45 protein-coding genes, 5 pseudogenes and 2 CRISPR repeat arrays (2 of these 52 cut by a window edge) are annotated in these 57,671 nt (G+C 46.3%); of the genes and pseudogenes, 42 read left to right on the forward strand and 8 right to left on the reverse strand.

Going from position 1 to position 57,671, the window contains the following annotated elements; genetic code table 11:
- The 5 genes in view from NST29_RS02040 to NST29_RS02060 are tightly spaced (at most 47 nt apart) and all read left to right on the forward strand, a layout consistent with a single transcriptional unit that may run on beyond the window.
- Window positions 1-220 carry the end of a hypothetical protein gene (locus NST29_RS02040; RefSeq protein ID WP_033020705.1) on the forward strand. 521 nt of this gene lie to the left of the window's left edge, so the window shows 220 of its 741 coding nt (coding positions 522-741); its start codon lies off the left edge, out of view; it ends in the stop codon at window positions 218-220.
- Window positions 217-918: a hypothetical protein gene (locus NST29_RS02045; RefSeq protein WP_033020704.1), complete on the forward strand. Its 702-nt coding sequence runs from the start codon at window positions 217-219 to the stop codon at window positions 916-918. The genes NST29_RS02040 and NST29_RS02045 overlap by 4 nt, the downstream gene beginning before the upstream one ends.
- A 12-nt stretch (window positions 919-930) precedes the next feature.
- Window positions 931-1,584, forward strand: a complete 654-nt coding sequence (locus NST29_RS02050; protein ID WP_033020703.1) for an ABC transporter ATP-binding protein — start codon at window positions 931-933, stop codon at window positions 1,582-1,584.
- Between the two features lie 47 nt (window positions 1,585-1,631).
- Window positions 1,632-2,330, forward strand: coding sequence for a response regulator transcription factor (locus NST29_RS02055; protein ID WP_033020709.1), 699 nt, complete (start codon window positions 1,632-1,634; stop codon window positions 2,328-2,330).
- On the forward strand, window positions 2,317-3,762 hold the full coding sequence (locus NST29_RS02060) for a HAMP domain-containing sensor histidine kinase (RefSeq protein WP_033842567.1): 1,446 nt from the start codon (window positions 2,317-2,319) through the stop codon (window positions 3,760-3,762). The genes NST29_RS02055 and NST29_RS02060 overlap by 14 nt, the downstream gene beginning before the upstream one ends.
- 49 nt (window positions 3,763-3,811) lie before the next feature.
- Here the strand turns inward: NST29_RS02060 and NST29_RS02065 are convergent, their stop codons facing one another.
- The 4 genes from NST29_RS02065 to NST29_RS02080 are packed head-to-tail and all read right to left on the reverse strand — an operon-like array spanning window position 3,812 to window position 6,530.
- Entirely contained in the window at window positions 3,812-4,246 is a 435-nt protein-coding gene (locus NST29_RS02065; protein ID WP_033842566.1) for a NisI/SpaI family lantibiotic immunity lipoprotein, read from the reverse strand.
- Between the two features lie 39 nt (window positions 4,247-4,285).
- Window positions 4,286-5,074, reverse strand: coding sequence for a lantibiotic immunity ABC transporter MutG family permease subunit (locus NST29_RS02070; RefSeq protein ID WP_033842565.1), 789 nt, complete (start codon window positions 5,072-5,074; stop codon window positions 4,286-4,288).
- A 1-nt stretch (window position 5,075) separates the two neighbouring features.
- The gene (locus NST29_RS02075) at window positions 5,076-5,822 is read right to left on the reverse strand and encodes a lantibiotic immunity ABC transporter MutE/EpiE family permease subunit (protein WP_033844711.1); all 747 of its coding nucleotides are present in this window, start codon (window positions 5,820-5,822) and stop codon (window positions 5,076-5,078) included.
- 15 nt (window positions 5,823-5,837) lie between these two features.
- On the reverse strand, window positions 5,838-6,530 hold the full coding sequence (locus tag NST29_RS02080; protein ID WP_033842564.1) for a lantibiotic protection ABC transporter ATP-binding protein: 693 nt from the start codon (window positions 6,528-6,530) through the stop codon (window positions 5,838-5,840).
- 527 nt (window positions 6,531-7,057) lie between these two features.
- On the opposite strand from NST29_RS02080, the gene comX reads away from it, so the two are divergent.
- The 12 genes and pseudogenes from comX (at window position 7,058) to NST29_RS02140 (ending at window position 18,308) form a co-directional block, all read left to right on the forward strand.
- Window positions 7,058-7,216 (forward strand): competence pheromone ComX, encoded by a 159-nt coding sequence (comX, locus tag NST29_RS02085; RefSeq protein ID WP_033842562.1) that lies wholly within the window; start codon window positions 7,058-7,060, stop codon window positions 7,214-7,216.
- 6 nt (window positions 7,217-7,222) lie between these two features.
- Complete coding sequence (locus NST29_RS02090) at window positions 7,223-9,472, forward strand: ATP-binding protein (RefSeq protein ID WP_033842561.1); 2,250 nt, start codon at window positions 7,223-7,225, stop codon at window positions 9,470-9,472.
- Between the two features lie 25 nt (window positions 9,473-9,497).
- The gene (locus NST29_RS02095) at window positions 9,498-10,166 is read left to right on the forward strand and encodes a response regulator transcription factor (RefSeq protein ID WP_033842560.1); all 669 of its coding nucleotides are present in this window, start codon (window positions 9,498-9,500) and stop codon (window positions 10,164-10,166) included.
- Between the two features lie 341 nt (window positions 10,167-10,507).
- A complete protein-coding gene (locus NST29_RS02100) occupies window positions 10,508-12,241 on the forward strand; it encodes a DHA2 family efflux MFS transporter permease subunit (protein WP_033842559.1) in 1,734 nt (577 codons plus the stop codon).
- Window positions 12,242-12,303: 62 nt separating this feature from the next.
- Window positions 12,304-13,175 (forward strand): annotated as a pseudogene (locus NST29_RS02105) (transposase); the annotation flags it as partial.
- Between the two features lie 63 nt (window positions 13,176-13,238).
- A pseudogene (locus tag NST29_RS02110) lies at window positions 13,239-13,412 on the forward strand (LuxR C-terminal-related transcriptional regulator); the annotation flags it as partial.
- 360 nt (window positions 13,413-13,772) lie between these two features.
- A complete protein-coding gene (locus NST29_RS02115) occupies window positions 13,773-14,492 on the forward strand; it encodes an MFS transporter (protein ID WP_061912495.1) in 720 nt (239 codons plus the stop codon).
- 165 nt (window positions 14,493-14,657) lie between these two features.
- Window positions 14,658-14,870, forward strand: a pseudogene (locus NST29_RS02120) (DUF5360 family protein); the annotation flags it as partial.
- Window positions 14,871-14,965: 95 nt separating this feature from the next.
- Complete coding sequence (locus NST29_RS02125) at window positions 14,966-15,331, forward strand: DUF5367 family protein (protein ID WP_033842558.1); 366 nt, start codon at window positions 14,966-14,968, stop codon at window positions 15,329-15,331.
- Between the two features lie 166 nt (window positions 15,332-15,497).
- A pseudogene (locus NST29_RS02130) lies at window positions 15,498-16,046 on the forward strand (IS701 family transposase); the annotation flags it as partial.
- 355 nt (window positions 16,047-16,401) lie between these two features.
- Window positions 16,402-17,079, forward strand: a complete 678-nt coding sequence (locus NST29_RS02135; protein WP_033842554.1) for a VanZ family protein — start codon at window positions 16,402-16,404, stop codon at window positions 17,077-17,079.
- 38 nt (window positions 17,080-17,117) lie between these two features.
- A complete protein-coding gene (locus NST29_RS02140) occupies window positions 17,118-18,308 on the forward strand; it encodes an erythromycin esterase family protein (RefSeq protein ID WP_033842553.1) in 1,191 nt (396 codons plus the stop codon).
- Here the strand turns inward: NST29_RS02140 and NST29_RS02145 are convergent, their stop codons facing one another.
- The 4 genes from NST29_RS02145 to NST29_RS02160 all read right to left on the reverse strand — a co-directional run bounded on the left by NST29_RS02145 (window position 18,309) and on the right by NST29_RS02160 (window position 22,599).
- On the reverse strand, window positions 18,309-18,938 hold the full coding sequence (locus tag NST29_RS02145) for an ABC transporter permease (protein ID WP_033842552.1): 630 nt from the start codon (window positions 18,936-18,938) through the stop codon (window positions 18,309-18,311).
- Between the two features lie 616 nt (window positions 18,939-19,554).
- Window positions 19,555-20,682: a betaine/proline/choline family ABC transporter ATP-binding protein gene (locus tag NST29_RS02150; RefSeq protein ID WP_033842551.1), complete on the reverse strand. Its 1,128-nt coding sequence runs from the start codon at window positions 20,680-20,682 to the stop codon at window positions 19,555-19,557.
- Window positions 20,683-20,698: 16 nt separating this feature from the next.
- Entirely contained in the window at window positions 20,699-21,583 is an 885-nt protein-coding gene (locus tag NST29_RS02155; protein WP_200878298.1) for a glycine betaine ABC transporter substrate-binding protein, read from the reverse strand.
- A 452-nt stretch (window positions 21,584-22,035) separates the two neighbouring features.
- On the reverse strand, window positions 22,036-22,599 hold the full coding sequence (locus tag NST29_RS02160) for a hypothetical protein (RefSeq protein WP_061912122.1): 564 nt from the start codon (window positions 22,597-22,599) through the stop codon (window positions 22,036-22,038).
- Window positions 22,600-22,745: 146 nt separating this feature from the next.
- On the opposite strand from NST29_RS02160, the gene NST29_RS02165 reads away from it, so the two are divergent.
- From NST29_RS02165 to cas6, 25 genes and pseudogenes are all read left to right on the forward strand, one after another.
- Entirely contained in the window at window positions 22,746-24,257 is a 1,512-nt protein-coding gene (locus tag NST29_RS02165; protein WP_339232640.1) for a TIGR02677 family protein, read from the forward strand.
- Window positions 24,241-25,398, forward strand: coding sequence for a TIGR02678 family protein (locus tag NST29_RS02170; RefSeq protein ID WP_033023713.1), 1,158 nt, complete (start codon window positions 24,241-24,243; stop codon window positions 25,396-25,398). Before NST29_RS02165 ends, NST29_RS02170 begins: the two co-directional genes overlap by 17 nt.
- Window positions 25,398-29,516, forward strand: a complete 4,119-nt coding sequence (locus NST29_RS02175) for a TIGR02680 family protein (protein WP_339232641.1) — start codon at window positions 25,398-25,400, stop codon at window positions 29,514-29,516. Before NST29_RS02170 ends, NST29_RS02175 begins: the two co-directional genes overlap by 1 nt.
- A complete protein-coding gene (locus NST29_RS02180; protein ID WP_339232643.1) occupies window positions 29,513-30,733 on the forward strand; it encodes a TIGR02679 family protein in 1,221 nt (406 codons plus the stop codon). Before NST29_RS02175 ends, NST29_RS02180 begins: the two co-directional genes overlap by 4 nt.
- Window positions 30,734-31,076: 343 nt before the next feature.
- Window positions 31,077-34,555: direct repeats of the CRISPR family, unit length 30 nt; unit sequence GTTTTTATCGTACCTATGAGGGATTGAAAC.
- 427 nt (window positions 34,556-34,982) lie between these two features.
- Complete coding sequence (locus tag NST29_RS02185; RefSeq protein WP_033022451.1) at window positions 34,983-36,185, forward strand: putative CRISPR-associated protein; 1,203 nt, start codon at window positions 34,983-34,985, stop codon at window positions 36,183-36,185.
- Window positions 36,186-36,187: 2 nt separating this feature from the next.
- Window positions 36,188-37,513, forward strand: a complete 1,326-nt coding sequence (gene csx2 / locus NST29_RS02190) for a TIGR02221 family CRISPR-associated protein (protein WP_033022453.1) — start codon at window positions 36,188-36,190, stop codon at window positions 37,511-37,513.
- Between the two features lie 13 nt (window positions 37,514-37,526).
- Window positions 37,527-38,432: a type III-B CRISPR module RAMP protein Cmr1 gene (gene cmr1 / locus NST29_RS02195; protein ID WP_339232644.1), complete on the forward strand. Its 906-nt coding sequence runs from the start codon at window positions 37,527-37,529 to the stop codon at window positions 38,430-38,432.
- Window positions 38,429-40,072 (forward strand): type III-B CRISPR-associated protein Cas10/Cmr2, encoded by a 1,644-nt coding sequence (gene cas10, locus NST29_RS02200; protein WP_339232645.1) that lies wholly within the window; start codon window positions 38,429-38,431, stop codon window positions 40,070-40,072. Before cmr1 ends, cas10 begins: the two co-directional genes overlap by 4 nt.
- Window positions 40,069-41,199, forward strand: a complete 1,131-nt coding sequence (locus tag NST29_RS02205) for a type III-B CRISPR module-associated Cmr3 family protein (RefSeq protein ID WP_339232648.1) — start codon at window positions 40,069-40,071, stop codon at window positions 41,197-41,199. Before cas10 ends, NST29_RS02205 begins: the two co-directional genes overlap by 4 nt.
- On the forward strand, window positions 41,199-42,092 hold the full coding sequence (cmr4, locus tag NST29_RS02210; protein ID WP_339232649.1) for a type III-B CRISPR module RAMP protein Cmr4: 894 nt from the start codon (window positions 41,199-41,201) through the stop codon (window positions 42,090-42,092). Before NST29_RS02205 ends, cmr4 begins: the two co-directional genes overlap by 1 nt.
- Before the next feature lie 15 nt (window positions 42,093-42,107).
- A complete protein-coding gene (gene cmr5 / locus NST29_RS02215) occupies window positions 42,108-42,518 on the forward strand; it encodes a type III-B CRISPR module-associated protein Cmr5 (protein WP_339232651.1) in 411 nt (136 codons plus the stop codon).
- Between the two features lie 12 nt (window positions 42,519-42,530).
- Complete coding sequence (cmr6, locus tag NST29_RS02220; RefSeq protein WP_339232652.1) at window positions 42,531-43,676, forward strand: type III-B CRISPR module RAMP protein Cmr6; 1,146 nt, start codon at window positions 42,531-42,533, stop codon at window positions 43,674-43,676.
- Window positions 43,677-43,860: 184 nt separating this feature from the next.
- Window positions 43,861-44,422: a CRISPR direct-repeat array (repeat unit 30 nt; unit sequence GTTTTTATCGTACCTATGAGGGATTGAAAC).
- A gap of 111 nt (window positions 44,423-44,533) precedes the next feature.
- Window positions 44,534-44,701, forward strand: coding sequence for a hypothetical protein (locus tag NST29_RS02225; RefSeq protein WP_339232653.1), 168 nt, complete (start codon window positions 44,534-44,536; stop codon window positions 44,699-44,701).
- A 124-nt stretch (window positions 44,702-44,825) separates the two neighbouring features.
- On the forward strand, window positions 44,826-46,187 hold the full coding sequence (locus tag NST29_RS02230) for an S-layer homology domain-containing protein (protein ID WP_339232654.1): 1,362 nt from the start codon (window positions 44,826-44,828) through the stop codon (window positions 46,185-46,187).
- Window positions 46,188-46,269: 82 nt separating this feature from the next.
- A complete protein-coding gene (locus NST29_RS02235; protein WP_339232657.1) occupies window positions 46,270-47,115 on the forward strand; it encodes a hypothetical protein in 846 nt (281 codons plus the stop codon).
- Window positions 47,116-47,127: 12 nt separating this feature from the next.
- Complete coding sequence (locus tag NST29_RS02240; RefSeq protein ID WP_061912586.1) at window positions 47,128-47,934, forward strand: hypothetical protein; 807 nt, start codon at window positions 47,128-47,130, stop codon at window positions 47,932-47,934.
- Window positions 47,935-48,148: 214 nt separating this feature from the next.
- A pseudogene (locus NST29_RS02245) lies at window positions 48,149-49,022 on the forward strand (transposase).
- Window positions 49,023-49,573: 551 nt separating this feature from the next.
- On the forward strand, window positions 49,574-51,289 hold the full coding sequence (locus NST29_RS02250) for a TIGR02556 family CRISPR-associated protein (protein WP_033022465.1): 1,716 nt from the start codon (window positions 49,574-49,576) through the stop codon (window positions 51,287-51,289).
- 1 nt (window position 51,290) lies between these two features.
- A complete protein-coding gene (gene cas7b / locus NST29_RS02255; RefSeq protein WP_033022466.1) occupies window positions 51,291-52,247 on the forward strand; it encodes a type I-B CRISPR-associated protein Cas7/Csh2 in 957 nt (318 codons plus the stop codon).
- Window positions 52,248-52,262: 15 nt separating this feature from the next.
- Entirely contained in the window at window positions 52,263-53,006 is a 744-nt protein-coding gene (gene cas5b / locus NST29_RS02260; protein WP_033022467.1) for a type I-B CRISPR-associated protein Cas5b, read from the forward strand.
- Window position 53,007: 1 nt separating this feature from the next.
- Window positions 53,008-55,341 (forward strand): CRISPR-associated helicase/endonuclease Cas3, encoded by a 2,334-nt coding sequence (locus NST29_RS02265; RefSeq protein ID WP_033022473.1) that lies wholly within the window; start codon window positions 53,008-53,010, stop codon window positions 55,339-55,341.
- A 9-nt stretch (window positions 55,342-55,350) separates the two neighbouring features.
- Window positions 55,351-55,860 (forward strand): CRISPR-associated protein Cas4, encoded by a 510-nt coding sequence (gene cas4 / locus NST29_RS02270; protein WP_033022476.1) that lies wholly within the window; start codon window positions 55,351-55,353, stop codon window positions 55,858-55,860.
- A gap of 2 nt (window positions 55,861-55,862) precedes the next feature.
- Window positions 55,863-56,864 carry a type I-B CRISPR-associated endonuclease Cas1b gene (gene cas1b, locus NST29_RS02275; RefSeq protein ID WP_033022482.1) on the forward strand — a complete coding sequence of 334 codons (1,002 nt, stop codon included), beginning with the start codon at window positions 55,863-55,865 and terminating at the stop codon, window positions 56,862-56,864.
- Window positions 56,865-56,875: 11 nt separating this feature from the next.
- Window positions 56,876-57,139, forward strand: coding sequence for a CRISPR-associated endonuclease Cas2 (cas2, locus tag NST29_RS02280; protein ID WP_172418743.1), 264 nt, complete (start codon window positions 56,876-56,878; stop codon window positions 57,137-57,139).
- Between the two features lie 170 nt (window positions 57,140-57,309).
- Window positions 57,310-57,671, forward strand: the 5' end (the start) of a protein-coding gene (cas6, locus tag NST29_RS02285) for a CRISPR-associated endoribonuclease Cas6 (RefSeq protein WP_033842534.1). 385 nt of this gene lie beyond the right edge of the window; only the first 362 of its 747 coding nucleotides appear in the window; the start codon lies at window positions 57,310-57,312; the stop codon falls past the right edge of the window.

The raw sequence follows: 57,671 nt of genomic DNA on the forward strand, positions 1-57,671 counted from the left end.
TTTTTGGGCGAACCGTTTTTTCAGCGTCGTAACGGTTATCACGCTGGCCATATTGGATATGTTCACCTTCAAGATGATACCGTACGTATTTTACATCAGTGAGAGAGTGTCTCCCGTTTGGACAATCCTAGTTTTCGTTTTGATGATGTTGCTGTTGATCCATATGATTCGGTTTTCGTCAAACAACAAAAACTACTATGTTCAGGATGATCTTTTATGAAACGAATGGATTTGGAGTTTACTCTCATCAAAATGGAGTTCAAAAAAATGATGATGACCTGCCTTTTATTCCCGCTGTTGGGCACTATGATGTCCATCAGGTCAGAGGCGTTTTCTTCCCAACACCTACCGGAGTTATTCGCCCGCTTATTCGGAGCGGTGACGATCTCAAATTGGATGTATTGGCTGATGTTTTGTTTCGGTTATGTGGTGTTGCTCCAAATCGTTTGGAAAAAACGTGATCAATATTTTGAACATACACTGTTCATTTTGTTAAGGGATACGACGTCGTACACGATAGCTAGGCTGCTGGTAGCTGTTCCGTTTACATTGGTGTATGTATTGGCGGCGTTTTTGATCGCTAGCGTTTTCGGTCTCTTTGTGTCGCATATGGCGGTTTCGTTTGACCGTTCGTTAGTGGTCATGTTCATTTGCATTGCTGTGAATTTGTATTGGCATGCCAGCGTGTGGATGTGTTTGAAGGTACACGCGACGAATCATTTGGCTAATGCCGTCATTCTCGCTTTGTTTTTTATAGGTGTGAAGCAGCCGATGGCTTTCGTTCCGTTGTACTACAGCATGGTCGATCATTTGCGGGGCGGTCTTATCGTGTGGTTGGCTCTGTTTGTGGAGCTCTTGTTGATTGGTCTGTTCGGGTATTGGACGGTCAAAAGAGTGAAGAACGCGGATTATATCTAGGAGGGGTTCGATATGAAGGCGATCGTCTTGTCCAATGTTTCCAAAACGATAAAAGGAAGAGAAGTGTTGCGCCATATCAACTTGGAATTGGAAAAAGGAAAGATTTATGGATTCGTCGGGCCGAACGGATCAGGGAAAACGATGTTATTCCGAGTCATCAGTGGATTGGTGAAGCCGTCCACCGGCACGGTGGCGGTATTTGGCCAGACGTTGCACCAAGATGTATCCTTTCCGAGCGATATTTCTGTTTTATTGGAAAAACCAGGTTTCCTTGAACAATACTCAGGATTCGATAATTTGCATTTTTTAGCCATGATTCAAAACAAAATCGGCGAGCGCGAGGTAAAAGAGGCAATGGAGCGGGTAGGGTTGGATCCGCATGATAAAAGGCCGGTGAAAGCCTACTCTCTTGGAATGAGACAAAGACTGGGTATCGCACAGTGCATCATGGAGAAGCCGCAGTTGATGCTGCTCGACGAACCGATGAATGCGTTGGATGAAAAATCAGTGGATCAAGTATACCAAATGATTCGGGAAGAAAACAAAAGAGGCTGCACCATTTTGTTGACGTCTCACAACAAGGTGGACATCCAGTCATTATGCCACGAAGTGTATGCAATGAATGAAGGGATGATTACCGGGATGACCCATATTGCGTCAGAATGACCGTCATGGGTGTCATGTCGAAATTCGCGAATATGGGGGAGCAAAAGATGAACAAAAAGAAAATTTTAGTTATCGACGACGAGGAAGACATTTGCTGTACAATCAAACAATATTTGGAGCTTCATCATTATCAGGTAGAAACGGCCCACAGCGGGATGGAAGCGTTGAAAGCAATGAACGAACATGTTGATTTAATTTTGCTCGATATCATGATGGAAGGCATTGATGGGATGGAACTGTGCACCATCATTCGCGATCGGGTGGATTGTCCCATTTTATTTGTCAGCGCCAAAGCGATGGAGGAAGATAAGGTTCAAGCGCTGGCGATCGGTGGGGATGATTACATCACCAAACCGTTCAGCTTAAAGGAATTGAAGGCGCGAATTGATTCCCATCTACGAAGGGAAGAACGGATTCGTTCAAACGAGAGATATCTTTTGAGTTCGAAACATATTACGATTGATCTTTTGGCTAACGAAGTCTTTTGTAAAGGAAAGAAATTACCGTTAACAAAAAAAGAATATGAGATTGTGAAGCTGTTAATGCTCAATAAAAAGGTCGTTTTCTCCAAAGAAAGAATCTTTGAACGAGTATGGGGGATTGACTCCGACAGCCAGTTAGACACTGTTACAGAAAGCATTAAAAATATTCGTAAGAAAATCAAGGCGGTCGACCCGGACACGTCTTATATTCAAACATTATATGGGCTCGGTTATAAATGGGATGTGACCGATGAAAAAGGATAAAACGATTAAACGAGATTTTTATTTGTTAGTTGTGAAAGTCGTGTTGGCAACGGCAATCTCTTCGGTCGTTACTTATTTATGCTTAATCTACTTGATTATTACATTAGCCACGAACGATGTGGTGAAACCGACCAATTATTTCGTCAAAGATTTGGATTTGATAGAAAAAAAGATAAAAGAAAACGAAGAGGCGATTTTCAAGGGGAGATTCATTCCCATCCATCGTTACAGTGAAAAGATACAGGGAGAAGTTGTAGACATCAGCGGTAAGCATCTGTATGGTGATCGAGAAATTATAGACGATCAAGTGGATATTAGTCAATCGATCAACCGTGAGATTGTAAAAGGAAGCTATGTGTATCGGTTCATTCCCTTGAAGCATGATAACGCCATTCAGGCGGTATATGTGTTGAAAGCACCTTTTGGGTTTATCATTAACAATCAAAAGCGCTTGGAACCTGTGTTCATTTATGCTGCGTTGCTGATTTCTCCATTGCTCTTTTTTATTGTCTATTTGATTTTCTTTACATCTAGGCTGTACCAATCATTGTTTCACAATATCAAATTGTTGCTCGCGGCGTCTGATCACATTGCCAGCGGGAATTTTGATTTTCACGTCTCGGGGTTGAAAAGAAAAGAGTTTATGAAAATCCAGAATTCCTTTAATGCCATGATCAGTGCGTTGAAAGAAATGGTGGAACGTTTAGCAAAGACCGATGACGAACGAAAAATGATGGTGTCATCGATCGCGCATGATATTCGAACGCCAGTAACGGTCATCCAAGGCCAAATTGATTTGATTCAAGATTTGAGAAAGTCGGACCGCTTTGATGTCACGCCCCACTTAGAGATCATTCGTAAAAACTGTGGAAAGATGACCATGTTGACGGATAATTTGTCGTTGCTCTATAAAGTGGAGAAGAGCCACTTCTTATTGAACGCAAAAGAAGTGGATGTAAAGCAAATGCTTGATGAGAAGAAACGAGAGCTCTCAACCATGGTTTCTCGTCAACCATCGCTAGCGATTTGCTTTGATGTGAATTTGCAACGATCGTCTTATGTGCTTGATGAAGCAATGGTCATGAGAGTGTTGGACAATATTTTATACAACAGTTTGAGGTTTACAAAAAGCGGAGAAATTACGTTGGAAGTGCATGATGAAGAAGAGGGGAATGCGTGCAAAATTTATTTTCGCTGTTCAGACACAGGAACGGGGTTTAAAGAAAACGATACGTCTTTGTTGTTCCAGCCTTTTTATCAAGATAAGCAGTATAAACATCATGTCGGATTGGGGCTGTATATTGCGAAACAAATCGTCAATCATCATGGTGGGGACATTTGGGCGTACAACAATGACAAAGGCGGCGCAACGGTTGAATTTTATATTAAGGAGCTGTCTCTTGATCATTTTAGGACCTTCCCGCCGTTGTAGAAGTGGAGGATGCAGCTAGGGGGCCTCCCTAGCTGCGATCGTTTGGCGGTTATTTCCTTTTGGCGATGAGAAATTGATGGTTCACCGTAACGGCCACTTCTTCCTCCGGGTTTACGCCTTTGATGCTGTATACCCAACCAAAGTTCAAATGAGTTCGTTTTTCGTCTTTTTGGTCGGGAATGATTTCGATTTTTCGCAGCTCCTTTTTGCTCAAAATGCGGTGATGTTCATTGATTGTAATCGTCTCCGCTACTTTTCCGATCGGTTTGTTCAAGTGCTGTCGATCGACTTTGGCAGCTTGAATCACGTAGATTCGGCCTTGGTAGCGAATTTCTTGCAAATTGTCCTTGTTCAGCTCGTATTTTGGCAATTGTCGGTCGATCTCCATATTTTGTGTGGCGGTCTTTTTTAAGTCGCTGATCACGGAACAGCCTCCGATAAAGAAAATACCGATCCATATGACGAGCAAAATGGAATGTTTCATCGTTTGCCCTCCTTACATTTCCCTGACGAGGGAGAAATGTCATTCGTGCGGTTTGTTTCCTTCCCAACGCTGAAACCAGATGGAACCGATGACGGTTGCGATGAGAAAGCTTAGAAGAGCATAGGCCGTTCCCTCCCGCAATGATAGGGAATACGAATGCAACAACAGCTCCCCTACGGCTTGCTTGATTTCGGGCATTGACAGAAGGGGGAGTTGGGAAAGACGCACAGCCCATGTCCAAGGGACATACATCCAAATGTGGTCGCCTAACGATGTTGCCCCGAGCAGAGCAGCAATGAGAAATCCACCGCTTCCTACGGCGATCGAGGCTCCCATTCCAAAGGCAAAGCTGATGAACAGATGCAAGGAAAAAAGAAAAAGGGAGCCCACGATGGAGAGCGCCGCTCCTTGCAAAAAGACGTGTTCATGAATGGGTGCCACTTTGAGCACGTATTTCATGCCCAAGAGCATGAGCAGCGTCGCGAGCAAGATGTCCGCGCCTGCTAGAAAGATCAGCAGCGTGAGCTTGCCAATATACGATTTCATTTTGGATACAGGGCCGGTCAAGATGTTCATGAAACTTCCTGCTTTTTCTTCTTGATAGGCCATCAGCCCGGTCAGCAGGGAGATGATGATCGGCAAGGAAACGGTCATCACTTCAAAAAATGCTTCGTATATTTTCGTTTCTAGGAACATGATGGTGTGATAGTGTGAAAAATACCACACCATCAAAAGCGAATAACTGATTGGCGTGATGATCATCATCAGCCGAATCGCGGTGCGTTTCGTTTTGAGCCATTCGGAGGACAGAAGGCGTAGAAACGACATGTCAATACACTTCCTTTCGCGCAAACCAAACGGCGGTTAGAAAAGATAAGAGCAGAAACATGGCAAGAGCCATCGCTAAGCCGATGGGAATGACCGAAGGATCCGAGAGCGGATCCCCTGTTTTCAAGGGAACCCCGTTAGGATGAACCCCGACGATCGGGCACATCAACCTCATGCCCCAACTCCATGGAATGAACAGCCAATAAGGCGTTGTTGCTGCGATCACTCCCACAGCGAGGCCAATGACGCTGACAATGATCGAAACGACGATCCCAAACCGTTCGGCCACAAACAATCCGATTGGGATATACGATAAAGAGGTCAACCAAATGACCAAGCCGGCGCATCCAGCGACCACAGCGGATGAAAGGCTGCTAGGTACCAACCATTTCAATAAAACAAGCAAGATGATCAGTTCCACGGTAGAAAGCAACAGATAATAGGCGACGACGGCGATTTTGCTCCACCATAGACCTGTTATGCTAATATCGAGACAGCGTAACGCTTTATCGTTTCCCGACTTTTTCTCTCTCATGATTGACAAGGAAGCGATCAACGCGGTGCCAATCGGAACGAAAATCAATGGCCACCAATTGAACACCGTGTATTCAAAATAGTTGTGTGCCGAATTCATGGCCGGCATAGTAATGACGGCGTATAGGATAAAGAAAAGCGGGGCAATAAACACCAATTTCTTCGCAAATGTTCGTTGATACTTTAAACGTTCTGATTCGAACATATTGAGCATCGTCTCCATCCTCCCTCACTGTTTGCTCACTACATCAATAAACAGTTTTTCGAGATCTTGGCTCTCGTCGATTTTCCCTTCATACATGAGTTTCCCGTTTTGGATAATGCCAATATAATCCGCTAATTGTTTCACTTCGGACAAAATATGGCTCGATAAAATGACAGTGATTCCGTTTTGTGTAAAGGATCGAATCAGCTTTCGCAAGTCTTGTATGCCTAATGGATCCAATCCATTGGTTGGTTCGTCAAGGATGAGCAGTTGGGGATGATGCAAAAGAGCTTTGGCGATTCCCAACCTTTGCTTCATCCCAAGAGAAAATTGCGCGGCTTTCTTTTTCCCAGTGTTTTCTAAACCGACAAGATGCAAAACTTCCCGGATGCGCGACTCGGGCAGCCCGAGTAATTTGGCGTAAACAAGCAAGTTTTCATGAGCGGTTAAATTGCCGTAAAGAGCAGGAGATTCGATCAGCGCACCGATATGTTTTAAGTCTTTCCGGCTCCAAGGATGGCCGTTGATCACGATTTCCCCTTTCGTAGGACGCAAAAGCCCTGTCAATATCTTTAAAAGCGTGGACTTTCCGGCTCCGTTTGGTCCGAGCAAGCCATACACAGTATGTTTTTGAACTTTCATGGACACATCATCAACAGCGAGTTGTTTTCCGAACATTTTGCTTACATGATGGGTTTCTAACATATACTTTTCCATGTTCATTCTCCTTTCATTATCGGGACACGCTAGGCGGTTTTAGGCTGATATCAGCGCAACGATAAGGCGGTTCCCGTACGGTTTCCATATTAATCACTTCATCTAATGTTTTTATAAGAAAAGGGCACATGGCTGATGTTTTTTTTTTCGGATTGGCTCTATGAGGAAAAACGAGGATATGGGAGAGATCGACGAAGCAAAAGCAGGTTTTATCGTTCTCAATTTGGCATAATGAACGTGAATTTAACAAAGCGATAAAATGGTTAAAAGCGGAAGGACTAAAAAGTAATCCAAAAACAGGTGCTGGTATTGAAATGGATTCACTCAACCTAAAAATCGACGGAAAGGGCGTTCACTTGTGAGCGTCCCGTTTTTTTTTTTGAGTCCAACCGTTTCGCGGGAAGATTCCCCCAAAAGTAGCATCGACATCAGTGGGCGATGAAGAACAAGGGATCATTATAAATTTCAATTCGTTTGAAGAAGGAACTCCGCGAGTTTTGTTGTAATTCCTCTATTGGGGTGAAAGGATGGAAAAAGAAATCATTCGCTTTTTAATCGAACATCCGGAAGTCATCGAAAAATTACAAAATGGTACGGTGAGCTTGATCGGCTTAAGTGAGTTAGAGGTAAAAGCGGTTGTAAGGGTATTTAGTGAATCGACGGAACCGCTCGGATATTGGAAGTAGATAACGATGAGTCGAATGGTCATGGTAATGGTTGTTGCTTTGATGGTAGCACTATATTTAACCATTTTAAATGTTAGACATCCATTGATCGGTATGGAGGTGGTAGAAAATAACAATGGTGATGTTATTGTTAACGATATTTACGAGTTTGGTTGGGCAAAAAAACATGGTATTCATCTTCATGATCAAGTGTTGAAAGTGGATGGAAAGCCCCCGCTCTCCCATTTTACTGTCCGGAAATACAAAACAATTGAACAAGCGAAAACAATAACGATTCAGAGAGAAAAGCAAATCCAAACATTGACGGTTGACGATCGATCGCATGGAGCGAAACAATGGCTATATTATATTGCCTTGCCATTGGGTTTTTTTCTATTCGCTGTTAGTTTAAGCATGTTTTTGCTTCGTCTACGGCTGAATGACCAATCGGCGACCGTCCTCATTTACTTTTTATTGCTGGCGGGGCTTTGTTATATCAGTGCCAGCTTATCAGCGAAATATGTACCGTTTGGGCGTTACATGTTTAACGCTATATTTTTACAATTGCCTGCTGTCTTTCTGCATTTCATTTATCATTATTTTGAAAGAGAAAAGAAAGGATGGTTTACGAAAAAAATCGTTCTTTCTCTTTATAGTTTTAACTTCGTTGCCTTCGTTATTTCTTTATCTCATTTACTAAGTGAAGCGGAAGTTCTATTGGCGACATTCCTTATCAATATAGGTACCATTCTTGCTTTGTTAGGAAAAGGATGGGTTTATCTTAATAAAGATGAACAGCAACATACAGTCAAAGGTTTGCTTTTGTCCATAGGGTTATCTGCCGCGCCATTTGTTTTATTTTATAGTCTCCCGGTTCTAATCATTGGAAAATGGGTACTACCAGCCGAATTAACCGTTATTTCGCTTTTTGTGTTGCCATCCGTCTTTCTTTATTTGATTTGTACGGATCGGCTATTTCGATTGCCGTTTTCTATCAATCGCTTTGTGTACTATGCTTTTTTATCATTACTTCCAGCTTTTCTTGTTACGTTGCTTTATGCCAAATTTGTCAATGAAGCGAGGAGACTTGTTGAACTCGCTTTGTTGTTTTTACTGATTTATGGAATAAATATCCTTGCTCTCTATTCAAAAGGATATTTCGATCGAACATTAAGGACGAAGTTATACGTACAAAAAGACTGTTATCAAGAAAGTATCTATCGGATCGGTGAAACATTAAAAAAACAGAAAAACATGCGGGAAGTGATCCAATGCCTAGAAAAAGAGGTAAGAGAAGTATTAGATATAGAGAATCTAGCTTTTGTACAAGCGATCAGAAGTATGCAAGCCCCGTTTCATTGCGATGAAAAAGAGTGGACGAAGTTAACCAAAAAGATGGATAGACAACCACTTTCGATTGGAAAACTGATTGAAAATAAGCGTTTGTTTGCGGTTTTTGTAGGTTCATTCCGCCAAAGTCCTTTACTATTAATCGGAAAAAAGAAACATCCTATTCCATTCCGGTCAGAACAAAAAGATTGGTTATCCACCATTGTCTATTATGCCAGCGTCACGATGGAAAATATGGTAAAAGTAGAGGATTTGATAAAAGAGCTCAACCATGTAAAGCAAAGACGTAATTCTGTTTGGCTCACTCGTTTGATCTTTCAATGGTCGGAAAAGGAACGAAGAAAGTTAGCCATTGACTTGCACGATACGATTCTTCAAGATTTAATTGTTTTAAAACGGAAAGTGGAGAGCTTGCGCTTTCAAAATATGCGTGTGGAAGAAATGAAAAAGCAGCTAAACTACATTGAAGAAGAAATCGTAGATATGATTGATGTAACAAGAGAGATATGCCATGAATTAAGACCGCCATTTTTGAGTCAAATCGGATTAGAGGAAGCGATCGTACAGTTAATCCAACGATTCCAATTACGTGCGAATATAAAAATCGAATGGAATGTTCATTTATCAGCCAAATTGGAGGAAGAACGGGAGCTTGCTATTTATCGGATGATCCAAGAATTATTAAACAATGCGATGAAACATTCGCAGGCGTCGTATATTCAACTCACATTGGAGGTCCAAAATGAGGAGGTTCAACTTCATTATGTTGACAATGGTATAGGTATAGACATGGAAAAATTAAATCATTGTGATGGAAAGCTTGGTTTGTTTGGGATCAAAGAGCGCGTGCAAGGCTTAGGTGGAACATTCAAGATGACGTCACAACTAGGTAAGGGGCTGGATATACGGATTGCCATTCCATTATAGGTATGGGAAGGAGAAAAAGGACTCGATGATTCACATTTTGGTTGTCGATGATCATCGCCTTGTTGGTGAAGGAACAAAGAATATGCTTGAGAGTGAACAAGATTTTCAAGTAGAACTTGTGACATCTGGCACAGAAGCGGAACAGATGATGGAACAACAAACTTATGATGTGTATTTGCTTGATTGGCGTATGCCAGATATGAACGGTATCGAATTAAGTAAACGAATTCTCCAAAAACAACCGAATGCGAAAATTGTCATCTATACCGGATATGATGTTGCTCCTTTTTTGAATTATTTGATTGAATCAGGCATTACAGGTTTTGTCAGTAAAACGGCAACGAGCGAGCAATTGATTACAGCGATTCGTTGTGCGTTAAGAGATGAAGCGGTCATTCCTGTGCATTTACTGCGCCAACTGCATCTTTGCGAAGTCAAGGCCAAGATGGAAGAAAATGAAGAACATGTTGCGCTGAGTCAGTTCGAGCAAGAAATATTATTCGAGGTGGCCAACGGTTTAAGCAATAAAGATATTGCTAAAAAACACTATATAAGCCAACGAAGTGTAGAACGGCATCTATCGCGCATTTTCACAAAGCTGCATGTATCTTCGAGGGTAGAAGCCGTGGAAAAAGCCAAACAACTAGGGTTCATTCCAGAGCTCCATATGTTAACGCCTTCATCGGATCGGTGAGGGCGTTTTCTTTTTTGGGGTCTGCTATCTCGTGTCGGTATTCCGCCACAAAATGGCGGGGTTCCGACACAGGTTGGCGGTGAGGAGGAAAGAAAATGGATGTATAATTAGGATGAGTAAGAATAATTTTAAAAAAGTGTGTGAGATAAAAGAACGCAAGAGCCATTTTTGATTACATAAAAATTATAAGGAGTATTGGCCGCGAAGCGCACCCTAGGTCTGTAAGATATCCACAAAACTGAAAAAGGATGTAAGGGATTTTGTCGAAAAATATTTTTTTGACACCCCTGAGAGGCCGCAAAGCCTTGATACATCAATATTTATAGAGGGAGGAGCAGGATATGACTGAAACTGTAAACGAACAACGGCACAGAGGATTAAAACAAGTGTTTGCAGTAAGCATTGGGCTTTTTCTAGTGTTTTTAGATAGTACTGTAGTAAATATTGCAATTCCTAATATTATTGATGATTACAAAATCGACCTGAGCAAAGCCTCATGGATCATAAACGGGTTTGTTCTTACACTTGCAGTATTATTAGTTACTCTCGGTAAAATGGCTGATATGTTAGGGCGTGTTCGCACTTTTTTGTGGGGAGTCATCATTTTTGCAGTTAGCTCGTTTTTATGTGGAATTGCACCGACGGTAGATTCTCTTATTATTTTTCGAATTTTGCAAGGAATAGGCGGAGCAATGGTCATCCCTACAAGTATGACGCTAGTTAGAACAGCTGTTCCTCCAGAAAAAATGGGATTAGCAATGGGTATTTGGGGAGCTGTAGGTGCTATGGCGGTTGCTATCGGCCCGAGCTTAGGAGGACTTATTACAGAGTATATTCACTGGAGATGGGTGTTTTATATTAATGTCCCCATTGTGTTATTGGCATTTCCGTTCATATATCTTGCTATTCGAGTACAAAATGAACCCATTCATAAGTTTAAACTCGATCCATTGGGGATTTTGTTGATGAGTTTGAGTTTGTTTTTTCTTACGTATGCCATTTTGCAAGGGGAAGAAATTGGATGGACATCTTATAAAATCGTTCTTTATTTCCTAATTAGCGTTATGAGCGGAGCCCTATTTCTTTTTGTTGAAACAAAAGTAAAAAAACCTATTCTCGATTTTTCTATTTTTAGGAATCGTTTGTATGTTTCAGGGTTAGTTTCGAATTTCCTCGGTGGCATATTATTAATGGGAACATTAATTTTACTTCCTATATTTCTCATTCGAGTGAAGGAATTTAGTACATTAGAAGCTTCATTTGCAATTACCCCCCTTTCCGGAGTTATGCTTATCGTAGCACCAATTATTGGGAGAGTAATTGATAAAATTGGTTATCTTATTCCTATGGTAATAGGATATATCATAAGTGTAATGGGGTTGATCTTGCTTATCAATATTGATACGGATATAAGTGTTTTACATATGGTTTCATTTCTTGCTATTTTAGGAACAGGTTTAGGGATTATTATGATTACTAGTGTGACAGTATGCACGGCCGCCGTTTCCCAAACTCAAATTTCTTTAAGTTCAGGTATTTTTGCGATGGTTCGGAATATGGGGGGAGCGGTTGGAGTAGCTTTGTTTGTGTCTTTAACATTAAGCTTTCTAAATCATTATTCCGCTAACGTAGTCGATGAAGGAGTAATGATCGTAAAAAAATCAAACATTCCTGAAGAGGTGAAAAATTCTATTCAGGAAGTTTTAATGAAACAAAGAGATACTTTTTTTGAGGAAAAAAATAACGATAAATTGTTGAAACTAGATAAGGGAAGTACGCAATTACTTGCGAAAAATATTGAAAAAGAGATGCTCGCAAAGATTCCAAATGGAACGCCAATGTCTCCAGAAATGCAAAAGAAAATCGAAGAACAAGTGAAGCAACAGTTGATCAATATAGACAAAAACATTGCTAACATAAAAAAACAAATAGAAGACATATCGAAAGAATATGTAGCAAAATCCATGGCAAAAGCATTTTTCAGCGGGATTATTTTGTGTTTTCTTTCGAGTTTATCGTTGCCTTTCTTGTCTAAAAAGTTTTCGTTAAGCCATAGTAGAGAAGTCGATATATGAGTGGTAATTTCATTACTCATTGATCACATTAAGCTAATCGCCAATCCGGAGAATCAGTCTTTTTTGTTTCGATGGATGATCCCATTTGCCAAAAAACGAAGTCTTCGTCACGGGCTGCCCGCGCCATTCAAGGGTGTGATTGGCACTACTCGCACAAAGATCATCCATCCGTCTGGGGGCATTCGCTCGTTTGGCGGATGGTGCATACCTTCTCGCAAACGTTTCCGTTCGCCTTTCGTTTGTATGACAAGACAACGGGAAGAAGCAAAATCGACCAAGCGATCGAGATGCTTTCTTCGCTCAAAGAAAAGTGGACTCGGCCGATGTGCGTGGTATCCGTCCCAAGCGCTCATCGAAGCCTGCCTGAAACAAGGATTCCATGTCATCGGCATGCTCAAGACGAACCGGATTCTCTACCCGAAAGGCATCGCCATTCAAGCGAAGGAGTTTGCCCGCTATATCGAGCCCAACGACACCTGCCTCGTCACGGTGGGGAAGGAGCGTGAGCGTGTCTACGGCTGCGAAGGCGCGCCCAACGGTCTTGATGACGCGGTGATGCGGCTGGCTTGGAAGGCGGATGAACCAATGACGCCGGACCATCTCCATGTCGTCTTGAGCACCGACCGGGAGCTAGGCGATGAAGAGATCTTGCGTTACTATGCCCAGCGCTGGACGATCGAATGCTTTTTCCGGCAGGCCAAAGACCAGCTGAAGTCAGATGGTACCGTGTTCGTCACATTCGGGCGGTGAAACGGTATGGGGCAGTGGTGCTGTTCGCCTGCATATACAGCATCGCGGCATCTCAACAAGACCTCTCTTCCGGACTGGAGCTTCTTCGGTCTCGGAAAGGACACAGCATCGTCGAGTTCATCGATGGCGCCTCAAAGCAAGAGATTCCATTGATGTGATCAAAAAACTGCTCCATGTCGCCTGAGGGGTCCCCTGTTTGTCTCTTAGGGTATGGAAATTACTGCAATGAAAATTTCTCATCTACAGTAATAAAGACATTGCCAAAAAACATCACATAAGCCAACGAAGCGTGGAAAGACACTTATCGCGCATTTTCACAAAGCTGCGTGTATCTTCGAGGGTAGAAGCCGTGGAAAAAGCAAAACAATTAGGGTTCATTCCAGAGCATCATATGTTGTTAACGCCTTCATCGGATCGGTGAGGGCGTTTTCTTTTTTGGGGTCCGCTATCTCGTGTCGGTATTCCGCCAAAAAATGGCGGGGTTCCGACACAGGTTGGCGGTGAAAAGAAAAGGAGGTGGAGATATAATTGAGATGAAGTAAAACATGTTTATTATGGATGATTTTGTATTAAATAAATAAAGAAGCCGTAGGCATAATGGACAATGAAATGGTTACATACGAGTGAAAAAAAGAGTCTCCTTTTTCTTCTTAACATCAATGGTTGTTCTACGAAAACCATTGTCACCGAACGACTTTCTATCATTTCCTAGAAGCTGTTTTACGAAATTCAGCATGTTTGCCATTTAACGATGGTAAAAAGAAGAAAGGTGAAATATTTTATGACAAAGCTTAAAGAGATGAGAAAAAAGCCAATAACTGGATTGATTGTAATTGCGATGGCAGTGTTTATTGATATGCTTCTGTATAGCATCGTTGTTCCGATCGTGCCTTTTTACACTTCTAAATTTGATGCTTCCCAAACAGTTATTGGCATACTAATCGGCTGTTATGCGTTTTCTTTTTTGATCGCTACTCCTATATTAGGAGGAATCTCTGACAAGTTTGGTAGACGAGGAGTCATGCTGTGGGGGCTGGTAGTTCTTTTAGCAAGCACGTTACTATTTGCTTTTGCAAATAGTATGTTGCTGCTCATTGTTGCTAGATTGCTTCAAGGTGTTGCGGCAGCGGCGACATGGACTGCGGGACTGGCGTTGATTACAGATATGTATCCGCCTGCTAAAAGGGGAAAGGCTTTAGGAGCCGTACTTTTTTTGGTAGGGGCAGCGGCTGGTTTTGTCTTAACGCCGACTTTGCCGGAATTAGCGAATTCTGTTGATCGTTTAGGTGGGGGGGCGTATGCTACTGCATTTGCTGTTTTTAATATGGCCTATTCTGTAGGGATGATAATCGGTCCGATTGTAGGAGGAGGACTGGCTGATTTATTTGGTATATCAACAGCGCTTTATATCATGTGTTTTGTTTTAGTAGGCTATAGTCTATCTTCTAGACTTGTAAAACATGAAAGAAAAGCTACATATGTCAATAATAAAATGGAATGAATAATTAAAATCTTTGTTTTCATAAGTGTTTATAAAAAAGAAGGGGGTTAGGGGGATATAATATGGATATATTTACAAAATGTTATAAATGGGACGTAGCTAAAAAGCTACAATTAAATGGAACTTATCCTTACCCGTGGTGCTAGTTGAGGCTGACGCTCAACTAGCACCACGGGGTTATATCTATATAATAAAAACAACCCGGCATGGCGGAACTGGGCTCTGATTTCTCTTGTGTTGACTTTTTGTTCCGGATTGCAAGCCATTGCATTTTGGGCTTTTAGCAAGGATTTTGACATCACTTGGTGGGCCGTCAATTTGTATTTAATGATCTATCCATTATTTTTTATTAGAACTTTCATTGCCGCAAAGAAATAAGGATTGTCTGTGAAGGGTCATGATTTATCAGGATCGTTGGTGAAATGCTATTATGATACTCTTTCAAGCATTTTTAGAATAAAGGAGTGCTGTTCATGTATTTTCTAATTTGGGGCTTTCTTGTTTGGCTAGGAGCAACCATAATTTTCCGGTTTTTTGGACATTTTTTCTTCAACCCAGAAAATGCTTTGCTTCTTCTGTTATCCTATCTGCTTGTTGTTCCACTCATTTTTTTATTAACTTATCCTCTATACAAACTTAAAGGTTTAAAAAAAGATGAGCGTTTAAAAGCTGCTATGTTTATCGCGCTTCCCGGCATGTTCATTGATACGATTGTATTAGTTATCTTTCCAGAAGTATTTACTAATTTACTAGTGGAATCTGATCGATATTTTGGTTCTTGGTTATTATGGGCATATAGTTTAATTTTAATAACCGGGCTTTCCCCGAGAAAAGAGTAAAGAACTGTAGATGAGCAAATTCACTAACATAAATTTACAACCAAACAAAAAAGGAGACATGAACCCAGCTCCTTGAGTAAAATAGATGTGCTCAAACCCATTCACACAAGGAGGTTCATGGCTTAGGAATCGATGAGCACATCATCAAGGAATCCACAAGTTTTTCATGACGCTGGGATTGGCGCTTGATTTCTCGAAACCGGTCATCAAGCATCTGGTTCATCTTGTCGACGCCTTGACGACCAAGGGATGTTTGGGAACGTTGACCGATGTCCATCACTGGAGTTTTCATCCCAACCATCGAACCATACTCAGCCATTTTTTCACGAAAAGCCCTTGGGATGAAGAGACGTTGCTTCGCAAACTCCAGCCATGGATCCTTCAGCGCAGCAAGCGAATGGCCAAAAGGGAGAATCAACCCCTTTTTGTTTCGATGGATGATCCCATTTGCCAAAAAACGAAGTCTTCGTCACGGGCTGCCCGCGCCATTCAAGGGTGTGATTGGCACTACTCGCACAACGATCATCCATCCGTCTGGGGGCATTCGCTCGTTTCACGGATGGTGCACACCTTCACCCAAGCGTTTCCGTTCGCCTTTCGTCTGTATGACAAGACAACGGGAAGAAGCAAGATCGACCTAGCGATCGAGATGCTTTCTTCGCTCAAGAGGAAGCGGTCTCAGCCGGTGTATGTGCTCATGGATTTCTGGTATCCGTGTTGCCATTTTTCCAGCTGCACTACTGGCTGTTTTGCTTATATGCATAGTAACAGAAGCGCTCGTTTCTTTTGTTGATAAAAAATGGGAATTTAAATGGGATTGGGCGGTTGTTTTAGGGATCGCAACGATTACGTCGCTTCCTTTTTATCCATCCTTTGTCTTTGTAGTCCCCATTTATATGGGAGCAATGGGATATTATGCAGGAAGACGACTATGTGCTAAATGGCGTTACGATGAAGGAAACGGATGAGTTTGAGCCGGAGTGTTCAAATCGCCCGAGTGGTAAAGGTCATTTGGAGGTGGATGCTAAGAACTGGAATACAAGCAAAGAATAAAGGAGTTGAAGCAGTAAATGATTCGAAAAACCGTCACGGTTATTCCTTTTGTCATGGTAGCTTGTCTCAAGACTTGGGATCATGTCTATGGAAATTTTCCTGGCATATCGGTCTGGATTGTGTTCATTCATATTTGTCTCAATCTATTGCCCATCTTTGTGTTTGTATGCTGGAGTGTGTCCAAGGTGCGGCAATGGAGTGGGATGAATATGGTGATTCACGCTTGCTTTTATGTTTATTTGTTTTTTGTTTTGTATTATACGGTTTTATATATTCCTTATTGGCGCTTTATGACCCAACCAGTGCTGCCGCTAGAGGAACAGGTGTTTCCTCATTATAATTTCATCCCGTTGAAAACGATTTTGGAAACTAGCATTACTCCTGTGAATATTTGGGGAAACATCTTGTTGTTGCTTCCGTTGGGCATCTTTGTTCCTTTGATTCATCCTTATTTTGCACGTATCAAACCGTTTCTTCTCTTTGCCCTGCTCGTTTCGAGCGGCATTGAATCCGTTCAATTTTTGACAGCGTTGATGGATGGAAAATTTGCTGAATATCCTAGCGAACGAAGCTTTGATGTTGATGATATCATTTTGAACGTGAGTGGAGCGGTTATCGGGTTTAGTCTGTACCAATTATGGGGGCGCATGAAAAGCTTGATTTCTCGATCACACCGCTCGTCACCGAACCGTTGAGGGTATACATGCAGTCATCACGTTGTTTGGGGGTGTCAATGATCACTTTCTTTATCGATGAAGTCAAACATCAAAGTATCGATATAGGGGATATGGACCGCTATCATTTTGAGTTTCTTCAGCCGATTTTGGAACATAAACGCTTTGTCTTCCTTGGGGAGAGCAGCCATTGCGTCAAAGAATACAGTCTAGCAAAAGTAAGCCTGATTAAATATCTTCATGAAGAATTGGGGTTTCATGTACTTGCCTTTGAAAGCGAATTGGGGCCATGTATGATCGGCGATTATCTATCTGATCAACTTGATTCTAAACGTTTCATGGTGGGCACCATTGGACGTGCGTGGCAAAATGAATTTGTCCTTGGATTATTTGACTATATGAAAAAAATGAAGCAGGAGCGGCCGCTGTATTTTACTGGTGTGGATGTTTATCAAGGAAAAAAGGAGAATTTGTTTTCGGAATTCCTCGAGTCTTATTTAACGGGTCCGACCAAACAGAAGTTTGTCGATTTTGAAAAGCGGGCGATCGAGGTTTTGATTGCAGCCGATAAACGGAAAATCAAGCGTTCAATGCGCCAAAATATAAGGGAAGAGATGGAAAGTAAGGGCATGGAATTGATTGAGGAACTCAAACAGCATTGTTTTCCGGACAGCAAGATTTATAAAATTGTCCTCCGTACGATGGAAAATAGAGTAAATTACTTGAAAGCAAATTTAGAAAAAAGTTTCTCGAAACTTTTTGAGTATCGGGATGCATTAATGGCAAAAAACCTAGAATTTTTAGCGCAGGAAATATACCCAAATGAAAAATTTATCATTTGGGCACATAACATGCATATTAGCAAAAATACTTCCGCCAAGCGCCTGTCTGCCTATAAATCGTTTGTGGAAAACCTCTCCCAAACGATTAAGGAGAAAAGTTTTGTATTGGGGTTGTATGCAAAGGAAGGCAAAATGTTGGATTATACAGGTAAGGAATATCCAATAAAAAAAATGAATAAAAAACATTTGGAAAGCCTTCTTGACCATTCCCCTTATCAAAATAGTTTTATTCAGTGCAATGGAAACTGGGCACAGAAAAAGTGGCGGGCCTATGAGGGCGGAGGAATGCCTACTTCCTTTGTACCTGCACAACAATATGATGGGATTTTATTTTTTAAATCTGTTTCCCCGGCTTACTTTTTTGACGTTTCTGAGACGACCGAGAGAGGAAAGAAGCCAAAGGGCTGATCACAGCCCTTTGGGTGTCACTTTCTTTTCCACTTTTCGTAGCAGCCAGTCGAAGGCAATCGCCAATATGGCGGCTGGGATGGCGCCGGCGAGAATCAAGTTTTTGTCGGCGATGCGCAGGCCGCGATCGATCAAGTCACCAAGCCCCCCGGCGCCGATAAACGTCGCCAAGGCGGCGACGCCGATCGTCAGCACTGTCGCGGTGCGTACGCCGGCCATAATGACGGGAAGCGAGAGGGGAAGCTCGACCATCCATAAAATTTGCCGCGATGTCATCCCCATCCCTCGTCCGGCATCAACGAGCGCCGGGTCGACGCCAAGAATGCCAGTGTACGTGTTGCGCAAAATCGGAAGCAAGGCATAAAGCGTCAAGGCGATGATCGCCGGCAGTTTGCCGATGCCGAAAATCGGCAACATAAACCCAAGCAGCGCCAAACTCGGAATCGTTTGGATGATGGCGGCGATGCCGATGATCGGCTCGGCGAGTTTGCGATATCGCGTCAACACGACGCCAATCGGCACGGCCACCGCGATGGCAATGCCCATGGCAATCGCGGATAGCAGTACGTGCTCTTGAAAAGCGATCCAAATCTCTTCTCGTCGTTCAATAAACGTTCGCAATAATTCCATTGTATCCCTCCTTGGTAAAAAAGCAGCGGTCCGTTCATCGTTGTCTTCCTTATTGAAAAAACGGTGACGGATGAGCCGCTGCTATCGTGCTCTTCCCTCATTGGTGAAAAAGAGGTGGAGAGCCAACCGCTTCCTTGTCATCGGCGAAATTCAGCCGCCAATGGGGGCCTCGTCGTATTCTGAAGGGGACGTTGCGGTCACACCGGCCAACTGCCAACGGGCGAATGGTTTCCGATCACCCGCTTTTTAGACGAGCGGCTATCGAGCCAATCGCACCCGATTCGCTTTTAATGTGCGGCCGTCTTCCATCTGTTCACAAGACTAGAGGTTCCCCTAGTTGATGAGTGAACATGTGAAAAGCAGGACCGATGCATCAGAGTTTTTCCCGTTGAGAAATGACATTGCAAAGCCGTATCCAAGATTAAATCCCCAGCCTCCTCGAAGGTTGGTGAAAAACAGCTGGTTCCCCTGACCGATGAGTGAACGTGTGAAAAGCAGGACCGATGCTGCAAGGTTTTTTATTTGAGAAATGATCTTGTGAAGCGGCATGCTCCCGTAAATCACCGGGCTTCTGGAGATAACTGGAAACGCGTCCCTCCGCCCATGGTTGATGTCTTTATGCGTGCTGCTGGAACGTCCACTCAGCGAGCGCGCGCATCATGCTGGAGCGCGTAATGCCGCCGACAAGGCGGTCGCCATCGAGCACCGGAATGATGCGCACGTCCGGGTCTTGGAACAAGGCGGCGACGTCTGTTACATCCGCTTCTTTTTGTAATGTCGTCACATCGTAGTCAGCGATGTCGGCGACAAGCAAATGTTCCTCATTGTATCGTTGCTCGATTTGTTTGAGCGTCACGATGCCAAGAAACGATTGCTTTTTATCAACGACGACCAGACTGTCGACCTTTCGCGCCTTCATCAGCCGGAACGCTTCGGCCAAGCCGCGCCGCGGTGCGATCGTGGCGACGGCGTCAGACATTAAATCTTCCGCTGTCGGCACGGCCGTCTGGCGGGTTAGCAGACGGTCTTCACCAATAAACTCGCGGACAAAGGAGTTCGCCGGCCGCCGAAGCATTTGGTCCGGCGTCGCAAACTGGACGACTTCCCCGTCTTTCATCAGCGCGATCCGATCGGCGATTTTAATCGCCTCGTCCATATCGTGGGTGACAAAGACGATCGTTTTGCGAATTTCTTCTTGCAAGCGGACGATGTCATCTTGCAGCTGTTCGCGGCTGATCGGGTCGAGGGCGCTGAACGGCTCATCCATCAAAATAATATTCGGTTCCGCGGCCAACGCGCGGACGACGCCGACGCGTTGCTGTTGGCCGCCGCTGAGTTCCGATGGGTAGCGGTGCTTGAACGTCGCTGGATCCAAGCCGACGAGGTCAAGCAACTCATCGACCCGCTTTTCATAGGCGCTTTTTTCCCATTTTTTCAGCTTCGGCACGAGCGCGATGTTTTCCGCGATCGTCATATGCGGAAACAGCCCGATTTGCTGGATGACGTAGCCGATGTTGCGGCGCAGTTCGACCGGATCAAGCGTAGAAATGTCTTGCCCATCGATATACACGGTTCCCGATGTCGGCTCGATCAACCGGTTGATCATTCGCATCGTCGTCGTTTTCCCGCATCCGCTCGGTCCGATGAGGGCGACAAGCTCGCCTTTATGGATTTCAAGATTGATAGTTTTTAAGGCGACAAATCCATCCTCATACTGTTTTGTGACGTTTTCAAATCGAATCATCCACATTCCTCGCTTTCTAGTCGATCAGTCCTTCCGATTTCAAAAAGTCTATCGCCACTTCGCGCGGCCGTTTTCCTTCCAAATTCACTTCGCCGTTCAGTTCCATCATTTTTTCGTCCGTTAAGATGTTGGCCAGTTTGTTCAGCGCTTCCTCGAGTCCTGGGTTGGCGTCCAACACGTCTTGGCGGATGATTGGCACGGCGTGGTACGGCGGGAAGTAATGTTGATCGTCTTTGAGCACGACGAGATCGTATTTTTTGATGCGGGCGTCCGTCGTGTAGGCTGTGATGACGTCGATCTCCCCGTTTTTCGCCGCTTCGTATTGCAAGTCCGGATCGATGTTGACCGTTTTTTTGAACTGGAATCCGTATGTATCGACAAGCCCGTCATAGCCGTCGCTTCGCTCAAAAAACTCGGCGTCTGACCCAAAGGTAAGGGAAGACGAATGATTGACTAAATCAGAGTACGTTTTGACCCCGAGCTTTTCGGCAAGGTCTCTTCGCATCGCCAATGCGTACGTATTGTTAAATCCGAGTGGTTTGAGCCAAGCGATGTTGTATTTTTCCTTATATAACTTCTTCGTTTCATTATAGATTTGTTCGGGCGTTTTTGCCGGATCGTACGGCTGTTTTAAAATGTTTAAATACCCTGTTCCCGTGTACTCGACGTACATGTCGACGTCTCCGTTTTCAATGGCTTGCTTAAGCATAAAGGCGCCGCCTAGACTGTCCTTCACTTCCACGTCCAAATCGGTGTTGGCCTTCACATACTCAGCCAATAAATGCGTCAAAATCACCTGCTCGGTAAACTTTTTTCCGCTAATCACAATGTGCCCTTTCGCATCACGTTTCCCGCTGCAGGCGGCCAGTCCGAACACAAGCCCGACAGCGAGCAATGACATGAACCATTTACGCAAAACGATTCCTCCTTTTTTGGATCCGAAAATGCCGATAAAAAGATCCATCCGACCTGTTAAACACCCGGACGATGGTGTTGAAAGTTTTTCTTTAAAAAATGTTGGACAGCAGTTCTCCCTTTGCATCACCAGCCTTCTAAGTCAAGGGGGAAAGCAAAAAAAAACGACACGGAGGGGAAAACGTCACAAACATAGGGTAACGCAAATTAGGTTAAGTTGGAAAATTTGGTATCAGCCGATCTATCCGCGTTTGGCTGCTTCTCACCTTGAGAACCGTTCTCTCCGCCGCGATGCTTACAAATGCTCGGGAATGCGCCCTAATCCTCCTAAATTCTCCGAATTCGAGATATTCGAGCTGAATAGGAAGAAAAAACCGGCTGCGGTAAGCAGCCGGATCCATCGAAACGAGTGGGTTCATGATCTGTTGAGGAATCATCTTACGCATGAACGAGGCGGTGAAGAATGCTTTCGGTTTTGAAGACGCGGGCGTTGAGGACATGCAGTCCCGCTTCATGTTCGGCGAGAGCCGGCAACACCTTGTCTTCGAGGATCGATGTGACGTGGGTGAGGTCGCCTTTCATTTGGTGGAGGTCGTTCGCCATCGCCTCGTATTTCGCGGTCAGCACTTCCTGCCCATGACGAAGCGCTTCGGCAATCGCCTTCGTTTCCGTCGTGCGTTCGTAAAGCAAATCGATGCGCTGTTCCAGCGTGGTCGTCCGCTCATTCAATTGGGCGAATTGCTGCTCGAGAGCGCTCGTCCGCTCATTTAACTGGGCGAATTGCTGCTCAAGAGCGCTCGATCGTTCATTCAACTGGGCGACCTGCGTCTCGAGGGCGGTTGTTCGCTCATTGAGCTGGGTGACTTGCGTCTCGAGGGCGGTTGTTCGTTCATTGAGCTGAGCGACTTGTCCCTCTAAAGCGCCGACTCGCCGTTCGAGCGACTCGACTGCCGCGCGCGTTGCTTTCACCTCGTGCAAAATTTCCCGCAATAGCGCTTCCATGTCGATTCACCTCCTTTTCATCTCTATTTTACAAAAAAATCGCATGGATGGCGAGAAAAATTCAGAAAAATAGCTTTCACTAGCCAAAGGAAGAATGAAATCGTTACAATAATAATTAGGAAAAAGAGAGGAAAAGGTGGACGAAGATGGATGCTTCTTGGTTGAAGCCGATTGTCGAAACAAAGTATTTGTCGGCGGAAAATGCACACCGTTATCGCGCGATTTTGCGGTATTTCTACATTCAGCACGAACGGATGCGGCAATATTTGTTCCCCGAGGAAGTGTATGCGTTTTTGAAACAGCATGCCGAATTTGCCGATTATACTGAGGATGATTTGCAGCAAGACCTCGATCAGCTTGTCAAATGGAACAATTTGATCGCCCGCCAAGAGACTTCCCATGTACGGACGATCGAGGAATTTAAGAAAAAGCGGTTTCGTTATCAATGCAGCCCGTACACAGTGGAAATAGAGCGAATGATTCGCACGCTCGAACAGTTGGGCGACTCGTTTGGCGGTTCGCTCGAGAAAACGCGGTTTGACCGTCTGTACGCCTCCCTTTCTCGCATGGAAACGATCATATCTGCTAATTTCCAAGAAAAACCGGACGAAATACACCAAGTGTGGGAGGAGACGTTTGATTATTTCAAAAAAATCATTCACCATTCGGCTGATTATATCGCCTATTTGCATAGCGAAAATTTGGAAGAACGGATGACGGCGGAATCGTTTCTCGTTTACAAGGAACAATTTACCGCCTATTTGCGTGATTTTATCGTCACCTTACAGAAGACATCGATGCAAATTGAGCGGCTGTTGGAAGACCTTCCAGACGAAGGAGTGGACCGGTTCATTGAGCATGTAGTCGATTATGAGCGGTCGATTCCACGCTTTGCCGACAGCGCCCCGTCGCGCGCCGAATGCATCGAAGAAAAGCGCGAGACGTGGCGCAGTTTGCGCGAATGGTTTTTAGGTCGGGACGGCCACGAAAGCGAGCTGGCGTTTTTGCAGCATCAGACGAATGAAGCGATTCGTCGCTTGACGCGCATCGTGCAGCGGCTTGGTGAGCGGCATCACCACTTTCGCAGCCGCAAAGGCGATTATTTGCACTTGGCACGCTGGTTTTCGCAACTGTCCTCGATCGAAGAGGCGCACTGTTTGTCGGCGGTCGTGTTCGGCTGCTTCCATACGAAACATCTGATCGCAGACAATGAGGCGACAGATGATATGTATCGCGATGTTTGGGACGAGGCGCCGATGGAATGGGTGACGAAGCCGCGCGTGCGCCATTATGGAGAAAAGAAGAAACCGCAGGCGATCGAGGAGAAAAAGCGGGAAAAAGAAGAAGCGCGCCGCCGCTATTTGGAGGAGAAGGCACGCGAGGAAGCCGAACTGAAACAGCTGGTGAAAGACGGAAAAATCGTGCTGGCCGAACTCGGTGAAGTGACCCCGTACGTACGGAAGACATTGCTCGCCTGGATCGCCAAAGCGATGGGGAAAGAACAGCCAACCGTGAAAACGGAGAACGGCTGGGACATCCGCATTGTTCGTCGGGACGACACGATTTGCCTTCATGCTGAAGACGGAACGCTTGTGATGCCCAACTACGAAATCGAAGTGATGGCGGAAGGAGGGAGCGAAGATGGAGACGGCGTTTGATGACAAGGCAAAAGAAGCGTTGGCGGCGCTGTTTGAACAATTTTGGATCGTCCGCGACGCCGACCCGGAACGGTATCAGCTTGTCCGCGAACGCGAACACGTGCTCAAAAGATATGTCGAGGAGAAGTTCGGCTACCGCTTGATCGTGCACCGGCATTTCGCGAAGCTCGAAAAAATTCCGGCTGAGCCGGAGCCGTGGATGGGGATTCCGTCGTTTCAAGAGCCGCTCGACTATGCGCTGTTTTGCTGCTTGATGGCGTATGTTGAAAGCAAGGCGGTTGAAGAAAAATTTTTGCTTTCCGATGTATGCGAGGAAATCCGCGCCATGTATCCGGGCGATGTGCCGGTCGATTGGACGAACTATTCGCAGCGGCGCGCGCTCATTCGCGTGCTGAAAACAGCGGAACAAATCGGACTGATCCGCCGGATGGATGGAGAGATCGAAGCGTTCGCGCAACATGCGGACGAAGAAGCGCTTTATGAAGTGTCGGTGTTGGCGCGCTACTTTATGCGCACATATCCGAAAGACTTGCTGCAATATACGTCGATTGATGAACTGTTGGCGGAAGAATGGAAAGCAGCGCCGCAAGATTACCGGCGCCATCGTCTGTACCGGAAGCTGTTTTTATCACCGGCTGTGCACCGAACAGAAGGCGACGAGCAAGATTTTTATTACTTGCGCAACTTCCGGCATCGGCTGCGTGAGGATATTGAGTCCCATACGCCGTTTCGATATGAGCTGTACAAAAACGTCGCCATGTTGACGATTCCGGAACGGCAGGCGCCGTATACGCTTTTTCCCGATCTAAAAGGGACATCTGACATCATCCTTCATTTTGCCGCCGTCGTCCGCGAGCGGTTGGCGTCCTTTCCGCCGGACGAGTACGGGCGCCTTTGGCTGACGCCGGCGCAGTTTTCTGAATCGCTCGCCGATACGAAGCGTCGTTACGAAGCTGGATGGGGGAAGACGCATCGCGAAGCATCGCTTGCGGAGTTAGCTCGCGAGGTGCTGGCGGAGCTCGAAGCATGGCGAATGGCAGACACGGATCCCGAGACGGGCATGGTCGTCCTCTACCCGCTCCTTGGGCGGCTTTGTGGGCGATACCCGGACGATTTTCAAGCGAAAGAGAGGGAGCTATGATGGCAGATCGATGGATGTTGCATCGCGCGGGATTGATCAATTTCTGGTATTATGATGAACAATATTTTCATTTTGCCGACGGAAAGTTGTTTTTGCGCGGAAGCAATGGAGCGGGCAAATCGGTGACGATGCAAAGCTTGATCCCGGTGCTGCTTGACGGGAAAAAGACGCCCGACCGGCTCGATCCGTTCGGTTCGCGGGCGCGGCGAATGGAAGATTACTTGCTCGGGGAAAAAGATGTCGTCAACCGCGATGAGCGGACCGGTTATTTGTTTCTCGAATATAAGCGGACCGAAACCGATCAATATCTTACGACCGGCATCGGTTTGCGAGCGAAACGGCAAAAAAATCTCGACTTTTGGGGCTTTGTCATTTTGGACAACCGCCGCATCGGCCATGATGTTGACTTGTACAAAAAAGAAAAAACAGGCGAGAAAATTCCTTTGACAAAGCGCGAGCTCGCCGATGCGCTCGGCGCTGGGGGAACGGTGGTCGAGACGCAAAAAGAATATATGGAGCTCGTCAATAAGCATGTGTTCCGCTTCGAATCGCTCGAGGCGTTTCAAGAGTTGATCGAGCTGTTGATTCAATTGCGGAGCCCGAAATTATCGAAAGATTTCAAGCCGACGGTGATTTACGAAATTTTGGAAAGCGCATTGCCGCCGTTAACCGATGAGGAATTGCGCCATTTGTCCGAGACGATTGAAAATATGGACCAAGCAAAGCAGCAGCTGGAGCAGCTCGAGCGTGATGCGCGGGCGCTCAAGCGGCTTTGCGACCATTACCGTCATTACAATGAATATATGATTGCCGAAAAAGCCGTGGAATACGAGAAAGCGGTCCAACGAGCCGAACAGCTCGCCGCTGAGCAGCGAACAAGATCAGAAGAGGAGAACAAAGCGCGGCAGCGGCTTGATGAGTTGGATGAGGAGATCATCCGCCTCAGTCGTGAAGAAGACGTGTTGCGTGCACGGGAAGTGGAGCTTGCGGGCCATGAAGTCTTTCAACAAGCCGAAACGTACGAAAAGTTAAAGGAACAGCAGCGCGACCTAGCGAGGCGGCGGGAGCGGCAAGAGCGGGTGATCGAAGAGAAGGAGCGGCTTGAACGGCAGCGCCGCCATCAAATTGATGAGGCGGAAGCGCGCCTCGATGAGCTGGAACGGAAGGTGGAAGAGACGTTGGCGCAGTTGCGCGCCGACGCGGACGAAGGGGCGTTTGCCGGCCATGAAGTGAATGAAGGCGATTTTCTCCGTCATCATCGTCAACAGCGCGAATTTCCGTTTACGGTTTGGAAGCAGGAAGCGGACCGCCATGCGGAACGGCTCGAAGCGCTCGCCGACCTTTGGCGGCGTCATGAGGGACTGCAAGCGCGCTATGAAGAAGCAAGCAAAGAAGCAGGCGAACTGCAGCGGGAAGTTGACGAATGGCGGCATCAATACCGGAAATGGGACGAACTGCTTGACCAAGAAAAAGAGCGGTGGGAACAAGCGGTGCTCGCTTGGCTGGAGCGTGGCGGCGTCACGGTGGACGAAGCGCGCATTCAGACGTTTTTGCGACAGACGGACGGCTTGTATGATCAATATTCCATCGATGACCTCAAGCAGCCGTTCACGGCGGCGTATTATGATGCCGTCGGGAAGAAAAACGATGAAAAATGGCGGCTTGAACACGAAATGCGCTTGCTTGGCGGCCAGCTCGCCGAGCGCGAGCAGGAGCTTCGCCATTGGCAGACAGAACAAGACCCAGAACCGGAACGCGATCCACAGACGGACGCCATGCGCGCAGAGTTGGAGCAACAAGGAGTTGTTTCCGTTCCGCTGTATGCGGCAGTCGAATTTTTCGACCATGTGCCGGAGCCTGTCCGCGAGCGGATCGAATCGGCGCTCGCCCATGCCGGACTGCTCGATGCGCTGATCATTGACCGCGATATGGCGGTGACGTATGACCGGGTGCTCGTCCCGAACCCGGTGCATATGGCGCATACGTTGGCCGATTATCTCCAGCCAGATGCAGGTGTCCCTGTCGCTGCGGAGCGGATTGATGCCGTGCTTCGCAGCATTGTCATTGCCGATGAGGCGCAAGACGGTGGCATGACGCTTAATGAAGCTGGACGCTATGCGCTTGGTCTCGTACGCGGTCATGCGCCCGCCCGCGAGCGCGCCATGTTCATCGGCCGCACGGCAAGGCGGCGGTGGCGGATGGAGAAGATCGCTTCATTGGAAGAAGAGATCGCTTCCTTGCGGCAAGCGCTTGACCGCCTGCAGGCGGAACACAAAGCGGTGGAAGCTCATATCGCCGCATTGGCGGAGTGGTTTGCCGCGTTTCCATCCGACCGCGATGTGCGCGCGGCGTTTGAGGAACGGGAGGAAGCGCGCCGCCGCGCGGAAAGCAAAGAGCGCGACTGGCAGCGGCAACAAGAAAAGGTATCCCGACTCGCTCGCGAGTGGCAGCACCTCAAGCAAACGTTGCGCGAGCAATCGGCAGGGCTTGACGTGGCGTTTTCCGTGGAAGGATGCGATCGAGCCCGCTTGGCGATGAAATCGTATCTCCGCTTTTTGCATGAACTGGAAGTGCATGTTCGAGAAGCGCTCTATGTCGCGGTGATGATCACCCAGCAGCGCGAGCAGCTGCAGGAGCTTCGCGACGACATCGATGAGGCCAAAGGGGAGCGGAATCGCCTGCTCGATGAAGACGAACGTCTGGCGCTCCGCATGGCTGAGATCGAACGAACGCTCCAACAAATGGGGGCGGATGACATTCGCGCGGAAATCGCCCGCGTGCGGGAGCGGCTCAGCGCTCTGCGCGAGGCAGTTCCGCGTCTAGTCAACGAGCGGGCGCGGACCGAACAGCGCCTTGCGCGTCTTGCCGAAGAACGGGAACAAGGAGAGAAACGGGCAACGTTCGCTCGCGAGCTGGCCGCCGCATGGGAGCAGGCCTTTGCCCGTGAGGCGGCGCTCAAGTTGGTGGAGCTGGACCGTTCGCGTCCGCTTCGCGAGCAGGCGAGCGAAGCGAAACAGCGGTATGGGGGAACGTTGAAAGACAGCCGCTCTTCGCTGCTGGCTCGGCTGAACACAATCTTTTTCCAAGAATCATCCAATTTGACCGAATACCGGGCGACGTTCGAATCGCTCCCGTTCGAGGAGAAAGAATGGAGCACCGCGGCGCCGGACGACGAAATGGCGATGAAAGCAGCTGATTGGAGGGAAAAACAAGAGCGAAACGTCATTTTCCTTGACTACAAAGGGCAGCGTGCCACGCCGTCTGTCGTTTTGGCGGAAGTTGAGCGGGAAATCGCGTTGCAGCACGAGTATATGAAAGAACAAGACCGGGAACTGTACGAAGAAGTCATTTTAAAGTCGGTCGGCCGCATTTTGCGCAGCCGCATCCAACGCGCGGAGCGATGGGTGAACGACATGAACAAGCGGATGAGCGAAATCGATACGTCATCGAGCCTCGTTCTATCCATTCAATGGAAGCCGAAAACGGCGGAGACGGAAGACGAGCTCGACACGAAAGAGCTGGTGGGGTTGCTGCGGATGGATTCACGGCTGCTCAAGGAGGAAGATTTGCAGCGGGTGACGAACCATTTCCGCTCGAAAATCGCCCGCGCCCGCGAACTGCTTGAGGAACGCGGCCAAGGCAACACGCTTCATCAAATTATAAAAGAAGTGCTCGACTATCGGAAATGGTTTTCGTTTACCCTCTACTATGAAAAAGAACACGAACCGAAGCGCGAACTGACAAACCAACGTTTTTATCGGTTTAGCGGCGGGGAGAAAGCGTTGGCGATGTACATTCCGCTGTTTGCGGCGGCGTATTCACGCTATCAAGAAGCAGGTGATGATGCCCCGTACATCATCTCGCTTGATGAAGCGTTCGCCGGCGTTGATGAAAACAACATCCGCATGATGTTCGGCCTTGTTGAACAGCTAGGCTTTAACTACATCATGAACTCGCAGGCGCTTTGGGGTGATTACGACACCGTGCCGGCCCTGTCGATTTGCGAGCTCGTTCGTCCGCGCAATGCGCCGTTTGTCACCGTCATCCAGTATTATTGGAACGGGCGCATCAAACAGTTAGTAGCGAATGAGAAAGAATGGGAGTTGATCGAGACATGAACCGGGCCGAAGAGGCCGCTGCCTTTTTCCGTTCCGAGCCGGGCTTTCACCGTTTGTTTGTCGAGATGAAGCGGAAATACGAGTCGCTCGGCCGTGTTGGCGGCGTTGTCTCCTTGGCATCGTTCAGCGAGAACGAGCGCGAAGCCATCGCCGCCTTTTTCGGCCGAGACGTTTCTCGCGTGTCCCTGCCCGCCTTTGAACAGCAACTCGAACGAACACGGTTTGCCGGCGTTGGCCTCATCGAGTTGCTCGAGCACTATTTCGGTGAGCCGATGGTGCCGAAAAAAGAACAGCGCCAGGCGGCCGAAAAGGAGCGGGAGCGGTTTTTCAGGCACCTCGCCCACGAGCACCCTTGGCTTGAAGACATTTGTGGCCAACGGTTCATCCAAGCAGCGTATGAGGCAAACCGCGAAGAGTTGGCGGCGGCGATCCGTCTTGTCGGCGCCGCCCTTCGCCGCTTGCCGATCGGCTCGTATGAGCGGCTTCCATTGTTTGCCCAGCGCATCGCCGGCGATCCACACGCCTTTGACCTGTCTACGCTCCCCGGCAAGGTGTTGCTGTCGGCCTTGCAAGCGACCGTGCCAGGCGAGTGGGATGTGACCTCTGTAGAGAGCGTCAATGAATTGCTGCAGTCCGTCGGCCTGCTCCGCGAGGATATTTTGAACTTTGCCACCTGCGCCAACTTGTTGGCCGAAACGAAGAAAGGCCCTCACCCGGTCTTCACCGCTGCCGTCGAAGCCAACAGCGCATTGAATGCACCGCTAAGGGACGTGTTGTCGCTCATTCGCGCCTATCCAGCCAACGGCGGCATCGTATACGTCGTCGAAAACGCGGGCGTTTTCTCGACCTTGCTTGACACCCGCGCCCCGCTTGTCTGCGCGAACGGGCAAATGAATTTAGCGACGATGCGGCTCCTTGATTTGCTCGCGGCTTCAGGCGCCAAGCTGCATTACTCCGGCGACTTTGACCCGGAAGGTTTGAAAATGGCCGACCGTTTTCTCGAGCGATACGGCTCGGCGGCTGTTCCATGGCGCTACAGCGTCGATGATTACTTCGCCGCCACCCCATCGGTTCACTTGCCTCCGGAGCGGCTCGCCAAACTCGCCTCCGTAGCGTCAACGCCGCTGCAGCCAGTGAAAGAAGCGATAGCGAAAACCGAAAAAGCGGGATACCAAGAGGCGATCATCAGCCGACTGCTTGGAGACATAAAAAGTTAGCACTCGCCCCCGTTCGTGCAAGTGTTGGGATTCCAATGTTTGTATTCGTCTTGCCCGCGATGGATGAGCAGGCGGCGCCCGGGTCTTATTCACCGCATGACGAGCGTTTACCCTCGCTTAGGCAAATAGCAATCGGCAAACAAGGCAAGTCAAACGCTAGGAAGCAGTCTTCATTTGTCGTCGACCTCCAATCGCGCAAAAACCCCAGGGGGTCGACGACATTGATTTTGATCGCTTGATCCCTACAACCATCAAGGAGAGATTTCATTGACAGAATCTTCGAAACGTGTTATTCTGATGATGACATTGAAGGGAAAAGGTTGATATGACAACACTTTTTGGGGTTTTTATCGTACCTATGAGGGATTGAAACAACTCTCCGAGATATTCGGGGTAAGCATTGACGAGTTTTTATCGTACCTATGAGGGATTGAAACTCAACGCCACGAGCCGCAAGTGACTGAATAGCGACTTGCGTTTTTATCGTACCTATGAGGGATTGAAACTGTTCATGTGCATGGTGTCCTGTGCGCCGATTGCGCGGGTTTTTATCGTACCTATGAGGGATTGAAACATAAATTCTCCGGTTGTTTTGTTTGTAATCTTCGGTTTTTATCGTACCTATGAGGGATTGAAACTATAAATTATGCGTAAACATTTGATTTCCGCGTGTATTGTTTTTATCGTACCTATGAGGGATTGAAACAAAACTGGCATTTTCGCGATGAGATCACGGTAGAGGTTTTTATCGTACCTATGAGGGATTGAAACTGCCGAACCGAAGAAGCCTGTCCTCAAACTTGACGTGAGTTTTTATCGTACCTATGAGGGATTGAAACTCACCCCTAACCTAATCTATATATCTAACAAAACGCGTTTTTATCGTACCTATGAGGGATTGAAACGTTGCATACTTAACACCTGCTTTTTCAGCAATCCCGTTTTTATCGTACCTATGAGGGATTGAAACATATTCAAGGAAGAAATAATCATTTGGTCCATATGTTTTTATCGTACCTATGAGGGATTGAAACGGGTGCGGCCTGTGTGCCCCGCACGCCGGCAACGCGTTTTTATCGTACCTATGAGGGATTGAAACTATTGTCATTGGGCTGGTTTTTCTGTGTTGCAACGCCGTTTTTATCGTACCTATGAGGGATTGAAACTTCGGAGGATTGTCATAACTATGTTGTGCTACATACGTTTTTATCGTACCTATGAGGGATTGAAACCTAGTCCTAATCTTCTCTTGATAGCGTAAATAAGATTGTTTTTATCGTACCTATGAGGGATTGAAACCTAATTGAGCTGCTTCATTCGCACTAGAAGCGGCTGGTTTTTATCGTACCTATGAGGGATTGAAACTCGTCGTTGGGTGGCGGATCGATATGATACATTGAGGTTTTTATCGTACCTATGAGGGATTGAAACGAAAGAGAGATTTAGAGCTTATTAAAAGGGAGGGAAGTTTTTATCGTACCTATGAGGGATTGAAACATTGATGTTCTCTATTTTGTCGCTTCCGGGCTGGCTTCGTTTTTATCGTACCTATGAGGGATTGAAACTCGTCGTAGTGTGGCTGATCGATATGATACATTGAGTTTTTATCGTACCTATGAGGGATTGAAACCTGGCATCCTGAGTCGTCTCATCCTGAGACTGGTACGAGTTTTTATCGTACCTATGAGGGATTGAAACCTATAATCCTCAAAATGATGTTATTAACGTGCCGCCTGTTTTTATCGTACCTATGAGGGATTGAAACACTCTAAATAACGCTCTAATTCTTTAGCTAGTTCTTGGTTTTTATCGTACCTATGAGGGATTGAAACACCTCCCTGATCTTTTGCAACTGGCCGTTTTTTTCGTTTTTATCGTACCTATGAGGGATTGAAACAGCCTTGCTCGATATTCGGCAAGACTTTGTTCCTTCGCGGGTTTTTATCGTACCTATGAGGGATTGAAACATAGGTTCACGCGGTCACCTCCTTTTCATAGATGCCAGTTTTTATCGTACCTATGAGGGATTGAAACAGAGGCAGGTCTCTCCGTCTGCTGCGGCGGTTGTGCGTTTTTATCGTACCTATGAGGGATTGAAACATAAATCCAATGTTTCGGATTATTTGAATAACCATGTTTTTATCGTACCTATGAGGGATTGAAACTTTGTTTGATGTCTATACTGAGCAAGAAGCGGAAGAGTTTTTATCGTACCTATGAGGGATTGAAACGCAAGTCAAGTACATAGTCACGGTCTACTTTTGGCTCGGTTTTTATCGTACCTATGAGGGATTGAAACATCTCGAATTCGGTCGCGCCGCGTTTGAACAAATCATCGTTTTTATCGTACCTATGAGGGATTGAAACCGGCGCATTTAAAGGCGTCCTGAACGATCTGTGGACGTTTTTATCGTACCTATGAGGGATTGAAACTGTATCGTGATCGTTCCATTAACTTCGGTGGCGTGTTTTTATCGTACCTATGAGGGATTGAAACCTGAAAAAAACACAGCCACTGCATTGGCGCAGCTGGGTTTTTATCGTACCTATGAGGGATTGAAACTAGCCCACATCGTTTCAGCCCAATAAACTTCGCCAGTTTTTATCGTACCTATGAGGGATTGAAACAAAAAAATTTCTCCTGAAGTCGCAAAAGAAAAGCATTGTTTTTATCGTACCTATGAGGGATTGAAACATGTATGTGTGTCGCTTCTGGACGGTTGCTGTTGAGGTTTTTATCGTACCTATGAGGGATTGAAACATTTTGAGTCGCAGATGAATTCGTTCTTTCGTAAGTTTTTATCGTACCTATGAGGGATTGAAACATGTTTTTGTAAAGATACTTCATCGTACCTAAATGCGTTTTTATCGTACCTATGAGGGATTGAAACAACCAAACAATCCAACAACAAGCAACAGCATGGGGACAGTTTTTATCGTACCTATGAGGGATTGAAACTCAATGAGATTGAGCCAAAACCGTTGTTTGAACTTTGTTTTTATCGTACCTATGAGGGATTGAAACATCCTCAAACGCAAGTTGATGTAAATCAAAACGCACGTTTTTATCGTACCTATGAGGGATTGAAACAATCTCGGGCCAAACCATTCATTCAACCGTCATCGAGGTTTTTATCGTACCTATGAGGGATTGAAACAGAAACGGCAGCGTTTCGTAAATTTGCCTAATGTCAGTTTTTATCGTACCTATGAGGGATTGAAACTGGAGCTAGCCGCTCCATAAGCCGCCCAACAATGTGTTTTTATCGTACCTATGAGGGATTGAAACGTCGAAATCGAGCGTCACGAGGACGAGATCACCGGGTTTTTATCGTACCTATGAGGGATTGAAACTTCTATGCTTCTCGTGCGCCATCACAATATTGATAGCGGTTTTTATCGTACCTATGAGGGATTGAAACCGTGATAGGTTTCGGTCGCGTAATTGTGCCAATATTCGAGTTTTTATCGTACCTATGAGGGATTGAAACACAACAGCGAACCGATATGGTACGCTTGAGCCAAGTTTTTATCGTACCTATGAGGGATTGAAACCGTATCTGATAGACCTGTCCATTTGGCAGTTCCCCCGTTTTTATCGTACCTATGAGGGATTGAAACACGTGATGCGCGCCAAAATGGATCCGGGGTATCTCGGTTTTTATCGTACCTATGAGGGATTGAAACAAAAAATCAAGGTTTCAAGGAGGATGTTTTGCTTCCTACGTTTTTATCGTACCTATAAGGGATTGAAACATTGTTCCAGTCGCTGAACAATCATCTGTTTCCGGCGTTTTTATCGTACCTATGAGAGACCGGAACGTCAGCGCACTATTTCGGCGGAAAGGTCCGTATTCCTCCGCTTTCTATCTGTTGTTTTCCTCTCCTATCTTCCTCGAAAAATTTTGCCCCACACTGGCTAGTTCAGCCCATTTTTTATGCGAAGTTTTTCGGGGGGCTGGTAAACAACAGCAGTTTCCCTTGAGCAATGGGTGAACGTGTGCAAAGAAGGAACGATGCTACAGTTTTTTCTATTGTTTGAGAGACGTTATTGAGAAGCGGCCTACTCCCTTAAATCACCAACCTTCCAAAATGTCTTTCCACAGTAGAAGATTCAAGGATTTGTTATGAATTTAAAAAAAATAATAAAATCACTTGCTTAAATTTTGGAAAATCACTTAAAATTGGTATAGAAATAGATATATTTTCCTAGTTTGCTCATGCTAGATGAGAATAGGGAGAGATTGGCTTGTATCAGCACATTGTATTGACATGCGGCGTTTCGTTATTGACGGGGGCTAGGAATGTCTTTTCGGTGAATCGAGACGAGACGCTAGGGGAGATTCGTTCTTGGATTCATGACCGGGACGTGGATGAACAAAAACAAAGCAAGATAGATCGTTGGTTGCGCCATGCCCGGCAGTTTGCTCATGAGGCCGCTCAGCAGCCGAACCGTGTTTGTGCAGAGTATTCGATGATTTACGAGCTTCATCGACAAGGAAAACTAGGAGAGAGACCGACGATCGTTCTCATTGTTACGGACACGGTTGGAGGGCGGGTCGTTGAGGCGATGCTTGTCCATTTGCTTGAACGGGATTTTAAAGCGAATGTCCGTGTTGTGTATGTAGAAGTAGATGTGAACCATCGGAGGCGATTGCAAGAAACGCTCGGAGAGTATATGTCGAAGGTTGCGAATGCCTTGATGCACGGCGAGCCGTCAACGACTTGTTTTGCGCCGATCGGCGGGTATAAAGTGATGACTTCGCTTGGCTATATTGTCGGGGCGTTTTTAAACTATCCCACTGCATATATGCACGAGGATGGACAAGTTTTGCATGAAATTCCGCCCGTGCCGATTCATATTGATGAACAATTTGTGCGCCGTTATTTTGAGCTGCTTCGCAAGTGCCAAATGGATTTGGTGGCGATGAACGAGCTTTCCTATCAAGAAAAGCAATGCATTGAACAATACCCTTCCTTATTTTATCGGGATGCAGATTTCGTTTGTTTGAGCGCGTTTGGCCAGTTTTTGCTCGAGCATGAAAAGTATAAGCATCTTTTTGAAACGTCCTATTTTGTATCGCGGCAAGTGGCCGATATGCTTCGGCATAATCGTCATCAGTCGCTATTTGTGTACCAACAGATGCAAGAACTAGTCAAAAAATTAAAATATCGTGAAGGGGACGCTTCAGTTTTGTACCATGAAAAATCGTTTGAAACGATTGATCCGCGCAAAGCCAAATATCACTTATACAAAGGGGCAAGCAACGGCCAAACGGCGTTTCGGCTCGCCTATCGGTATGTCGAAGAGGAAGACCGCCTGTACGCTAATTACTTATGGCTCGATCATGACCGGTATGAGCGGGAGGCGGTGAGAGGAAAAGGGATTTATGAAGACGATTCATCATTTTCGGATGTGACGGCGCAACTGGTGGGGACGGGGGGATCATGACGATGGGAAGACATGTGTTGTTGTCGTTTTTAGGGTTAAGTGACTATGAATATTGTTTTTATACGTATGAGGGAAAAACTTCCTCGTATACCCGTTTTGTTCAGACGGCGGTGTACGAGCTGTTGCGCGGCGAGCAACCGATGGATGTCATTGTGTTTGCGACAAAAGAAGCGCGGGAGCGAAATGGAGAGGACCGCTTGAGAGGGGAAGAGCAGCTGGAAGGACTAATGACCGCTTTCCGCCGCATCGCCCCTGAAGCGAATGTGAAGATGGTTGACATTGACAACGGTCAGGATGAACGGACCAATTGGCGGCTGTTTGATCGCATCATGGAAGAAATTAGGGAAGGGGATACGATTTATTTCGATATTACCCATAGTTTTCGTTCCATTCCGTTTGTAGCGCTCATTGTGTTGAATTATGCCCGCTTGGTGAAAAAGGCCGAGATCGGGGCAATTGTGTATGGCTGGTTTGAGGTGCTGGGGCGCCCGATGGATGTTAAGCAACTGCCGCCAGAAGAGCGATTGGCGCCGATTGTCAATTTGACGAGCATGGCCAGCTTGCTTGATTGGACGAATGGCGTCGACCAGTTTTTGCGTACGGGGGATGCGGCGTTGATTCGGGCGCTGACGGAAAAGGAAAACCGTCACGTCTTCTGTGATCCAACGGCAAGCCGAGAGCTGCGCAACGAGGTGGCGGCGTTAAACAAGTTAGCGAAACAATTGGATCAGACGGAGAAAGCGATCCGCACGTGCCGGAGTTTGGACATTGATGAGGAAGTGCGGAAATTTGGCGAACAACTGGCGCGTGTCCGTTCAGCGCCGACCGAAGCGGTCAAACCGCTTGTTCCGCTGCTTGACGAAATGGAAAAGAAGTATGCCATTTTTAGTGATGATCCGATCATCAACAGTTGGCAAGCGGTTCGGTGGTGTTTGAATCATGGACTCATCCAATCAGCGCTAACGATGCTTGAGGAAAACGCAGTGACGGCGATTTGCCGGGCGTTTTCGCTCGATGAACGCAAGGAAGAGGTGCGGAATGACATCCATTCGACCATTCAAATCGTGCTGCGTCGGATTCCGAGGGACGAATGGCGGGTTCATTCGCCCGAGTTGGTGGAGCGGATGGCGAATGCGCTTGACTCTTATCGAGAGGAATTGAAACCGTTTGGCCAAATCAAAGAGCTGCGCAACGATATCAACCATGCGGGTACGCGGCCCAATCCGCTGCCGGCAGAAAAGTTTATGCCGAAGGCGGTTGCGCTGTTTGAACAATTTTCTTCATTTTTTGAGCGGATGTCGATGTTGGCAAAGTCGATGTCAAAGTAAAGGGGAGCGGATGATGGAACGTTATGAATCGGCTACGGCGACCGCTGTTGTCGAATCGCCGTATCAGCTTGTGTTGTTGACGCCAGCGGCCATTCATGGAGCTGAGCCGCGGGCCCAAGCCGAGTTTCGCCTTTCGTCGCTGCGGGGGGTGTGGCGCTATTTTTGGCGTACGCTGCAGGATCAGCCGAATGTCAATGACCTGCTTCGGGAAGAGGAAATCATGTTTGGTGGAACGAGGGTGATGAAGCAGCAGTCTCCTGTTCATCTATCGATGTCAGAGACGGTGCAGGGAGCGAAAAAAGAAAACATTTTGCCGCACAAGTCGTCTTCCTTCACTGTGCCCGCCCTTTCAGCCGGAAAAGAAGTGACAGTGACGATTTCGGTGCGGAAGCGGCATGAATCAAAGTTGGAGATGTATGAATGGTATTTCCAGTATATGCTTCATCTCGCCGGGATCGGACAACGATCGCGCCGCGGATTTGGGGCGGTGCAGTGGACAGGACACGAGTGGAACACTGTTGAAGAATATGCCGATAGTTTACATGCCGTGTTGAGCCGTCTCGGGGTGGCATCGGCGTTTTCCTTCGCAAGCCGCGGCTGCATCGTAGCGCGCGCTGCAGCTGTGAAAACGCCCCACCCGATATTATCCGCTGTCTGGGTCGGGGAAGGGAAAGATAGCGCGAGCGAAGTGCTGAAGGGGTTTGGAAAAGCGTCCCATGAGGCCAATCGGTACGGAACGCTCGGCTTTGTGCAAGGAAAGAATAAGCTCGCTTCGCCATTATGGTGCACGGTAAGGAAAATCGGCGGACGGTATTATCCGATCATCTCGGAAGTGAGGACGAATGAACAGCGGTACAATGAGCCGCGTTACGAACAAGACCGGAAGCGGTTTTTGGAAATCGTTGGGGTGAGGGTATGACGAATCGATATATTGTTCTTTTTACGGTGGGACCTGTACAGTCGTTTATTGCATCGGCCCGCAAAACAGAAGATTTTTGGAGCGGAAGCTATATTTTGTCGCATCTGGTAAGAGAGGCGATGAAACGCTTTTACCAATATAGCGCCGGCTGTGAGATGATTTATCCGCTAGTTGGAAAAGAGGAACTGCGCGCGCTCTCGCTTCGTGAGCTTCGTGTTGCTTCGCTCCCCAACCGTCTAACAGCGGTTATGGAAGGTACAGAAGCTGATATTTGCGGTTGGTTGCAGGAAACCGAACAAGGCGTCCGCAATGTGTTTCTCGATTTCTGTTTTCAAGCGGTCTCGCGCATGTTCCCGCATCTGTCAGACGATGAGCGACAACAGCTTGAAGCGATAGTGGAGCAACAAGTGCAATCGTTTTTGGAAGTTTATTGGGTGGCGGAACCGTATGAGCCATCCGCATCATTCCGGACTGTGCGTGAACGGGCTGAACGCCGATTGGGCGCGTTGAAAAATGAGAAACATTACGCCTCTGTTCCTCAGCAAGGGCTTGTTTGTTCTGTCTGCAAGGAACGGGAGGCGCTGCGTCTAGAGGAAATTGACGATTTTGATCGTTACGGCGAAATCAAGAGGAAAACGGCAAATTTGTGGAGGAGAAGGGCTGGAAAGTTTCAAGGAAGAGATGGAGACGGTGAAGATGAACGGCGCGTTGGCCGCGTGAAAGACAATGAGTTGTTATGCGGCATTTGTTTAGGTAAGCGTGTTGCCCGTGATTACTTCACGGACTTGTTCGGAGCGGCATTTCGGCCGTTCCCATCTGTGCTGGACATCGGTTCGGGCGATTATTACGCGGTGCTCATGATGGATGGCGATAACATGGGCAGATGGTTTTCCGGAGAACAGAAAGAAGAATACAGCCGGACGAGCCAAAAGCTCGCTCGCTTTTCCAAAGAAGTCGTTCCTCGCATTGTCGAACAGCAATGTCATGGTGAGCTTGTCTATGCAGGCGGTGATGATGTGCTCGCCTTTTTGCCGGTCGATGAGGCGTTAAAGGCCGCTGAGCTGCTTCGCTTGGCATTCAGTGATGAACAGCAAGGGTTAGGGGAAGGGGCGACGGCTTCGTTCGGATTGGTGATCGCCCATAAAAAAGCGCCGCTGCAGCATGTGCTAAATGAGGCAAGAATGCTCGAACAAAAAGCGAAACAGTACCGTAACGAACAGACGAATCAGCAAAAAGACGCCTTGGCGCTGGCGGTGCATACTCGGTCGGGTGAGATTGCCGAAGCCATACTTCCGTGGATGATCAAAGGAAAAATGGCATCAAGCCGGTTAGAACAATTCGTTGACTTGGTAAAGACTTCAATCTCACCGAACTTTATTTTCCACTTTACCCAAGCGTTTGCGCCGTTGTTGCACGACAAGGACTGCCCGAAATGGGAAAATCGTGACATGCTGGCCATTGAGCTTCGCCGTCTGCTCAAGCGATCGGTGAAAGAAGGAAGTCAATGGAAGGAACGTGATTTGCGCAGCCATACGGATGCGCTCATGGCGCTGTATGATGCCGTGCCCAGCGGCTATGATTTTTTGCATTTGTTAAAGATGTTGACCTTTTTTAGACGGAGCGAGGGGAGCGACGTATGACCAAGCTGACATTGAGGCCGACCGACACGTTTTTTTTCAAAAATCATCATGCTACACAAGCAGGGGAAACGACGGTCATGGAGCCGATGTTTCCGCCGCGGCCGAATACGATTTACGGGGCGTTGCGGGCGGCGTATATTTACACACACAGTTCGTTTGAGGATTTTGCCAGAGGCGCAGACGAACATGTGAAGCAATGGATGGGCACGCCGAATGGACGTGGGGCGTTTCGCCTTTATTATTGTGGGCTTGCCGATGGGGATCAGCTGTTTTTGCCTCTCCCGCTTGACTATCAAGTCGTTGAGGAAGGGGAGTCGCTCACAGCGTATCCGTTGGAGCTAGTCAAGGATCGAAAGCCCTCTTCATCGTCTCTAGGGTGGCGGCTTGCCTCATCGCGGCGGGAGAAAACAAAAAGTTCGCAACATCGCTACGTTTCTGTCGATGAATGGAAACGCGCGTTACTCGCTAGTCAGCCGATCACCTCGCTTCGATCCTTATCGTCATTTATCGCGCGCGAAGCGAAAGTGGGCATTCAATTGGATGACAGCAAACGAACCGCCCGCGAGAAATTTTTGTACCGGGTCGAAAAAAGCCGCTTTTTAGGCGAGGCCTCGCTAGTTGCTTACATCAGTGATGAGCCGGACTTTTCTGCCGTGAAATGGGCGCGGATTGGCGGTGAGAACCGCCCTTGGTCGATTCGGCAAACGCCGGGGCAGTTCCGGTTATGGAGCGTGGACGAAAGGAAGACCCTTGAACAGGCGATTCAACGGACAAAACTAGCGAAAGTCGTGTTTTTGTCCCCTGCCATTTTTTCAAACGGTTCCCGCCCGGCCACCTTTGACGGCGTGCATTGGAGATGGCCGAATGGCGCCACCGTTGAATGGCTTGCTTCTGCCATTGGTCGTCCGGAGCTGTACGGTGGGTGGGATATCGTCCATCATCGCCCAAAACCGCGAAAATGGATGGTTCCGGCCGGTTCTGTCGTTTACGTGAAGGTGGAGCGTGATGAGGAACTGCCGCTTATTTTCTCGGCCCTTGACGGCATTCACCTGACCGATGAAGGAGCCGAAGAAGGTTTTGGCTTTGCGATTGTAACTAGTGTCAGTGAAAGTGAGGAGGAGTTGTAATGTATTCCATTGTTCGTCCGTTTGTTTTGCATGCGGTTACGTCTGTCCACGCGGGAAGTGGAAGTGAAATTGGGCTTGTCGACTTGCCGATCCAGCGTGAGAAACATACTGGTTTCCCGAAGATTGAGAGTTCTTCTCTCAAAGGAGCAGTGCGGTATCATATGACGCAGGCGTTGCCGGAAGAAAAGAAGGAGCTCGACCTTATTTTTGGAGCTGACCGAGGGGAGGAAAGTGTCACGCAGGCGAGCGCTATTGCATTGAGCGACGCTCGTGTGTTATTGTTCCCTGTCAAATCGCTTCGCGGCGTGTTTGCTTGGATTACATGCCCTCACGTACTTGAACGCTGGAATCAGGAAATGAGCATTCACCAAGAAACCATCAGCCAGGAGAACGCTTTTCAACCGCTTCCAGTTCCAGCGCCAAATACGGTGAGCAGTGACCGGTTGATGGCCGTAAACGGGCGCATCGTCCTTGAAGAATATACGTTCGACGTCACGATTTCACGAGAGGCCCAACAGCTTGCCGAACAGTTAGCGACTCTCATTGGCGAATACAGCCGCCTCCGTCTTCCAGAACGTCTTGTCGTGCTGTCTGACGATGATTTTGCCGATTTTGTCAAACTATCGACGGAAGTCAATGCACGTATTCGCATTTCCCACGAGACGGGAACGGTGGACAATGGGGCGCTTTGGTACGAAGAAAATGTGCCGCCGGAGACGTTCTTTTACAGCTTCCTTTATATTGGCCATGCGCGCAGCAACGGAATCAACGGACTGACCACTGCGAACGACATTGAACAGTATTTAGTGAAAAACGGGAAATTTCCGTCTGTCTTTCAATTGGGCGGAAACAGTACGCTAGGACGGGGAATGATGAGAACCATTTGGCTGTAAATGGAGGAGACAAAGATGAAAAAAACGGTGCAACGGGTTGGGATTGAGAATGGACGCGCCGCTTTCGCGTTCCAAGAGGTCAAACGGGCGAAAGAACAGTTAAGGGAGAATTTTGAAACGTATCGTTCGTACGTGAAAAAAATGCCGTCTCTCATTCAAGTGAACGGCCTTGGGCAAACATTGGCGTTTTATTTCCAAAAAAAGAAACAAAACGAGTATAAAGTGATTTATCATACGCTCGCACGATGGATGAAAGAGCAGTTTCCTGACCAGTTCCCAAGCGGGAATGAAGAGTTGGTGGAAGTCGTCGTCCATTTATCGAGTGCGGAATATCGGCTATGGACGATGGAGACGGTTGCGCTGCTTGATTGGATGCGCAAGTTTGCCGACGGGATGGCGAAGGATGATGGCGGGACGGCAGAGTAAGGAGGAATGAGCATGCTTTTTCATCCAAAAGACACGCGGGACGTCATGCAGGCTGCCAGCAAGTCCATGGCCCATTTGGCGTACCATCTCTATTACTTTTTAGAACATGAGTGGAACGATAAAAAAAGAGTATGGGAGTTATCCAAACGACTAAAGCCTGCTCCAGTCCTTCCCGAACTCAAAGAAGTGGGAGAACAGTTGCGAGCGCAGCGTGAACACGCCCTAGCTGCATGGGCGCAAACCGGACATGTCAAAAAGCTCAAAGCACGCCTTGCCGGTCGAATCATCCATGGCCTTGGCGCTGGCCATGTCCGCGAGACCTCATTGACGATCCATCCCGTATACGGGCTGCCGTACATTCCCGCCTCGAGCGTAAAAGGACTTGTCCGCCACTGGTGGATCGAAGCATACGGTCAAGGGGAAGAAAAAAACCTTTCCGAACAGAAGATCGGAAGGGATGTGTTTGGAACGCAAGAAAAGAAAGGCATGGTTCAATTTCACGATATTTTTCTCACCGATGGGCTCCAACTCGTCCGCGACGTCCTTGCTGTGCATATGAAAGAGTATTACGAGGGAAAAAAGGCAGCGACCGATGACCAAAAGCCTGTCCCTGTTTCGTTTTGGACGGTCACGGCCGCTGAGGTGGAGATCTATCTGACGGCAAACCGTTCGGCACAAAACGATGAAGAGGCGAAGCGTCTGCTGGAGGAAGCCGCGGCATGGACGAAGGCAGCGCTGACAGAATGGGGAATTGGATCGAAAACATCATCGGGCTATGGCCGATTCATCGATGTGGAGGATGTGACGGAAACGGAATTTCTTCCCGTTGTCCGAAAAGAAACGATGCGGCTTGAACAGCGGAAAAAAGAGCAGGCATTGCTGGAACAGCGGAAGCGCGAGGAAGAAGAACAAGCAAAACTTGCCCTGCTTTCCCCAGAAGAACGGCTTGTCGCTGAAATCGTGCAGCTCACCGACAGCCAAGCCGATCAACAGCGCAGCAAAGACGCTCTGTATAACCAAGTCATCCAACAACAAAACAAACAAGCCGCCCAAGCGCTGCTTGCGTATTGGCAACGGATCGGCCAATGGGGAAAAAGCGCCAGCAAAAAGCAAAAAGAAAAAATCAACGTCCTTCAACAGCTGCTTAACGGCTCATAACCAAACCGCCTTTCGTTTGTCGTCGACCTCCAATTGTGCAAAAACCCTAGGGGGTCGACGACATTGGCTCTGATCGCCTGATCCCTACAGTCATCAAGAATAGATTTCATTGACAGAATCTTCGAAACGTGTTATTCTGGTGATGACATTGAAGAGAAAAGGTTGATATGACAACACTTTTTGAGTTTTTATCGTACCTATGAGGGATTGAAACCGGTATGCCTTCAAACGGGTAATAGTCCTTTAGTTTTGGTTTTTATCGTACCTATGAGGGATTGAAACAATCATCGCTCTGGTTCCTTCGATGTCTTTGGATATTTGTTTTTATCGTACCTATGAGGGATTGAAACCATGCCTTCGAGTTCGTTGACCGCTTGCGTTCTTGCGTTTTTATCGTACCTATGAGGGATTGAAACTCGAGAAATCTCCGGAAAAAGGCCAATATGGCTATGGGTTTTTATCGTACCTATGAGGGATTGAAACCGCTGAATGGGAAGCGGAAGAGAAAGGCTTTCAGTGTTTTTATCGTACCTATGAGGGATTGAAACCGTTCATGTCGACAACATTAAAAGAGCTAGCGATGGTTTTTATCGTACCTATGAGGGATTGAAACTCCGACAAGATGATAGCTCCGCATGGTCTGGGAAACGCGTTTTTATCGTACCTATGAGGGATTGAAACTAGGAACCGCCATGCAAGGTTTTGGAGCATTGGCAGTTTTTATCGTACCTATGAGGGATTGAAACTGGAGTAGTGGCGACTATATGTGGTTAGGACCGATTTACGTGAGGGCGAAAATATATGGATTTGATGGTGCGCCCCCATCTCCAGTAGGTGGTAGTGGAGGTTATATTATAGTGAATATTGAGCAAAAGGTTCCTACAAGTTTAAGAAAATTGATGCAAGCGTTTAAAGTATCCCTAAAAACGGATGAGAATCCTGTGAATGGTGTTGATTTCGAAGGTTTCTGGGGTTACTACAGTATTATATCTGAACATGCGTTTAGTACAAGCATAGTACAGTAGTTTTCAAAAATACAACTACTAATAGAAGGGTATAAGAGGAACACATAATCGACTGGGGGAATATAAATGGAGAAATGGAGAGTAGAAAGAGAAGTTGGTTAGTAAAAAAAGGGAGGTAATTATAGTGGAAGAGAGAAAAGAGAGGACATGGAAAGGAGCCGTAAAGTATTTAAAAGTAGCGGCTGCTAGTACGTTGATGGCGTCGATTGGATCTGCTTATACGTTTGATACCGTATATGCGGATACAAATGGAGTGAATAATAATGTAAAGATTGAGGAGATTTTTAATCAGACGATTTTAAGTAATGCTCCGTTTAAGGATGTGCAAGCTGACTTCTGGGCGGCAGATTCGATAAGATGGGCGATTTCGTATGGTGTGATTAAAGGAGATGTGAATGGATTTTTTAGACCAAATGATGTCATTACAGAGGCAGAATTTGCGGAGATGATTGGTCATTTTTATAAGTCGTTAGAGAAAGAGATTACGGATGTAGCGACGAAGGAGAAAATAAGTTGGCAAGATGCGACATATAAGGTATTGGCAAAATATCGAGTACCGTTGATGGGATATAAGGATGCATTTTATCGGAAGAGTCCTTTGACAAAAGGATTATTGGCACAAGTGTTAGCATATACGAATGGACAAAAGTCGGATTTAGATCATGCGATTTATTATGTATTAGATAAAGGGATTGTAGTAGGAAAATCGGAGACTGGAAAGACGATTTATGAGAAATTTGGTCATAAAGACCATTTAACGAGGGCACAAACGATTGTGGTATTGCATCGTTTGTATAACACAGGAAATAGAGATTTGGCAAGTAGTGTAATAAAAGGAAAGGTAGAGGATGTAAATAAAGAAATTCAATTGGCGGAAGCACAAGTGAATAAAGAAGTGGTAGAGAAGAAAGAAGGAGTACATGTAGTGCCAGTGTCACAACCGAAAGTAGAATCGGCACAAGTGAAAGCAACAAGTACGGCGAAGAAGGTAGTAACAAGTAAGACTTCTTCGAAGAAGTTGGTAACGCCGAAGAAACCGTTAACGGTGAAGAAAGCTCCGGCGTCAGTGAAAAAACCAACGAAGACGGTAAAGAAACCAACAACGACAGTGAAGAAGCCGACTACAAATAAAAAGCCATTAGTAATAAGATCTGAAGTTAAGAACGCAGCCTATTATGATCAAAAAGTAGGAGATATTTATAGAAATGCTGGTGTGTCATTTAAAGCATTAGATACTGGATTTGGTGGATATAGTCGTGATGGTGTTGTGAATCAGTATAGTGAAAGGGAAAGACAGATGGTTGTTGGTAGAGGAGATAAAAGTTATAAATTAGCTGCATTAGCTATGGAAAGACTAGGTTATGGTGATAGTGATGCTATATATAAAGCTTTAGTAAAAGTAGGTACAGATCCTAATCCGCGCCCAATAAAAGTAGGAAATTTAACTATTGAGAATACAGGTAGTTTTTTAGGTATTTTCTGGTAAATATAATAAATATTTATAGGATAGTGTCTATTAATAATAATAGATACTATCCTAACATTTATTTATAAAGGGGGTATGCATGTTGGAAAAATGGAAATCAAAATTGATAATCTTGACAGGTATTATTCCTTTATTAGTAGGTATTTTTATGATAGTAAATGTAGTTACGATGAAAGATGATGTAAGAAAAAAAGAACCAGATCATAATGTAGAAGTTAAAAAAGAGCCAAATTATCATGTAGATTTAGGAGATAAACGAGTTTCAGTAGGTGGATTGTATAACTATAATACTGATGGTAAATCTTCATCTAATAATGGTGATGCATCATCTAATGGATCCAGTAAAGGTAGTCAAGTAGATTCAGGTAGTTCATATGATGAAAATAATAAAGAAAGTAATTCAGTAGATCATGTAAAAGTATCGAAGGGTAATGATGTGAGTATAGTGAGTGGACAAACAATGGGAGGTAAAAATAGCATAAAAATTGCAATACCGAATTCAGATTATTCGTTGAATTCTAGTAATAAACCTTCGATGAATGAGAAGCCTAAGAAAATTGATAAAGTGGCTCAGCTACCTAGCAGATTAAATAAAACAGCAAGTAAGGTAAAACATATTTATGATGCTTATGGTTATAAGGTTAGAGCTGATGAGTCCGAAACGGATTTTGCAGCTTTTAAAGGTGGAATGATGCAGCAGTTTTATAAAAATAAGGAAACTGGAAAATTCACTTATATAGTATTTAGAGGTTCTACTGATGCAGAATATAGAATGGCTGTAAAAGCTATGATAATTTTAGGAGCAAAAATTAGTGAAAATGATCTTTATAATGGTATAAAAAAATCTTTAACTAGTGGAGGAGAAGAGATACATGTAGGTAATGTTACTATTTTTAGTGATGGTAGGGGCACTGAAATTACTTGGTAAAGGGGTGAGAACATGAAATGGAAGAAATCGTTGATAAATATATTAATGGTAATGGGTTTATTCTTGTTAGGTGGAAAAGTAGCTGATGCTTATCCAGGACCTGATGGCCCGCCTGAAGGTGCTCCTAGGAGTACGAAAGCATTAATGAATCAATTGTTGGAACAACATCCTGGTTGGCTAGACTTTAATGGGAAGTTTGTGACTGTAGGAATAAGGAACAATAAATATTATTCTTGGTCGGTAAGTCAGTTTAGTAAGTTAGGTATTATTTATTATGGAGATGCTTCTATTGTGAATAAAGCTACATATTCTGATTCTGCTTATCCTTGGAAAAAATCAGTAGATGGACGTAATCATTTGAGGTATTTTGGTATTTCAACAGATGGTAGTTCTGCTGTTCCTGATTTTTTATATCCTGATGATTATGCGACAACAGGCGACCTTTTGGGTAGAGATTATTTAGAGGAACCTTGGACAACCAGAAGTGAAATAAGAAATATTAATAAACCTGGTCTATATTATTTTAATAATCCGGATACTATACAAGTTTTGTACATGTTAAAAGGAGAAGATATTTCTCTTAATGAAGCTCTTCAAGAAATATATACTTGGCTAGATGGAGTAGTAGATAAATATAAGTCAGATCACGCTTTTTGGAGAAAGTTTAGTTCTAATTTTGACAGAACGGATACACGGGATGAATTTAAGTTAATGACTCCAGAAAGAAAAAGGCAAATTCTTTATATAGCGACGCCTCCAACTACGTATACGTATGGGGTAGCTGTAGAGTGGCATAAATGGTTTTTATCGTACCTATGAGGGGTTGAAACAATTTGAATCCGGCTCCTATAACGCAACTACCAATATCGGTTTTTATCGTACCTATGAGGGATTGAAACATCAAAAAGTAGTGTCTTTTTGTTCTCTATGTAATAGTTTTTATCGTACCTATGACGAATTTCTCACTGTGAGCAGGATGTTGCCTTGGGGACGGCGAATAGAAAAAGAGAGACCGTCAAGTTGAGGTGATTGAATGGCGATTGACCATGATCGGTTGTTCAAAGAGCTGATCCGCACGTTTTTCGAAGAGTTTCTGCTCCTCTTTTTCCCCGATATGCACGAGCATATCGATTTCCACCATCTGTCCTTTTTATCCGAAGAGCTGTTTACCGATGTGACGGCCGGTGAAAAGTACCGCGTTGATTTGCTGGTCGAGACGAAGCTGAAAGGCGAAGACGGGCTGATCATCGTGCACGTGGAAACGCAAGGGTATGTCCAGCCGTCGTTTGCCGAGCGCATGTTCCTCTATTTCAGCCGCTTGTATGAAAGTTACCGGACCCGCATCGTTCCGATCGCCGTCTTCCACTATGATTCCCTCCGCGAGGAACCGTCTGTGTTTTCGATGGAATTTCCGTTTGGGGAAGTGCTGCATTCCGGTGGCGTTGCGGAAGAAGCAGTGGCGGGAGTACATTCGGCAGGACAATCCGGTTGCGGCTGCGTTGCTCAGTCAAATGGGGTATACTGAAAGAGAGAAGGTGGAGCTGAAAAAAGAGTTTTTGCGCATGTTGGTGCGGTTGGAGCTCGATGAGGCGAGGCAGCGGCTGCTGCTTGGGTTTTTTGAGACGTACGTGAAGTTGACGGAGGAAGAGGAACAACAGCTGCAAAGTGAGGTGAAGGCGATGGAAACGAAAGAACGAGAGAAAGTGCTGGAGCTGATCATCTCCTACGAGCAAAAAGGGAAAAAAGAAGGGCTGGAAGAAGGGGTAAAACGCGGCCTTGAGCAAGGAATGAAACAAGGAATGAAGCGGCTTATTCAGACAATGGCGCAAAAAGGGATGACGGCCGCCGAGATTGCCCGGTTGGTCGATCTTTCTGAAGAAGAGGTTCGAAGCTTGTTGAGCGAGTAAGAGGAAAAGGGTGATCGATCTCACCCTAGAAGGCCGGTGATTTAAGGGGGCGATCCGCTTGTCAAACCGGTTTCTCAAATAGATAAGCCTTGTCGCATCAGGAGCGCCTTTCAAACGTTCCCCCATTGCTCAAGAGAAACAATCGTTTTTCACCAACCTCCTAGTGTTTCCTGTTGAATGAGTATGAGAATAAAGAAGAAGGCGGTCATCCACCGCCTTTTTTTTATGAAGTTCGATTTCAGCCGCTTGTTCCGTGGGAATCACACCATGCGTGATTTTTTATGGGGGAAGGAAAAAGGTTGTCCATGGCTTTTTTCCTTAATCGATGTTTTACATAAAACAGAGTTTTTCAGGAGTTATGTGGATCCCTCTTGGAGTTGGGCAAGCGTTACGGAGTTTTGATGCATAACGATTGTGTGGGCTATGTGCCAATTTTTTCGTCCGTGATTTGAACGATGATTGATAATCACTAAATAGTATAAATTTTTATACCATATTTCCTGAAACATGGTATAATGGAATTAGTTCTCATGATGCAGAGGGGTGATAGATTGATCGAAGCGATCGCCCAAATTGGGAAGATAGTGCTTGAAAAGCAAGGAGAGGGGTCAGTGGTGGATCAGTTGGTGGAGAACCCCGGCTATCCTGCTTGTGTGCTTGTTGCAGTGCGTGCGGACGAAGAAGGGAATGTTGTTTGGGAAGGTTGCGAGATTGAGGAATGTGGGAGCGATTACAAAAAATATTTGTTTCGTTCCGGTTCGTCTCGTGGAACCAACTATTCGCCGACGGCGAAAATTACAACGATTGAAAATACATATGAACAGAAAGTCATTGGCTGGTTTCGAACGGTTACCCGCAAAATGGATCATCCCGTTCTTCGGGCGATTGAGCAATTGCTTGTGCAAAAAAAGGAAGCGATCTTGCAGGAGTTGAGGGAAAAGCTCTCTCTCTTAACCGATCGTTCCCTTATTTCGCTAAAAATGAACGGCTCCTATTTATATGACTGTGAGCCGTTTCGCGATGCTTTTTTGCATCTAGTTCACGAGAAAGATATGGAGTTGTCGGCTCGAGATCAAGTATGCGCTATTTGTGGGGAGCGCAAAGATACGGTCATCGGAAAATTATCTGTGTTTCGGTTTTACACGTTGGACAAGCCCGGATTTATTACAGGAGGGTTTGACGAGGCCAAAGCGTGGCGAAATTACCCTGTCTGTTTATCTTGCAAAGCTCATATTGAAGAAGGAAGAAAGTTTGTGGAGTCCCATTTGCACTATCGCTTTTACGGTTTTTCTTATTTCGTCATTCCGACATTGCTCATTCCGGCTGGCAAGGATGTATTGGATGAATTGCTTCAATATTTGACAGACGGAAAGAAAGACATTCGCGTTCATCAAGAGCAGGCAGATTCTTTTATGACGACGGAGGAAGACTTGCTTGGGCTCATGCAAGACTATGATAATTCCCTGTCGCTTCAGCTGTTGTTCTTGCAGAAGATTCAAAGTGCCGAGCGGATTTTGTTATTGATTGAAGATGTGTTGCCGTCGCGAATTAGTGAATTGTTTCAAGCGAAGAAAGCGACGGAGTCTCTTTTGTATAGAGAAGGGGACCATCCTTTTCACTTTGGCTTTCTTCGCACTTTTTTTCGGTCGGGTGTCTATGATAAGTACTTTTTGCAAGTGGTGGAGTATGTATTCCAAAAGAAGCCCCTTTCGATCTCGTTTTTCGCTCCCTTTTTTATGGAGCAGCTTCGGGCTGATTTTTATGATTATGAAGCTGGCGATTGGTCGTTTGTCAACAAAACACGTCAAGCGCTTGCGGTTGTGCTTTTTTTAGAGCAGGCGGGCGTGCTGGTCAGGAAAGGAGAGAAGGCGGTGCAAGGGAAATTTGCGCAGTTGTTTGATGCGTACGGGGGACAGCTGGAGTCTCCGGAAAAACAAGCTGTTTTCCTGTTGGGGGCATTGACGCAAATGTTGCTTGACATCCAGCAACAAAAAAGAGGAAGCAAGCCATTTGTGAAGCAATTAATGGGGTTGAAGATGGACGAGAAGGCGATCAAAGGGCTGCTTCCGAAGGTCATCGGAAAACTCGAAGAATACGAGTCTTACTATGCGAGCCATCGACAGTTGGCCGAAGAAATTTCCCATTTATTCCTATCCTCTTCCCCAAGCTGGAAATTATCTGTCGATGAATTGAATTTTTATTTCGCCTGCGGGATGAACCTATCGTGGAAGGTCAAAGAAATCGTAGCGAACAAGGAGGAGAAATAATATGGTCAAGCACCGTTCCGAGCTGCTCTTTTTGTATGATGTGCAATGGGCAAACCCGAATGGCGATCCGGTTGACGGGAACAAGCCGCGCATCGATGAGGAAACGGGGAAGAATATTGTCACCGATGTTCGGCTGAAACGGACGATTCGGGATTATTTATATGACTATCGTCAACAAGAAATTTTTGTTCGCGAAATTGCGCAAGACGATGAGTATATTCAAGATGCGAAGGCCCGGGCGGAAGACTTTTTAGTGAAAGACGGCGAGAAACTAGATAAATCGAAGCTGACCTTACGCGAAATGAAAAAAATCATCAATGATGAAGTGCTGCGTCAATGCATTGATGTGCGGTTGTTTGGCGTGACATTGCCGATTGAAAAAAATCAAAAGGAAAAAAGCTCAATTACCCATACAGGGCCGGTCCAATTTAAAATGGGGCAATCGCTGCATCGGGTGAAGATGGAGTATATCAAAGGAACCGGAGCGTTTGCCTCAGGTGGGCAAATGACACAAAAGACGTTCCGGGAGGAATATGTGTTGCCTTATTCCCTCATTGCTTTTTACGGGATTATCAATGAGGCGGCGGCGCGCTTCACAGGATTAACGGAAGAAGATGTGGAGCTGCTGATGGAAGCGATGTGGGAAGGTACGAAAAACTTAATTTCGCGTTCGAAAGTTGGACATGTTCCGCGGTTGCTTCTTCGCGTCGCCTATCAAGAGCCGTACTTCCATATCGGAGAGCTGGATAAGTATATTTCTCTTCACACCGAAAAAGCGGAAGAGGAAATTCGGGATGTCAGCGATTATGTGCTTGATGTGTCGCGATTGGTTGAAGTCTTGGTTCAACAGAAAGAACACATCGCCAACATCGAGCTGCGTCAGGACGGAAGGCTTGCGTGCAGCGAGAATCTGGCTGAGCGCTTGCGCAAAGAAGGAATCACTGTCGATATTCGGTAACAGGGAATGAGTGCGATGAATGTGCTTGTATTTGATGTTCGAGCCGATTTTGGCCATTTTCGCCAAATGTATTCGACTTCCTCGCCGCTGACGTACTCGTTTATTCCCCCAACGGCTCTTTTTGGTTTGCTTGGCGCCATCGTTGGAGTGGGAAAAGAGGATAATGACTATTTGCGAGTGTTTAACCATGAGACGACGAATGTGGCTGTACGCCTGATGGAACCTGTACGAAAAACAAGAGTCGGCATTAACTATGTCAATACAAAAGGAAATATATGGGTTCCAAAGCAACGGCGGGAAGGAGCACGAACGCAAATTCGTGTAGAGTTTTTGCGTTTTCCTCGTTTCCGTTGCTACGTATATATGAACGATCACGAGCGATTTTCGCAGCTTGTTGATTTCGTTCGGCAGCACAAAAGCGTCTATACGCCGTGTCTAGGATTGAGTGAATGTTTAGCGGATGTACAGTTTGTCGCTGTAGACGATTTTCATCGGGTTGAAGCGATCGACAAAGAGCCTGTGCCTATTTGTTCGGTCATCCCAGGAAGAGACATACAAGCGCTGAAAGTAGAGCCGGGAAAAGAGTATCGCAAGGAACGAGTGGCTTGGGAGATGGATCCGGCCCGGGTAGTTTCTCGGTATGAAGAAGTGATTTTCGAGGCGGGGGCGCGTCCGCTCCTCGCTTCGGTCCCTTATTATTGGCAGAATGCGCAAGGAGAACGGATTGTCTTTTTCTATTCGAATGGAAAGGGAGAGTAGGATGTATTCTCATCCCCATTATTTTTTGTCGGATCATTTGCGAGGGGTGGAACAGCTTTCCTCCCTCTTTTTGTCTGAAAAGTCCGTCCGTCTCGCCGAGTCCGGACAGTTGGCGGAAGTGAATCGGTGGATTGCCCTTTTTCATGATATCGGCAAAAGTCATGCCTTCTTCCAGCGATACATCCAATCACCGGATTCTTTTCAAGATCCGCCTGCATTAAAAAGCCATGCGCTTTTGTCGGCTGTCCTATTAGCGGTTTTTTTACAAGAAAAGGGGATGGATGAGTTTTGGCGATTGTTGGCGTTTCTTGTCGTGAAGCGGCATCATGGGAATTTAGATGATTGGCTGGAAGAACTGAAACGGATGGGGGACGAAGCCAAGACGTTGTTGAAACGTCAAGCTGAAGCAACAGACTTTTCCGCACTATCCAAACAGATGGCCTGTTTGGGTGTTGGACAAGAAGCGATTTGGACGAAAGAAGTGTGGTTAGCGTGGATTGAACGATTTTTTGCCGAAGCTCGCTCGTTGCGCCGCTGGATCATGAAATGGAATCGAAGCAATGATTCGCTTGTGCCATATTTGCAACTGTTGTTTCTCTTCTCTCTGCTCATTGATGCAGATAAATCAGAAGTTGGAATTTTGCAAAAGCAGTCATGGTCGTTTTCCGGGCGCAAGGACATTCCGACTGATTTGATTCTGCGCTATAAGCAGCAACAATCGTGGCCGAAAACGACGTTGAATGAATGGAGAGAGCGGGCGTTTCAAGAAGTGGATCAGGCGCCGATCGATTTGCGTCATCATGTGTATTCGTTGAACTTGCCAACCGGAATGGGAAAAACGTTAGCCGGTCTCCACTTTGCCTTGCGTCTTCGCCGCGAAATCGAACGCCGTCAACGGGTGACGCCCCGAATCATTTACAGTCTTCCTTTTCTCAGCATCATTGACCAGACGGCAAGTGTTCTAAAAGACGTTTTTGCCGCGAGCGGAATGCAGGAGGATCACCAGCTTTGGCTTGCGCATCATCATCTGGCTGATATGCGTTATGTCACAAGGCAAGATGAGGAGCGGTACGACGCTGATTATGAGGCGGCGAAACTGCTGGTGGAAGGTTGGCATTCGGAATTGATTGTGACTACCTTTGTGCAATTGTTCGAAACGATTTTTTCTCACCGCAATGCTTCACTGCGCAAATTTCATCGGTTGGCTAATTCCATTATTCTCATCGATGAGGTGCAGGCCGTTCCTCATCGTTATTGGTTGGCTGTTCGCCGCTTGTTTGCCGCGATGGCGGAAGAACTCGGCTGTTATTTTATCTTCAGCTCGGCAACGGATCCAAAATGGTTTCCAGAAGCGGTTTCCCTTGTCAATGAATCGGCCTATTTTCAACTGCTTTCCCGGGTGACCTTGCATCCAGACATCGACGAGCCGGTAGAGATCGAGGAGTTTGCTCGGCAAATCGAGTGGGATGAGGAAAAAACATATTTATTCATTTTGAATACGATTGAGAGCGCTAAAGCTTTATACCGTGCCTTTCTAGACGAAGGCGTAGATGAGGGGGACATGACGTTTTTGTCCACGCATATTCCGCCAAAAGAACGCCTGCGGCGGATCATGGCGGCGAAAAACGGGGAGTATCGGATTGTCGTTAGCACACAGTTGATCGAGGCGGGGGTTGATATTGATTTTGATGTGGTCTACCGAGACTTTGCCCCCTTGGATTCCATCCAGCAGGCAGCTGGAAGGTGCAACCGCCACGGACAGCGAGGGGGGAAGGTGCACATTATTCGCTTAACAGACAACAAAAAGCGATTATACGCGAGCTATATTTATGATGCGATCCGCTTAGACATTACACAGACTTTGTTAAAAGGAAAAGCGAAAATAGAGGAAAGCGAATTTTTACAGTTGATTACAGCCTATTTCGAAACGCTGACTGCACGAATGAGCAATAACGAGTCCGAACGGCTGTTAAAAGGGATGATGACGCTGTACTTTGATGGGGAAGAAACCGTTGACCGCCTTCCTGTGTCGCGCTTTCGCCTGATTGAAGGAGAAGGGGAAAAATTCAATGTCTTTATTGAGCTGGATGAGGAAGCGAGCGAAGTGTTTCGTGAATATGAGGCCATTTTGCGAATCAGCGATCGGTGGGAGCGGAGGAAGAGATTTTCTGATATTAAAACCCGCTTTTTTCAATATGTTATTGCGATTCCAGCACGGGTAGATCACCAGCCGCCGATTGTCCATGGGATCGGGTATGTGGGACGCGATTCGCTGTCAGATTTTTACGATGAGGCGCTCGGGTACCGGACGAAAAGTGAAGGGCTCATTTGGTAGGTGAGATCGATGGAATATGAAATGCCTGTGACGGGAACGGACATTTGGTACTATTACATTTGTCCGCGCGAAGTTTGGCTGATGAAGCATCAGATTGCTCCAGACCAGGAAGACGAAGCGATAGAAATTGGGAGGTTTCTTTCTGAAACAACTTACCAGAGGGACAAGAAAGAAATATCGATAGGTTCCATTGTCATTGATCGCATCCGTCAAGAAGACGGTCAGTTGATTATAGGAGAAGTGAAGAAGTCATCAAGCTATATGAAAAGCGCTCGAATGCAGCTGTTATACTATTTAGATACGTTGAGACAGGCGGGGATCTACGCGAAAGGGGAACTGTTGTTTCCAAAGGAGCGAAAAAAAGAACGTGTTGAATGGACCGAGGAAGGGCGGCATGAGTTAGAACGTGCCATTGCCGACATCCGCCGCATCGTTCGAATGCCTGTCCCGCCGCCGCCGAAAAAGATATCATTTTGCGGCAAATGCGCCTATCGTGAATATTGTTGGGCGGAGGAATAGAAATGAAAAAGACGCTTTATATTTTCCAAAATGGTGAGCTGCGTCGCAAAGACAATAGTCTGTATTTCGAAACAGAAGGACGTAAACGTTATATACCGGTGGAAAATACGAATGATATTTATATTTTCGGGGAAGTGGACGTATCGAAACGGTTTTTGGAGTTTGCGGCGCAAAAAGAGATCATCGTTCATTACTTTAATCATTATGGCTATTACGTCGGCTCCTTTTATCCGCGCGAACATTTGAATTCCGGACATGTCATAGTAAAGCAAGTCGAGCATTACATTGATCCAGCCAAACGATTGGAGCTCGCCTGTCTATTTGTGCAAGGCTCCATCCGCCAAATGGAGCGGGTGCTCAAGTATTACCGTTCCCGCCTTTCTGAACCGGAGGAATTGGAAAAAGCGCTGCAATTGATCGAACGGGAAGAAGGGAGGTTGAATCAGGCGGAAACGGTGGAGCAGTTAATGGCGGCAGAAGGCCATATTCGTGAAGCGTATTATGCTTCGTTCGATACCATCATCCGCCATCCAGATTTTGTGTTTGAAAAGCGGACCAAACGGCCGCCGCATAATCGTTTGAACGCACTGATTAGCTTTGGGAACTCGATTGTGTACACGATGTGTTTGAGTGAAATTTATAAAACGTATTTAGATCCGCGCATTGGCTTTTTGCATAGCACGAACTTTCGCCGCTTTTCATTGAATTTGGATATTGCGGAAATTTTTAAACCGATCATTGTCGATCGCTTGATTTTCACCTTAGTGAATCGACATATGTTGTCGCATAAGCATTTTGAGAAATTAACCGACGGCATTTTGTTAAATGAAGAAGGAAGAAAGTTATTTGTCAGTGAATTGGAGAAGAAAATGCAGACGACGGTTCAACATCGTCATCTCGGGAAGTCTGTATCGTATCGTCGTCTCATTCGCCTTGAGTTATATAAAGTTCAAAAGCATCTTCTCGGTGAAAAAACGTACGAGCCTTATGTAGCTCGTTGGTAGGTGGAAGCACTGTGTTTGTGATTCTCGTGTACGATTTTAACGAAAAGCGTGTGGCCAAAGCGTTGAAAATTGCTCGTAAATATCTTCATTGGGTGCAAAACTCGGTGTTTGAAGGGGAAATCACAACGGCGAATTATGAAAAGTTAAAGATGGAACTGCGCCAACTCATGGAACCTGATGAGGACTCGGTCATTTTTTACACGTTTCGCACCCAAAAGTACTCGAAAAGAGAAGAAATGGGGGTGAAAAAGGGCGGGGATGAGTTCATCTTATAACAATGAAGAAGAACTCGTCCGCTTGAAGTTGCGCCTCGTTGACTCGGTTGGGGATGAGTTCCTCCTACAATGAAGAAACGGCTTTCATCACCATCATCCTTTCGTTTTTTAGGGAGATGAGTTCCTCCTACAATGAAGAAACGGTATTTATCAGAAGGCAGGGTATTCACATGAGACTGACCATTACGATGAACGGGCGGCAGGGCCCGGTGTCGCTGCCGCTTCATTATCAGCATTTGTTGCAAGGCCTGTTGTATCGGTCGCTAGAAAGCGAACGATTCGCGACGTTTTTGCATGAGATCGGCTTTCGCCATGGGAAGCGATCGTTTAAACTGTTTACATTTAGCCGTCTATTTGGAAAGCATGAAGTCGATGGGGGAAAGAAAACGATCCGATTTTTGGACGATTTCCAATGGCATATCGACACGATCCTCCCGGATTTGACCGAGCAGCTCGGACAGCAGTTGTTGCTGCGGCGGGAGATTTGGCTTTACGATCAGCCGGTCGAGGTCAAAAGCGTGAAGATGGACAA

The sequence above is a fragment of the Geobacillus sp. FSL W8-0026 genome (assembly GCF_037966255.1).
GTDB classification, from domain to species: domain Bacteria; phylum Bacillota; class Bacilli; order Bacillales; family Anoxybacillaceae; genus Geobacillus; species Geobacillus icigianus.

What these genes read in the sequence shown, in the direction of transcription:
- NST29_RS02045 (WP_033020704.1), top strand. Translation starts at nt 217, where the DNA reads ATGAAACGAATGGATTTGGAGTTTACTCTCATCAAAATGGAGTTCAAA.
- NST29_RS02050 (WP_033020703.1), top strand. Translation starts at nt 931, where the DNA reads ATGAAGGCGATCGTCTTGTCCAATGTTTCCAAAACGATAAAAGGAAGA.
- NST29_RS02055 (WP_033020709.1), top strand. Translation starts at nt 1,632, where the DNA reads ATGAACAAAAAGAAAATTTTAGTTATCGACGACGAGGAAGACATTTGC.
- NST29_RS02060 (WP_033842567.1), top strand. Translation starts at nt 2,317, where the DNA reads ATGAAAAAGGATAAAACGATTAAACGAGATTTTTATTTGTTAGTTGTG.
- NST29_RS02065 (WP_033842566.1), bottom strand. Translation starts at nt 4,246, where the DNA reads ATGAAACATTCCATTTTGCTCGTCATATGGATCGGTATTTTCTTTATC.
- NST29_RS02070 (WP_033842565.1), bottom strand. Translation starts at nt 5,074, where the DNA reads ATGTCGTTTCTACGCCTTCTGTCCTCCGAATGGCTCAAAACGAAACGC.
- NST29_RS02075 (WP_033844711.1), bottom strand. Translation starts at nt 5,822, where the DNA reads ATGCTCAATATGTTCGAATCAGAACGTTTAAAGTATCAACGAACATTT.
- NST29_RS02080 (WP_033842564.1), bottom strand. Translation starts at nt 6,530, where the DNA reads ATGGAAAAGTATATGTTAGAAACCCATCATGTAAGCAAAATGTTCGGA.
- comX (WP_033842562.1), top strand. Translation starts at nt 7,058, where the DNA reads ATGGAAAAAGAAATCATTCGCTTTTTAATCGAACATCCGGAAGTCATC.
- NST29_RS02090 (WP_033842561.1), top strand. Translation starts at nt 7,223, where the DNA reads ATGAGTCGAATGGTCATGGTAATGGTTGTTGCTTTGATGGTAGCACTA.
- NST29_RS02095 (WP_033842560.1), top strand. Translation starts at nt 9,498, where the DNA reads ATGATTCACATTTTGGTTGTCGATGATCATCGCCTTGTTGGTGAAGGA.
- NST29_RS02100 (WP_033842559.1), top strand. Translation starts at nt 10,508, where the DNA reads ATGACTGAAACTGTAAACGAACAACGGCACAGAGGATTAAAACAAGTG.
- NST29_RS02115 (WP_061912495.1), top strand. Translation starts at nt 13,773, where the DNA reads ATGACAAAGCTTAAAGAGATGAGAAAAAAGCCAATAACTGGATTGATT.
- NST29_RS02125 (WP_033842558.1), top strand. Translation starts at nt 14,966, where the DNA reads ATGTATTTTCTAATTTGGGGCTTTCTTGTTTGGCTAGGAGCAACCATA.
- NST29_RS02135 (WP_033842554.1), top strand. Translation starts at nt 16,402, where the DNA reads ATGATTCGAAAAACCGTCACGGTTATTCCTTTTGTCATGGTAGCTTGT.
- NST29_RS02140 (WP_033842553.1), top strand. Translation starts at nt 17,118, where the DNA reads ATGATCACTTTCTTTATCGATGAAGTCAAACATCAAAGTATCGATATA.
- NST29_RS02145 (WP_033842552.1), bottom strand. Translation starts at nt 18,938, where the DNA reads ATGGAATTATTGCGAACGTTTATTGAACGACGAGAAGAGATTTGGATC.
- NST29_RS02150 (WP_033842551.1), bottom strand. Translation starts at nt 20,682, where the DNA reads ATGATTCGATTTGAAAACGTCACAAAACAGTATGAGGATGGATTTGTC.
- NST29_RS02155 (WP_200878298.1), bottom strand. Translation starts at nt 21,583, where the DNA reads ATGTCATTGCTCGCTGTCGGGCTTGTGTTCGGACTGGCCGCCTGCAGC.
- NST29_RS02160 (WP_061912122.1), bottom strand. Translation starts at nt 22,599, where the DNA reads ATGGAAGCGCTATTGCGGGAAATTTTGCACGAGGTGAAAGCAACGCGC.
- NST29_RS02165 (WP_339232640.1), top strand. Translation starts at nt 22,746, where the DNA reads ATGGATGCTTCTTGGTTGAAGCCGATTGTCGAAACAAAGTATTTGTCG.
- NST29_RS02170 (WP_033023713.1), top strand. Translation starts at nt 24,241, where the DNA reads ATGGAGACGGCGTTTGATGACAAGGCAAAAGAAGCGTTGGCGGCGCTG.
- NST29_RS02175 (WP_339232641.1), top strand. Translation starts at nt 25,398, where the DNA reads ATGGCAGATCGATGGATGTTGCATCGCGCGGGATTGATCAATTTCTGG.
- NST29_RS02180 (WP_339232643.1), top strand. Translation starts at nt 29,513, where the DNA reads ATGAACCGGGCCGAAGAGGCCGCTGCCTTTTTCCGTTCCGAGCCGGGC.
- csx2 (WP_033022453.1), top strand. Translation starts at nt 36,188, where the DNA reads ATGGGAAGACATGTGTTGTTGTCGTTTTTAGGGTTAAGTGACTATGAA.
- cmr1 (WP_339232644.1), top strand. Translation starts at nt 37,527, where the DNA reads ATGGAACGTTATGAATCGGCTACGGCGACCGCTGTTGTCGAATCGCCG.
- cas10 (WP_339232645.1), top strand. Translation starts at nt 38,429, where the DNA reads ATGACGAATCGATATATTGTTCTTTTTACGGTGGGACCTGTACAGTCG.
- NST29_RS02205 (WP_339232648.1), top strand. Translation starts at nt 40,069, where the DNA reads ATGACCAAGCTGACATTGAGGCCGACCGACACGTTTTTTTTCAAAAAT.
- cmr4 (WP_339232649.1), top strand. Translation starts at nt 41,199, where the DNA reads ATGTATTCCATTGTTCGTCCGTTTGTTTTGCATGCGGTTACGTCTGTC.
- cmr5 (WP_339232651.1), top strand. Translation starts at nt 42,108, where the DNA reads ATGAAAAAAACGGTGCAACGGGTTGGGATTGAGAATGGACGCGCCGCT.
- cmr6 (WP_339232652.1), top strand. Translation starts at nt 42,531, where the DNA reads ATGCTTTTTCATCCAAAAGACACGCGGGACGTCATGCAGGCTGCCAGC.
- NST29_RS02240 (WP_061912586.1), top strand. Translation starts at nt 47,128, where the DNA reads ATGAAATGGAAGAAATCGTTGATAAATATATTAATGGTAATGGGTTTA.
- cas7b (WP_033022466.1), top strand. Translation starts at nt 51,291, where the DNA reads ATGGTCAAGCACCGTTCCGAGCTGCTCTTTTTGTATGATGTGCAATGG.
- cas5b (WP_033022467.1), top strand. Translation starts at nt 52,263, where the DNA reads ATGAATGTGCTTGTATTTGATGTTCGAGCCGATTTTGGCCATTTTCGC.
- NST29_RS02265 (WP_033022473.1), top strand. Translation starts at nt 53,008, where the DNA reads ATGTATTCTCATCCCCATTATTTTTTGTCGGATCATTTGCGAGGGGTG.
- cas4 (WP_033022476.1), top strand. Translation starts at nt 55,351, where the DNA reads ATGGAATATGAAATGCCTGTGACGGGAACGGACATTTGGTACTATTAC.
- cas1b (WP_033022482.1), top strand. Translation starts at nt 55,863, where the DNA reads ATGAAAAAGACGCTTTATATTTTCCAAAATGGTGAGCTGCGTCGCAAA.